This is a genomic window from Pseudomonas sp. P4795, from assembly GCF_048822895.1.
GTDB lineage: Bacteria > Pseudomonadota > Gammaproteobacteria > Pseudomonadales > Pseudomonadaceae > Aquipseudomonas.
Genome location: NZ_JBMFBT010000002.1, coordinates 846,304 through 903,219, shown reverse-complemented (window position 1 = coordinate 903,219; position 56,916 = coordinate 846,304). Strand labels below are relative to the sequence as shown.

Annotated in this window: 53 protein-coding genes, 1 other RNA gene and 1 pseudogene (1 of these 55 only partly in view); 36 read left to right on the top strand and 19 right to left on the bottom strand. The window is 59.3% G+C overall.

Features of this window, described 5'->3' with window-relative positions; translation table 11 throughout:
* Positions 1-143, top strand: the final stretch of a protein-coding gene (zapE, locus tag ACOI8A_RS08580; RefSeq protein WP_420650832.1) for a cell division protein ZapE. 952 nt of this gene lie to the left of the window's left edge; 143 of the gene's 1,095 nt are visible here — the last part of the coding sequence; its start codon lies beyond the left edge, outside the window; it ends in the stop codon at positions 141-143.
* 58 nt (positions 144-201) lie between these two features.
* On the opposite strand, the gene ACOI8A_RS08575 is transcribed toward zapE, so the two are convergent.
* The gene (locus tag ACOI8A_RS08575) at positions 202-1,098 is read right to left on the bottom strand and encodes a GlxA family transcriptional regulator (protein ID WP_420650890.1); all 897 of its coding nucleotides are present in this window, start codon (positions 1,096-1,098) and stop codon (positions 202-204) included.
* A gap of 250 nt (positions 1,099-1,348) precedes the next feature.
* On the opposite strand from ACOI8A_RS08575, the gene ACOI8A_RS08570 reads away from it, so the two are divergent.
* Positions 1,349-2,485, top strand: coding sequence for an acyl-CoA dehydrogenase family protein (locus tag ACOI8A_RS08570; RefSeq protein WP_420650833.1), 1,137 nt, complete (start codon positions 1,349-1,351; stop codon positions 2,483-2,485).
* 102 nt (positions 2,486-2,587) lie between these two features.
* On the opposite strand, the gene ACOI8A_RS08565 is transcribed toward ACOI8A_RS08570, so the two are convergent.
* Entirely contained in the window at positions 2,588-3,628 is a 1,041-nt protein-coding gene (locus ACOI8A_RS08565; protein ID WP_420650834.1) for an NADP(H)-dependent aldo-keto reductase, read from the bottom strand.
* Positions 3,629-3,873: 245 nt separating this feature from the next.
* On the opposite strand from ACOI8A_RS08565, the gene rplM reads away from it, so the two are divergent.
* The 7 genes from rplM (at position 3,874) to ACOI8A_RS08530 (ending at position 8,760) form a co-directional block, all read left to right on the top strand.
* Positions 3,874-4,302 carry a 50S ribosomal protein L13 gene (rplM, locus tag ACOI8A_RS08560; protein WP_420650835.1) on the top strand — a complete coding sequence of 143 codons (429 nt, stop codon included), beginning with the start codon at positions 3,874-3,876 and terminating at the stop codon, positions 4,300-4,302.
* Between the two features lie 14 nt (positions 4,303-4,316).
* Positions 4,317-4,709: a 30S ribosomal protein S9 gene (gene rpsI, locus ACOI8A_RS08555; RefSeq protein ID WP_420650836.1), complete on the top strand. Its 393-nt coding sequence runs from the start codon at positions 4,317-4,319 to the stop codon at positions 4,707-4,709.
* Between the two features lie 269 nt (positions 4,710-4,978).
* Positions 4,979-5,572, top strand: a complete 594-nt coding sequence (gene petA / locus ACOI8A_RS08550; RefSeq protein WP_420650837.1) for a ubiquinol-cytochrome c reductase iron-sulfur subunit — start codon at positions 4,979-4,981, stop codon at positions 5,570-5,572.
* Entirely contained in the window at positions 5,572-6,783 is a 1,212-nt protein-coding gene (locus ACOI8A_RS08545) for a cytochrome b (protein ID WP_420650838.1), read from the top strand. The genes petA and ACOI8A_RS08545 overlap by 1 nt, the downstream gene beginning before the upstream one ends.
* Entirely contained in the window at positions 6,783-7,565 is a 783-nt protein-coding gene (locus ACOI8A_RS08540) for a cytochrome c1 (protein ID WP_420650839.1), read from the top strand. Before ACOI8A_RS08545 ends, ACOI8A_RS08540 begins: the two co-directional genes overlap by 1 nt.
* Before the next feature lie 147 nt (positions 7,566-7,712).
* Positions 7,713-8,330 (top strand): glutathione S-transferase N-terminal domain-containing protein, encoded by a 618-nt coding sequence (locus ACOI8A_RS08535; protein WP_007905304.1) that lies wholly within the window; start codon positions 7,713-7,715, stop codon positions 8,328-8,330.
* Between the two features lie 16 nt (positions 8,331-8,346).
* The gene (locus ACOI8A_RS08530) at positions 8,347-8,760 is read left to right on the top strand and encodes a ClpXP protease specificity-enhancing factor (RefSeq protein WP_420650840.1); all 414 of its coding nucleotides are present in this window, start codon (positions 8,347-8,349) and stop codon (positions 8,758-8,760) included.
* A 51-nt stretch (positions 8,761-8,811) separates the two neighbouring features.
* Here ACOI8A_RS08530 and ACOI8A_RS08525 read toward each other — a convergent pair whose 3' ends face one another.
* The 4 genes and pseudogenes from ACOI8A_RS08525 to ACOI8A_RS08510 all read right to left on the bottom strand — a co-directional run bounded on the left by ACOI8A_RS08525 (position 8,812) and on the right by ACOI8A_RS08510 (position 12,263).
* Positions 8,812-9,390: a BON domain-containing protein gene (locus ACOI8A_RS08525; RefSeq protein WP_420650841.1), complete on the bottom strand. Its 579-nt coding sequence runs from the start codon at positions 9,388-9,390 to the stop codon at positions 8,812-8,814.
* Positions 9,387-9,980, bottom strand: a complete 594-nt coding sequence (locus ACOI8A_RS08520; RefSeq protein ID WP_007928463.1) for a phosphoheptose isomerase — start codon at positions 9,978-9,980, stop codon at positions 9,387-9,389. The genes ACOI8A_RS08525 and ACOI8A_RS08520 overlap by 4 nt, the downstream gene beginning before the upstream one ends.
* Before the next feature lie 102 nt (positions 9,981-10,082).
* A pseudogene (locus ACOI8A_RS08515) lies at positions 10,083-10,452 on the bottom strand (YraN family protein).
* Positions 10,452-12,263 carry a penicillin-binding protein activator gene (locus ACOI8A_RS08510; protein WP_420650843.1) on the bottom strand — a complete coding sequence of 604 codons (1,812 nt, stop codon included), beginning with the start codon at positions 12,261-12,263 and terminating at the stop codon, positions 10,452-10,454. The pseudogene ACOI8A_RS08515 and the gene ACOI8A_RS08510 overlap by 1 nt, the downstream one beginning before the upstream one ends.
* Before the next feature lie 177 nt (positions 12,264-12,440).
* Here ACOI8A_RS08510 and rsmI point away from each other — a divergent pair, with 177 nt between their 5' ends.
* From rsmI to lpxC, 18 genes are all read left to right on the top strand, one after another.
* Complete coding sequence (gene rsmI, locus ACOI8A_RS08505) at positions 12,441-13,346, top strand: 16S rRNA (cytidine(1402)-2'-O)-methyltransferase (RefSeq protein WP_420650844.1); 906 nt, start codon at positions 12,441-12,443, stop codon at positions 13,344-13,346.
* 73 nt (positions 13,347-13,419) lie between these two features.
* An RNA gene (rnpB, locus tag ACOI8A_RS08500) (RNase P RNA component class A) lies at positions 13,420-13,773 on the top strand.
* Between the two features lie 404 nt (positions 13,774-14,177).
* Positions 14,178-14,633: a division/cell wall cluster transcriptional repressor MraZ gene (gene mraZ / locus ACOI8A_RS08495; protein WP_003178209.1), complete on the top strand. Its 456-nt coding sequence runs from the start codon at positions 14,178-14,180 to the stop codon at positions 14,631-14,633.
* Entirely contained in the window at positions 14,630-15,577 is a 948-nt protein-coding gene (gene rsmH / locus ACOI8A_RS08490) for a 16S rRNA (cytosine(1402)-N(4))-methyltransferase RsmH (protein ID WP_420650845.1), read from the top strand. Before mraZ ends, rsmH begins: the two co-directional genes overlap by 4 nt.
* Entirely contained in the window at positions 15,574-15,867 is a 294-nt protein-coding gene (gene ftsL, locus ACOI8A_RS08485) for a cell division protein FtsL (protein ID WP_420650846.1), read from the top strand. Before rsmH ends, ftsL begins: the two co-directional genes overlap by 4 nt.
* On the top strand, positions 15,867-17,606 hold the full coding sequence (locus ACOI8A_RS08480) for a peptidoglycan D,D-transpeptidase FtsI family protein (RefSeq protein WP_420650891.1): 1,740 nt from the start codon (positions 15,867-15,869) through the stop codon (positions 17,604-17,606). Before ftsL ends, ACOI8A_RS08480 begins: the two co-directional genes overlap by 1 nt.
* A complete protein-coding gene (locus tag ACOI8A_RS08475) occupies positions 17,606-19,069 on the top strand; it encodes a UDP-N-acetylmuramoyl-L-alanyl-D-glutamate--2,6-diaminopimelate ligase (RefSeq protein ID WP_420650847.1) in 1,464 nt (487 codons plus the stop codon). Before ACOI8A_RS08480 ends, ACOI8A_RS08475 begins: the two co-directional genes overlap by 1 nt.
* Positions 19,062-20,429, top strand: coding sequence for a UDP-N-acetylmuramoyl-tripeptide--D-alanyl-D-alanine ligase (locus ACOI8A_RS08470; protein WP_420650848.1), 1,368 nt, complete (start codon positions 19,062-19,064; stop codon positions 20,427-20,429). Before ACOI8A_RS08475 ends, ACOI8A_RS08470 begins: the two co-directional genes overlap by 8 nt.
* On the top strand, positions 20,429-21,511 hold the full coding sequence (gene mraY / locus ACOI8A_RS08465) for a phospho-N-acetylmuramoyl-pentapeptide-transferase (protein WP_420650849.1): 1,083 nt from the start codon (positions 20,429-20,431) through the stop codon (positions 21,509-21,511). Before ACOI8A_RS08470 ends, mraY begins: the two co-directional genes overlap by 1 nt.
* Positions 21,512-21,516: 5 nt before the next feature.
* Positions 21,517-22,863, top strand: a complete 1,347-nt coding sequence (gene murD / locus ACOI8A_RS08460; protein WP_420650850.1) for a UDP-N-acetylmuramoyl-L-alanine--D-glutamate ligase — start codon at positions 21,517-21,519, stop codon at positions 22,861-22,863.
* Positions 22,860-24,077, top strand: a complete 1,218-nt coding sequence (gene ftsW / locus ACOI8A_RS08455; protein WP_420650851.1) for a putative lipid II flippase FtsW — start codon at positions 22,860-22,862, stop codon at positions 24,075-24,077. The genes murD and ftsW overlap by 4 nt, the downstream gene beginning before the upstream one ends.
* Positions 24,067-25,137, top strand: coding sequence for an undecaprenyldiphospho-muramoylpentapeptide beta-N-acetylglucosaminyltransferase (gene murG, locus ACOI8A_RS08450; protein ID WP_420650852.1), 1,071 nt, complete (start codon positions 24,067-24,069; stop codon positions 25,135-25,137). The genes ftsW and murG overlap by 11 nt, the downstream gene beginning before the upstream one ends.
* Positions 25,130-26,590: a UDP-N-acetylmuramate--L-alanine ligase gene (gene murC, locus ACOI8A_RS08445; RefSeq protein ID WP_420650853.1), complete on the top strand. Its 1,461-nt coding sequence runs from the start codon at positions 25,130-25,132 to the stop codon at positions 26,588-26,590. The genes murG and murC overlap by 8 nt, the downstream gene beginning before the upstream one ends.
* Positions 26,587-27,552 carry a D-alanine--D-alanine ligase gene (locus tag ACOI8A_RS08440; RefSeq protein ID WP_420651217.1) on the top strand — a complete coding sequence of 322 codons (966 nt, stop codon included), beginning with the start codon at positions 26,587-26,589 and terminating at the stop codon, positions 27,550-27,552. Before murC ends, ACOI8A_RS08440 begins: the two co-directional genes overlap by 4 nt.
* Positions 27,553-27,556: 4 nt before the next feature.
* On the top strand, positions 27,557-28,423 hold the full coding sequence (locus ACOI8A_RS08435) for a cell division protein FtsQ/DivIB (protein WP_420650855.1): 867 nt from the start codon (positions 27,557-27,559) through the stop codon (positions 28,421-28,423).
* A 15-nt stretch (positions 28,424-28,438) separates the two neighbouring features.
* Positions 28,439-29,701 (top strand): cell division protein FtsA, encoded by a 1,263-nt coding sequence (ftsA, locus tag ACOI8A_RS08430; protein WP_420650856.1) that lies wholly within the window; start codon positions 28,439-28,441, stop codon positions 29,699-29,701.
* A gap of 75 nt (positions 29,702-29,776) precedes the next feature.
* On the top strand, positions 29,777-30,973 hold the full coding sequence (ftsZ, locus tag ACOI8A_RS08425) for a cell division protein FtsZ (RefSeq protein WP_201146599.1): 1,197 nt from the start codon (positions 29,777-29,779) through the stop codon (positions 30,971-30,973).
* Positions 30,974-31,085: 112 nt separating this feature from the next.
* Positions 31,086-31,997, top strand: a complete 912-nt coding sequence (gene lpxC / locus ACOI8A_RS08420) for a UDP-3-O-acyl-N-acetylglucosamine deacetylase (RefSeq protein WP_019693551.1) — start codon at positions 31,086-31,088, stop codon at positions 31,995-31,997.
* Positions 31,998-32,157: 160 nt separating this feature from the next.
* On the opposite strand, the gene ACOI8A_RS08415 is transcribed toward lpxC, so the two are convergent.
* The 7 genes from ACOI8A_RS08415 to ACOI8A_RS08385 form a co-directional block, all read right to left on the bottom strand.
* A complete protein-coding gene (locus ACOI8A_RS08415; RefSeq protein ID WP_420650857.1) occupies positions 32,158-33,660 on the bottom strand; it encodes a sensor domain-containing diguanylate cyclase in 1,503 nt (500 codons plus the stop codon).
* Between the two features lie 170 nt (positions 33,661-33,830).
* Positions 33,831-35,147 (bottom strand): OprD family porin, encoded by a 1,317-nt coding sequence (locus ACOI8A_RS08410; RefSeq protein ID WP_420650858.1) that lies wholly within the window; start codon positions 35,145-35,147, stop codon positions 33,831-33,833.
* A gap of 194 nt (positions 35,148-35,341) precedes the next feature.
* Positions 35,342-35,566 carry a hypothetical protein gene (locus tag ACOI8A_RS08405; RefSeq protein WP_420650859.1) on the bottom strand — a complete coding sequence of 75 codons (225 nt, stop codon included), beginning with the start codon at positions 35,564-35,566 and terminating at the stop codon, positions 35,342-35,344.
* A gap of 299 nt (positions 35,567-35,865) precedes the next feature.
* Positions 35,866-37,230, bottom strand: coding sequence for a heavy metal sensor histidine kinase (locus tag ACOI8A_RS08400; protein ID WP_420650860.1), 1,365 nt, complete (start codon positions 37,228-37,230; stop codon positions 35,866-35,868).
* Positions 37,220-37,897, bottom strand: a complete 678-nt coding sequence (locus ACOI8A_RS08395; RefSeq protein WP_420650861.1) for a heavy metal response regulator transcription factor — start codon at positions 37,895-37,897, stop codon at positions 37,220-37,222. The genes ACOI8A_RS08400 and ACOI8A_RS08395 overlap by 11 nt, the downstream gene beginning before the upstream one ends.
* 9 nt (positions 37,898-37,906) lie before the next feature.
* Positions 37,907-41,008 carry a multidrug efflux RND transporter permease subunit gene (locus ACOI8A_RS08390; RefSeq protein ID WP_420650862.1) on the bottom strand — a complete coding sequence of 1,034 codons (3,102 nt, stop codon included), beginning with the start codon at positions 41,006-41,008 and terminating at the stop codon, positions 37,907-37,909.
* Positions 41,005-42,165 carry an efflux RND transporter periplasmic adaptor subunit gene (locus tag ACOI8A_RS08385; RefSeq protein ID WP_420650863.1) on the bottom strand — a complete coding sequence of 387 codons (1,161 nt, stop codon included), beginning with the start codon at positions 42,163-42,165 and terminating at the stop codon, positions 41,005-41,007. Before ACOI8A_RS08385 ends, ACOI8A_RS08390 begins: the two co-directional genes overlap by 4 nt.
* A gap of 743 nt (positions 42,166-42,908) precedes the next feature.
* Here ACOI8A_RS08385 and ACOI8A_RS08380 point away from each other — a divergent pair.
* On the top strand, positions 42,909-43,136 hold the full coding sequence (locus ACOI8A_RS08380) for a hypothetical protein (protein ID WP_420650864.1): 228 nt from the start codon (positions 42,909-42,911) through the stop codon (positions 43,134-43,136).
* Positions 43,137-43,140: 4 nt separating this feature from the next.
* Here the strand turns inward: ACOI8A_RS08380 and ACOI8A_RS08375 are convergent, their stop codons facing one another.
* From ACOI8A_RS08375 to norR, 5 genes are all read right to left on the bottom strand, one after another.
* A complete protein-coding gene (locus ACOI8A_RS08375) occupies positions 43,141-43,890 on the bottom strand; it encodes a YkgJ family cysteine cluster protein (RefSeq protein WP_420650865.1) in 750 nt (249 codons plus the stop codon).
* 87 nt (positions 43,891-43,977) lie between these two features.
* Positions 43,978-44,301, bottom strand: coding sequence for a hypothetical protein (locus tag ACOI8A_RS08370; protein WP_420650866.1), 324 nt, complete (start codon positions 44,299-44,301; stop codon positions 43,978-43,980).
* Positions 44,302-44,456: 155 nt separating this feature from the next.
* Complete coding sequence (locus ACOI8A_RS08365; RefSeq protein WP_420650867.1) at positions 44,457-44,915, bottom strand: GNAT family N-acetyltransferase; 459 nt, start codon at positions 44,913-44,915, stop codon at positions 44,457-44,459.
* A gap of 27 nt (positions 44,916-44,942) precedes the next feature.
* On the bottom strand, positions 44,943-45,845 hold the full coding sequence (locus tag ACOI8A_RS08360) for a chemotaxis protein CheV (RefSeq protein ID WP_420650868.1): 903 nt from the start codon (positions 45,843-45,845) through the stop codon (positions 44,943-44,945).
* Positions 45,846-46,164: 319 nt separating this feature from the next.
* Positions 46,165-47,721, bottom strand: a complete 1,557-nt coding sequence (norR, locus tag ACOI8A_RS08355) for a nitric oxide reductase transcriptional regulator NorR (RefSeq protein ID WP_420650869.1) — start codon at positions 47,719-47,721, stop codon at positions 46,165-46,167.
* Positions 47,722-47,884: 163 nt separating this feature from the next.
* On the opposite strand from norR, the gene hmpA reads away from it, so the two are divergent.
* The 8 genes from hmpA to ACOI8A_RS08315 all read left to right on the top strand — a co-directional run bounded on the left by hmpA (position 47,885) and on the right by ACOI8A_RS08315 (position 56,073).
* Positions 47,885-49,066, top strand: a complete 1,182-nt coding sequence (gene hmpA, locus ACOI8A_RS08350) for an NO-inducible flavohemoprotein (RefSeq protein WP_420650870.1) — start codon at positions 47,885-47,887, stop codon at positions 49,064-49,066.
* Positions 49,067-49,250: 184 nt separating this feature from the next.
* The gene (locus ACOI8A_RS08345) at positions 49,251-49,760 is read left to right on the top strand and encodes a disulfide bond formation protein B (RefSeq protein WP_420650871.1); all 510 of its coding nucleotides are present in this window, start codon (positions 49,251-49,253) and stop codon (positions 49,758-49,760) included.
* A gap of 837 nt (positions 49,761-50,597) precedes the next feature.
* Positions 50,598-51,542 (top strand): ubiquinol oxidase subunit II, encoded by a 945-nt coding sequence (gene cyoA / locus ACOI8A_RS08340; protein ID WP_420650872.1) that lies wholly within the window; start codon positions 50,598-50,600, stop codon positions 51,540-51,542.
* Between the two features lie 3 nt (positions 51,543-51,545).
* Positions 51,546-53,576, top strand: coding sequence for a cytochrome o ubiquinol oxidase subunit I (gene cyoB / locus ACOI8A_RS08335; RefSeq protein WP_420650873.1), 2,031 nt, complete (start codon positions 51,546-51,548; stop codon positions 53,574-53,576).
* A 3-nt stretch (positions 53,577-53,579) separates the two neighbouring features.
* Positions 53,580-54,203 (top strand): cytochrome o ubiquinol oxidase subunit III, encoded by a 624-nt coding sequence (locus ACOI8A_RS08330; RefSeq protein ID WP_420650874.1) that lies wholly within the window; start codon positions 53,580-53,582, stop codon positions 54,201-54,203.
* A complete protein-coding gene (cyoD, locus tag ACOI8A_RS08325) occupies positions 54,204-54,533 on the top strand; it encodes a cytochrome o ubiquinol oxidase subunit IV (RefSeq protein WP_420650875.1) in 330 nt (109 codons plus the stop codon).
* Positions 54,534-54,543: 10 nt separating this feature from the next.
* Positions 54,544-55,431, top strand: coding sequence for a heme o synthase (gene cyoE / locus ACOI8A_RS08320; protein WP_420650876.1), 888 nt, complete (start codon positions 54,544-54,546; stop codon positions 55,429-55,431).
* 150 nt (positions 55,432-55,581) lie between these two features.
* Positions 55,582-56,073 (top strand): RidA family protein, encoded by a 492-nt coding sequence (locus tag ACOI8A_RS08315; protein WP_420650877.1) that lies wholly within the window; start codon positions 55,582-55,584, stop codon positions 56,071-56,073.
* 67 nt (positions 56,074-56,140) lie between these two features.
* Here the strand turns inward: ACOI8A_RS08315 and ACOI8A_RS08310 are convergent, their stop codons facing one another.
* On the bottom strand, positions 56,141-56,845 hold the full coding sequence (locus ACOI8A_RS08310; RefSeq protein WP_420650878.1) for a hypothetical protein: 705 nt from the start codon (positions 56,843-56,845) through the stop codon (positions 56,141-56,143).
* Positions 56,846-56,916 lie beyond the last annotated feature (71 nt).

The window sequence follows — 56,916 nt, the reverse complement described above, 5'->3', positions numbered from 1 at the left end:
ACGTCAAACTGATCATTTCTGCTGAAGTCGAGCTAAAGGATCTGTACACCGGCGGGCGTTTGAACTTCGAGTTCCAGCGCACGCTGAGTCGTCTGCTGGAAATGCAATCGCACGAATTCCTGTCGCGGGCGCACAAGCCTTAAGCGCATCGGAAAACAAAAAGGGCCTGCAATTGCAGGCCTTTTTTTTGCTCATTGAACGTCAGGCCGCTTGCTGAAACTGCTGCCGATACTGGTTCGGCGACAGTTCAGTGTGCTGGCGGAACAGCCGTGCGAAGAAACTCGCGTCGTCGTAACCGACTTCGTAACTGATGGTCTTGATGCTCTTGCGGCTGCCGGACAGCAGGCCCTTGGCAGTCTCGATGCGCAGTCGTTGCAGGTAGTGCAGCGGCTTGTCGCCCGTCGCGGTCTGGAAGCGGCGCATAAAGTTGCGGATGCTCATTCCGTGCTCGCGTGCCACGTCTTCGAAGCGGAATTTGTCGGCGAAGTGCTCTTCAAGCCAATGCTGAATCTGCAGGATGATCACGTCCTGATGCAGCTTCTGCCCGCCGAAACCAATGCGGCCCGGCGCGTAGTTGCGCTGCACCTCGTAGAGGATGTCGCGGGCCACGGCTTGCGCGATGTTAGCGCCGCAGAAGCGCTCGATCAGATAGATGTACAGATCGCAGGACGAGGTGGTGCCGCCGGCGCAATACAGGTTGTCGGCATCGGTCAGGTGCTTGTCCTGATTGAGATAAACCTGCGGGAACCGCTCGGCGAAGGCGGTGAAGAAGCGCCAGTAGGTGGTTGCTTCCTTGCCGTTGAGCAATCCGGCCTCGGCCAGCCAGAATACCCCGGTGGCCTCGGCGCAGAGCACTGCGCCGCGTGCGTGTTGCTCGCGCAGCCACGGCAGGATCTGTGGGTAGCGCTGGCATAGCGTGTCGAAATCGTCCCAGAACGCCGGGAGGATGATGATATCGGCATTTTCCAGACCGCCGTCCACCGGCATGACCACGTTACTGAAGCTGTTCACCGGTTTGCCATCGGGACTGACCAGGCGCGTTTCGAACGCCGGATTCAGGCCCAGGCCCAGTTGTTTGCCGTAGCGCAGGCTGGCCAGATGGAAGAAATCCTTGGCTTGCATGAGGGTGGAAGCGAAAACCCGGTCGATCGCCAGGATGCTGACGCGCCGCAAGGGCGTGGAGACTTGCTTAGACATAATTCAACTTTTGTTTTGTTTTTATAAGGGAAAGTGGTCATCAGACGGCTGGATCGTCTTATTTTTTGTCGGATGTGTCCAGTGTCCTGTATCGGATGCGAGGCATAGTCTCTGAAGGTCTGATCCCTCCAACAAGAACTAAAGGTGACGCATGATTCCCAGAACCCTGTTCAGCTCCGAGCACGAATTGTTCCGCAACAGCGTACGAACATTCCTCGAAAAAGAGGCCGTGCCGTTTCATGCACAGTGGGAAAAACAGGGCTACATCGACCGCCAACTGTGGAACAAGGCGGGGGAGGCGGGGATGCTTTGCTCGCACCTGCCGGAAGAATACGGCGGGCTGGGGGCGGATTTTCTCTACAGCACCGTGGTGATCGAGGAGGTCGGGCGGCTGGGCCTTACCGGTATCGGTTTCTCGCTGCATTCGGACATCGTCGCGCCCTACATCCTGCATTACGGCAGTGAAGCGCTGAAGCATAAATACCTGCCGAAACTGGTCTCTGGCGAGATGGTCACCGCCATCGCCATGACTGAGCCGGGGGCCGGTTCTGACCTGCAGGGCGTGAAGACTACGGCAGTGCTGGATGGCGACGAGTACGTGATCAACGGCTCGAAGACCTTCATCACCAATGGTTTTCTCGCGGATCTGGTGATTGTCGTGGCCAAGACTGACCCGAAGGCTGGAGCGAAGGGCACCAGCCTGTTTCTGGTCGAGGCGAACACGCCGGGTTTCGACAAGGGCAAGCGCCTGGAGAAGGTCGGAATGAAGGCCCAGGACACGTCGGAATTGTTCTTCCAGGACGTGCGCGTGCCGAAAGAAAACCTGCTGGGTCAGGCCGGGGCCGGGTTCGCTTATCTAATGCAGGAGTTGCCTCAGGAGCGCCTGACTGTGGCGATCGGGGGGCTGGCTTCGGCGGAAGCCGCGTTGCAGTGGACGCTGGATTACACGCGTGATCGCAAGGCATTCGGCAAGGCGATTGCCGATTTCCAGAACACTCGTTTCAAACTGGCGGAAATGGCCACCGAGATTCAGATCGGCCGGGTATTCGTCGACCGCTGTCTGGAGCTGCATCTGCAAGGCAAGCTCGACGTACCGACGGCGGCGATGGCCAAATACTGGGGCACCGACCTGCAATGCAAGGTGCTCGACGAATGCGTGCAGTTGCATGGCGGTTACGGATTCATGTGGGAATACCCGGTGGCCCGGGCGTGGGCGGATGCGCGAGTGCAGCGGATCTATGCCGGCACCAATGAAATCATGAAGGAGATTATTGCGCGGTCGCTTTGATTCGCAGTGACCGGATTGGCGCCATCGTGGCAAGCCACGCTCCCACAGGTATCACTTGACTTGTGGGAGCGTGGCTTGCCCGCGATTGGTTTTGACGGTCAATCAAGGGGCCGGGTTCGGATGATCCTTGTGAATCGTCTCAATCCCCGCCAGCACTTCGTCGGAAAGTTTCAGCTCGTAGCTGGCGATGTTGCTATCCAGTTGTTCCAGCGTCGTCGCACCAATAATGTTGCTGGTGACGAACGGCTGCTGATTCACAAAGGCCAAGGCCATCTGCGCCGGATCCAGATCGTGTTCGCGTGCCAATGCCACATAACGGCTGCACGCCGCTTCCGATTGCGCGTTGAAATAACGGCTGAAGCGGCTGTAGAGACTCAGGCGGCCCTTCGGCGGACGCGCGCCACCCTCGTACTTGCCCGACAGGAACCCGAACGCCAGTGGCGAATAGGCGAGCAGACCGCACTGTTCACGGATGGCGATTTCCGCCAGACCTATCTCGAAACTGCGGTTGAGCAGGTTGTACGGGTTCTGGATCGACACCGCGCGCGGCCAGCCACGGGCTTCGGCCAACGCAAGAAACCGCATGGTGCCCCACGGGGTTTCGTTGGACAGGCCGATATGGCGAATCTTGCCGGCGCGTACTTGCTCGTCGAGTGCTTCGAGGGTGTCTTCGAGCGGCGTCAGGTTGGCTTCAATATGGTGTTTGTAGCCGAGCTGGCCGAAGAAATTGGTGCTGCGTTCCGGCCAATGCAGCTGATACAGGTCGATGTAGTCGGTCTGCAGGCGCGCGAGGCTGGCGTCCACCGCCTGGGTGATGTGCTGGCGGTTGTGGCGCAGATTCTTGTCGCGGATGTAATCGATGGTGTTGCCCGGGCCGGCGATCTTGCTGGCTAGAATCCAGTCCGCGCGGTCGCCGCGACTCTTGAAGTAATTGCCGATGTAGCGCTCGGTGGTGGCATAGGTTTCGGCTTTCGGCGGCACCGGGTACATCTCGGCGGTGTCGATGAAATTGATCCCGGCTTCCTTGGCTCGTTCGATCTGGGCGAAGGCTTCAGCTTCAGTGTTTTGCTCGCCCCAGGTCATGGTGCCGAGGCAGATTGCACTCACGTTCAGGTCGGTACGGCCTAGCTGGCGATAGTCCATCGGGTGCTCCTTGGGCAAAACAATCATAAAAGCAGGTTGAAATATTTTTCGCAATCTGCATAATTGCCGACCTCTTTCTGCAGTGGAAGTGATGCGCCGCCGCCGAAGAATCTTGCCGTTGAACGGACGCGCCGACCCGAGCCCCCGAAAGCGTCTGTATCCGGCTGCCTTTGACTTGTCAAAGTACGCACTATTCAGTAAGATCCGCCGTCTAATTTACAGGGCGGCCCCTGAGGCTATAAAGAATGAAAACTTTTACTGCTAAACCGGAAACAGTACAGCGCGACTGGTTTGTCGTCGACGCTGCTGGTCAGACCCTGGGTCGTCTGGCCACTGAAATCGCCAGCCGTCTGCGTGGCAAGCACAAGGTCGAGTACACTCCTCACGTTGACACCGGCGACTACATCGTCGTAATCAATGCTGAGCAGATTCGTGTTACCGGTGCTAAAACCACTGACAAAATCTACTACTCCCACTCCGGTTTCCCGGGCGGTATCAAGTCGATCAACTTCGAAAAACTGATCGCCAAGGCCCCTGAGCGCGTGATCGAGACCGCGGTTAAAGGCATGCTGCCTAAAAACCCACTGGGTCGCGACATGTACCGTAAGCTGAAAGTCTATGCGGGCGCTGTACACCCACATACTGCTCAGCAGCCCCAAGAACTGAAGTTTTAACGGAATAGTACATTATGTCGGCGACTCAAAATTACGGCACTGGCCGTCGCAAGACCGCAACCGCACGCGTTTTCCTGCGTCCGGGTACTGGTAACATCTCCATCAACAACCGCACCCTGGAAAACTTCTTCGGCCGCGAAACTGCCCGCATGGTAGTTCGTCAGCCGCTGGAACTGACTGAGACTGTCGAGAAGTTCGACATCTACGTTACCGTGCTCGGTGGTGGTGTAAGTGGTCAAGCTGGCGCAATCCGCCACGGTATCACTCGCGCACTGATGGACTACGACGAAACCCTGCGTGGCGCTCTGCGCAAAGCTGGCTTCGTTACTCGCGACGCCCGTGAAGTTGAACGTAAGAAAGTTGGTCTGCGTAAAGCGCGTAAGCGTCCGCAGTACTCGAAGCGTTAATTCGCTTCCACGTTCAAAAAGAACGCCCGGCATCCTTACGGATCCGGGCGTTTTTTTATGCCTGCGATTTATCAAACAATTGCGCTGTGACAACTTGCCTCATTCGTAGACCCCCTATACTGCAAGGCCTGAGGCCCAAGCCTCCGGGTAATTCCCTTGTCAGAATTGGGGCTTTTCATTACCATTCGGCAAAATTTTTATAAGTACATAGATTCATATTTAGTAGATGCCTGATTTAACAGGCCACAAAGCTGATGGGAGAGGACTGAATGAGCAATGACGGCGTGAATGCAGGCCGGCGTCGCTTCTTGGTAGCAGCCACATCCGTGGTGGGTGCTGCAGGAGCGGTGGGGGCTGCGGTCCCGTTCGTGGGGTCATGGTTTCCCAGTGCCAAGGCGAAAGCCGCCGGTGCACCGGTGAAAGTGAATGTCAGCAAAGTCGAGCCAGGACAGCAGATGATTGCTGAATGGCGTGGCCAGCCGGTGTTCATTGTCCGCCGTACCGAGGAAATCCTGGGGAATCTGAAAAAGATCGAGGGCCAGCTCTCCGATCCGACCTCCAAAAACTCCGCGCAACCTACTTATGTCGATCCGGAAGTGCGTTCGATCAAGCCGGAGATCCTCCTGCTGATCGGTATCTGCACCCACTTGGGTTGCTCACCAACCTTCCGTCCCGAAGTGGCACCCGCGGATCTGGGCAAGGACTGGGTCGGCGGCTATTTCTGCCCTTGCCACGGTTCCCACTACGATCTGGCTGGCCGCGTCTACAAGTCGCAACCTGCGCCTTTGAACCTGCCAGTACCCCCGCATTCCTATGAGACCGACGACATCATTGTCATTGGCGTCGATACGGAGAAAGCGTGATGAGCAAGTTCATGGATTGGGTTGATGCGCGCTTCCCCGCGACCAAAATGTGGGAAGACCATCTCAGCAAATATTACGCTCCGAAAAACTTCAACTTCTTCTATTTCTTCGGTTCGCTCGCGCTGCTGGTTCTGGTCAACCAGATCGTTACCGGTGTCTGGCTGACGATGAGCTACACCCCTTCGGCGGAAGAGGCATTTGCTTCTGTCGAATACATCATGCGCGACGTCGAGTACGGCTCGATCCTGCGTCTGCTGCACTCCACCGGCGCTTCGGCGTTCTTCATCGTGGTCTATCTGCACATGTTCCGTGGCTTGCTCTACGGTTCGTACCAGAAGCCGCGTGAGCTGGTGTGGGTGTTCGGCATGCTGATCTACCTGGCGCTGATGGCCGAGGCTTTCATGGGTTATCTGCTGCCGTGGGGCCAGATGTCCTACTGGGGCGCGCAGGTGATCATCTCGCTGTTCGGCGCGATTCCGGTGATCGGCAACGACCTGACCCAGTGGATTCGTGGTGACTACCTGATTTCCGGGATCACCCTGAACCGCTTCTTCGCCTTGCACGTTGTGGCGCTGCCGATCGTGATTCTCGGTCTGGTGGTGCTGCACATTCTGGCGCTGCACGAAGTCGGCTCGAACAACCCGGACGGCGTGGACATCAAGAAACACAAAGACGAAAACGGTATCCCGCTGGACGGCATTGCCTTCCACCCGTACTACACGGTGAAAGATATCGTCGGCGTTGTAGTGTTCCTGTTCATCTTCTGCTTCATCGTGTTCTTCTTCCCGGAAATGGGCGGTTACTTCCTCGAAAAACCGAACTTCGAGCCAGCCAACCCGTTCAAGACACCTGAGCACATTGCGCCGGTCTGGTACTTCACGCCGTACTACGCAATTCTGCGGGCGATCCCTGACAAACTCATGGGCGTTATCGCCATGGGTGCGGCAATTGCGGTGCTGTTCGTCCTGCCATGGCTCGACCGCAGTCCGGTCAAGTCGATGCGCTACAAAGGCTGGATGAGCAAAGTCTGGCTGCTGGTGTTCTGCGTATCGTTCGTGATTCTCGGGGTGTTGGGGGTTCTGGCGCCAACGCCGGGTCGTACGTTGCTGTCGCAGGTCTGCACCTTCCTGTACTTCGCCTACTTCATTCTGATGCCGTTCTACACCAGGCTCGAGAAGACCAAAAAGGTTCCGGAAAGGGTGACTGGCTGATGAAAAAGTTATTTTTTGCACTGATTCTTGCTGCTTTGCCTGCGCTGTCGTTCGCGGCTGAACACGGTGGTCCGGAACTGGAAAAAGTCGACATCGACGTCTCCGATAAAGCTGCTCTGCAGGATGGCGCGCGTACCTTTGCCAACTATTGCATGGGGTGCCACAGCGCCAAATTCCAGCGCTATGAGCGCGTAGCCGATGACCTCGGCGTTCCGCACGAGTTGATGCTGGAGAAACTGGTATTCACCGGTGCCAAGATTGGTGACCACATGAACATCGGCATGCAGCCAGCCGATGCCAAGACCTGGTTCGGCGCCGCGCCGCCAGATCTGACGCTGGTGGCTCGCGTGCGTGGCACGGATTGGCTCTACGGTTACCTGAAGTCGTTCTACGAAGATCCTGCGCGCCCTTGGGGCGTGAACAACAAGGTCTTCCCGAACGTCGGCATGCCTAACGTGCTGGTCGGCCTGCAAGGTCGTCAGGTGGTTGGCTGCAAGCAGGTGCAGATCGTCGAGGACGGCAAGAAGCAATATGATCCGCTGACCGGTACGCCGCTGACTCATGAAGCGTGCGATCAGTTGACCATCGTGCCGAAGTCCGGTGCTCTTAACGAAGAGCAGTTCGATGAGAAGGTCAAGAATCTGGTAACCTTCCTGGCTTACTCGGCTAACCCGGTTAAGCTGCAACATCAGCGCATCGGCACTTACGTCTTGTTGTACCTGGCGTTCTTCTTTGTGTTCGCCTACCTGCTCAAGCGTGAATACTGGAAAGACGTGCACTGATACGCTTCAAGCAATTGCTGTTAATCGCGCGCGCCCAAGGGCGTCTCTGTAAACGCAACGTCTGGTCTGCCAGATGTTGCGGGAGACGCCCTCTGGGCGCGCGCGTTTTTCCGGCTCCGATAATTTCAACAAGCGAGGAGGATCGCCATGGGCGTGACCAATCGGTTGGCCTGTTACTCCGACCCCGCCGACCACTATTCCCACCGAGTGCGCATCGTACTTGCAGAGAAGGGTGTCAGCGCCGAAATCATTTACGTGGAGGCTGGTCGTCAGCCGCCTAAACTGATTGAGGTGAACCCTTACGGCAGTCTGCCCACGCTGGTCGATCGTGACCTGGCGTTGTGGGAGTCGACCGTGGTGATGGAATATCTGGATGAGCGTTACCCGCATCCGCCATTGCTCCCGGTGTATCCGGTGGCGCGGGCCAACAGTCGTCTGCTGATTCATCGTATTCAGCGTGACTGGTGTGGTCTGGTGGATCTGATTCTGGATTCACGCACCAAGGAAGCCGCGCGCGTCGTGGCGCGCAAGGAATTGCGTGAAAGCCTGACTGGCGTGTCGCCGTTGTTCGCCGACAAGCCGTTTTTCCTCAGTGAGGAACAAAGTCTGGTGGATTGCTGCCTATTGCCAATACTCTGGCGTTTGCCGATTCTGGGTATTGAACTGCCACGGCCGGCCAAGCCGTTGCTTGATTACATGGAGCGCTCGTTTGCGCGTGAGGCATTCCAGGCGAGTCTGTCTGGTGTCGAACGCGACATGCGCTAAGGCTTAAGGAGCCGCTATGAACTCCAGTCGACCCTATCTGGTCCGCGCGCTCTACGAGTGGATTGTGGATAACGATTGCACCCCGCACATGCTGGTCAATTCTGAATACCCGGCGGTGCAGGTTCCGCAGGGTTTCGCCAGTGATGGGCAGATTGTCCTGAACGTCTCGCCAAGCGCTGTACGGCATTTGCACATGGACAACGACGTGGTGACCTTCGAAGGTCGCTTCGGTGGTGTCCCGCACAGCCTGTACGTGCCTATCGCCGCTATTCTGGGTATCTATGCCCGGGAGAATGGTCAGGGCATGGTGTTTGATCTGGAATCGCCGATGGATGACGAGGAAGAGATCGAGCCGGATGACGATGTTCCACCACCCGGCAGCGAGCCGCCGCGACCTAGCGGCCGGCCAAGTCTGAAAGTGGTGAAGTAATAAAAAAGGCGACCCGAGAGGGTCGCCTTTTTTATTGCGTAGAAAACGTGATCAGTCGATGTATTCGAACAGCTTCACGATCTTCTGTACGCCGCTCACGCCTTGCACCAGGTTGGTCGCCTGAGCGGCTTCCTGTTTGGTCAGCAGGCCCAGCAGGTAAACGATGCCGTTCTCGGTGATGACCTTGATTCGCGAGCCCGGGATGCTGGCGTCGGTGAGCATCTGGGTTTTGATCTTGGTGGTCAGCCACGAATCGTTCTGGCGGGCGACGAAACCGGAAGGCGCGATGACTTGCAGTTCGTTGTGTACCTTCTTCACGCGCTGCACGCTGGCGGCTGCCTGTTCGGCTTTGGCCTTGAGATCTGCGCGCGGGGTTTGGCCGGCCAGCAGCACCACGCCGTTGAAGCTGGTGACGACAACGTGTGAATCGTTGTCCAGTGCCGGATCGGCCTTGGCGATGTTGACGCCGACTTTGGTTTCGATCAGCGAGTCATCGATTTTGCTGCCGAAGGTGCGCGTGCCACGGTCATCTTCAATCGGCGCTTCACGGCTGGCGTTGACCACCGAGGTGCAGCCGCTGATGCCGAGGCACAGGGTCAGGGCCAGTAGGCCTAGGCGATTAGGGGTCATTCTTCACTCCCGAACAGTTGGCTGTCGATCAGATCACAAAGGCAATGGATCGCCAGCAAGTGGACTTCCTGAATACGTGCGGTGACGTTGGCCGGTACGCGAATCTCGACATCCTCGGGCAGCAGCAGTGATGCCATGCCTCCGCCATCGCGGCCGGTCAATGCTACGACAATCATTTCGCGATCATGTGCGGCCTGGATCGCTTGAATAATGTTCGCCGAATTGCCGCTGGTCGAAATCGCCAGCAAAACGTCGCCTGGCTGGCCGAGGGCGCGGATCTGCTTGGAGAACACTTCGTTGTAGCTGTAGTCGTTGGCGATCGAGGTGATCGTCGAGCTATCGGTGGTCAGTGCGATGGCCGGCAGGCTCGGGCGCTCGCGCTCGAAGCGGTTGAGCAGTTCCGAAGAAAAGTGCTGGGCATCGCCGGCCGAGCCGCCGTTGCCGCACGAAAGCATTTTGCCCTCGTTGAGCAGCGCGTTGACCATCACCTGGCTGGCTTGCTCGATGTGCGGTGCAAGTACGTCCATCGCCTGTTGCTTGGTGTCGATACTGGCCTGAAAAAGCTGGCGAATTCGGGATTGCATGTCCATCTGTGTGACCTTAATTAGCGCGGCTGTCCGGCACGTGAATGTGCAGCCCGCAAAGCAAAGAGCAAAATTGTGGGGTGAAAATGTCCGGGTCGGCGCAGTCGCTCAACTGTCGAACGCATTCTGCAACCAGTTCAGCTGATCATGATGGCTGTCGATGGCCACCACGTCGAAACGGCAGGGGGAATTGGCCCAGCGCGACTCACGCTGAAGAAAAAACTGCGCGGCGAAAATCACTTTCTGCCGCTTGCGCCCATCAATGCTGTCGAGCGCGCCACCCCATTGAGTGTTCTTTCGGTAACGGACTTCGACGAATACTACTGTATCGCCATCAAGCATGACCAGATCAAGCTCGCCGCGTTTGCATAACCAGTTCTGCGCCAACAGGCGCAGACCGTGCTGTTGCAGATGCTCGAGCGCTAGGCGCTAGGCGCTCGGCATCCTTGCCGCTTTGCAGGTGTGCCGCGTCGGGCATCAGCGCGGGGTGTCCGGCAGGCGCTGAATCTGACCGCTGACGAACTGCGCCCATGGCAACTGGCGAACCACGCGCTGGGTCTGGGTCATGCCGAGGCTGCCCGATTGACCTTCGATGCGGCTGTCCGGCAAGGCCTTGAGTTGACCGAGGCGCGGCGCCAGACGATAGGCATCAACCCCCATCGCGTACAGACGACCGAGGCTGCCGGCGGCTTGCGGCCATTGCGCGGCCACTTGTTTGCGCAACGGATCGTTGGCATCCAGCAACCAAGGGGTTTCGCAGAAGCGCACACCGTTCATGTCGTTGTACTGGTTGACGTCACCGCTGGCGCTGAACACGTGCGAAGTCGCGTAAACCGGAACGTCACCAGCGTACTGGAAGTTCAGGGTCGGCTTGATCTGCTGCGCCTGTTGCGGAGTGGCGGCGAGGAAGATGAACTCGATGTCCTGACGGCGCGAGGGCTGTGCGGCTACGTTGGTGCCGGCTGCATTCTGCAGGCTCTTGGCGCGACCTTCGCTCTGACGCAGTTGGAACATGTCAGCGATCTGCTGGGCCAGTTGTACCGGCTGATCGACGCGCTCGGTGGCGACAATGCTGCCGCCGTTGGCTTGCCAGTCCTGGCTGAACGCACGCAACACGCGGTCGCCCCATTCGCCTTTCGGCACCATGATTGCGGCGCGATGCAGGCCGTCGGCGCGGGCGCGGCGGGATACTTCACGAGCTTCGTCTTCAGCGGCCAGACCGAACTGGAACAACTGTGCCGGACCTTGTTCGCCTTCGCTGTAGTTCAGCGCGAGGGTGGTGATCGGCAGTTGCGGACGAGTGCTCAGTTGTTTGACCAGTGGTTTTTCCAGCGGGCCGACAACCAGTTGCACGCCATCGGCCTGAGCCTTGCGATAGAACTCGTCGAGGTTGCTCAGTTTCGAGCTGTCATAAAACTGGATGGCTGGCGGGTTTTGACCGGCCTGTTGCGCTTGATAGTGAGCAGCCATGAAGCCTTCGCGCAACGCTTTGCCGACCGCAGCGAGCGGGCCGTCTTGCGGCAGCAGCAGGGCGATCTTGCTCAGTGGCTGGCTCGCCAGTTCCTTGAGTTTGGTCAGCGGCAGCGGCAGGTTGATCGCGGCCGGGTGTTTCGGGTTCTGCGCGCGCCAGGTGTCGATCGCGGCTTGCTGCTGTTCCAGAGTGCCGGCGGTTTTCACTGCCAGAGCCAGGCTCATCCAGCCGCCGAGGTCGTCGGTGGTCGTCGGTTGCAGTTGCTCGGTCGGCAGAGAGGCGATCAGGGTCCAGATCGCTTCGTGGTTTTTGCTGGCGGCTTCACCCTGCAGCATCGGCGCGATGAAGATGCGCTCGCGGGCGGCAGCCAGAGTCTGGCCGTCTGCTTCAAGGGCGCGGGCGTGAACGGTGCCGGTGCGCACTTGTTGCTCTTCGGACAGCTCGCCGAGACGTTGCAGGCTTGGATGGCTCAAAGCCGTCAGCGCCGCTTTCGGCTGGTTGCGGGTCATCGCCAGCTCAGCAGACAAGGTGGCAGCGAAGACCTGCTGGCCGGGCTTGAGTTGCTCCATCGGCACTTGTTGCAGGATCTGCGCGGACTGGCCGGCGTTGCCCTGACGATAGGCCAGGTCAGCGGCGCTCAGACGCAGCAACGCAGCTTTTTCCGGGGTTTTGCTTTGAGCGGCCTGCTCGAGCAGTTGCTCGATGCTGGCATCCGGGGTCCGTGGAAGTTCGCCAAGGCTGGAAGAGGAATTGCTGGCGCAAGCAGCCAGCAAGGCAGCGAGGCAGAGGGCAGTAAACAGCCGCAGGCAAGCGATCATGTAAGTGTTCCTGATACTCGATCAAATTAGCGTGGAATTGTACCCAAGCACTGGCCGGGGCGCGACGTTGCTGGCGTGAATCAGTCAATTTAGCTGGTGAAACCACAATCGCCCGGCATAACAGTGCGACAAACCGTGTCTGCACCGAGTGCGTCGCCAGTCGCGTGACACGCTACAATGGCGGCTTTTACCGATCATGAGGTGTGCGCTTTGACTGCTCCAGGTGCTTTGAATTCCGCTGCGGGCTCGCTATTTGTGGTGGCGACGCCCATCGGCAACCTGGACGACATCAGCGCCCGCGCGTTGAAAATCCTCCGTGAAGTGGCGCTGATTGCCGCCGAGGACACGCGTCACTCCCAGCGGCTGATGCAGCATTTCGGTATTTCCACGCCGCTGGCGGCTTGTCATGAGCACAACGAGCGCGATGAAGGCAGCCGGTTTATCACGCGTCTGCTCGCCGGCGATAACATCGCCTTGATCTCCGATGCGGGCACGCCGCTGATTTCCGATCCGGGTTATCACCTGGTGCGTCAGGCGCGTGCGGCCGGGATCAATGTGGTACCGGTGCCTGGTGCCTGTGCGTTGATCGCGGCGTTGTCGGCTGCCGGTCTGCCGTCAGATCGCTTTATCTTCGAAGGTTTCCTGCCAGCCAAGGCTGTAGGGCGCAAGGCGCGTCTGGAAGCGATCAAGGAAGAGCCGCGCACGTTGATTTTCTACGAAGCGCCGCACCGCATCCTCGAATGTCTGCAGGACATGGAGACAGTATTCGGTCCTGATCGCCCGGCATTGCTCGCGCGGGAAATCACCAAAACCTTCGAAACCCTCAAGGGTTTGCCGATAGCTGAGTTGCGCGCATTCGTCGAATCGGACAGCAATCAGCAGCGCGGCGAGTGCGTAGTCGTGGTTGCGGGCTGGACCGTGCCGGAGTCGGAGGACGCGGTCAGCAGCGAGGCGATGCGTGTGCTCAATCTTCTGCTCGAAGAAATGCCGCTCAAGCGCGCAGCGGCTTTGGCAGCGCAAATCACCGGTGAGCGCAAAAACGTTCTGTATCAAGTGGCGCTGGATCAGCAAAAAGGCGTGTAAGCCGTCGCCCATAACGCTCTTGGGGCTTTTAGCGCTTGTTCTTCGGCTGCTCTGCCGTTAACCTTTGCGGCGGAGAGTCGATCGGACAGTCGCTGCCCTCTATGAAAATTAGGGGGGGGAGGAAAGTCCGGGCTCCATAGGGCGAAGTGCCAGGTAATGCCTGGGAGGCGTGAGCCTACGGAAAGTGCCACAGAAAATAACCGCCTAAGCGCTTCGGCGCCGGTAAGGGTGAAAAGGTGCGGTAAGAGCGCACCGCACGTCTGGCAACAGTTCGTGGCTAGGTAAACCCCACTTGGAGCAAGACCAAATAGGGTCCCAAGGCGTGGCCCGCGCTGGGACCGGGTAGGTTGCTAAAGATGTCCAGTGATGGCCATCGTAGACGAATGACTGTTCAAGACAGAACCCGGCTTACAGATCGACTCTCCACCTTTTTCTTTTCCCTGCTTGAAATTGAAGTGACAGGGCTGTTAATTATCAGCAGGCCTGCTCTGAAAGTTCGGCAGCGGCACCCCGCAGTAATAGCCATTTCCCACTGCGCTTCAATCAACAGCAGAAGCGCGGTTGTAATACCGAAAAAATCTTACTCTTAACAAATTACATTAACTTTCGAGCGCAGCCTTCCGTGCTGCATCAAGTTATTGCCCTCAAGTCGACGTCAGATTCCCGTTACACCTCCTTTTATGCTGCTAAATCTCCGTTCTGTAAGGGTTTTCCTTTAATGCGCGCCTTGACGGTGTGGTGGGCGCATTCCTATAGTGTGCGCAAGTGGCGGAAAGTGGCATGAAGTGGGTTTTTTGAGCTAAAAACGATAAAAATTGGAGAAGCGCTGACGTGTTTCGCGGAGCTAACGCTATCAGTCTCGATGCAAAGGGCCGTCTCGCTATGCCGAGCCGGTACCGTGACGAGCTCGTTTCGCGTAGTTCCGGCCAATTGATCGTGACCATTGATGCCGTTGATCCATGCCTGAGTGTCTACCCGCTCGATGAGTGGGAAATTATTGAAACCAAGCTGCGCGCGCTTCCTTCGCTTCGCGAAGAGAACCGTCGCCTGCAACGTTTGCTGATTGGTAATGCCGTCGACCTCGAACTCGATGGCAGTGGTCGTTTTCTGGTTCCACCGCGTCTGCGCGAATACGCCAAGCTCGATAAGCGCGCGATGCTGGTGGGCCAACTGAACAAGTTCCAATTGTGGGACGAGGATGCCTGGAATGCGGTTTCTGCCGCTGACCTGGCTGCTATTCAACAACCGGGCGCCATGCCTGACGAACTGCGTGATTTGATCCTGTGACTATTGATAGCGGCTTTAACCACATCACCGTACTGCTTGACGAAGCCGTCGAGGCTCTCGCCGTACGTCCTGATGGATGCTATCTGGACGGTACGTTCGGGCGCGGCGGGCACAGTCGGTTGATCCTCAGCAAGCTCGGTCCTGACGGTCGGCTTCTTGGATTTGATAAAGATCCACAAGCGATTGCCACCGGGCAAACGCTAGCGGCCGAAGACGGCCGCTTTGTCGTTGTGCAGCGCAGCTTTGCCGAGCTCGGTTCGGAAGTCGCCGAACGCGGCATGGCCGGCAAGGTCAGCGGCATTTTGCTCGACCTGGGCGTGTCCTCGCCGCAGCTCGATGATGCCGAACGCGGCTTCAGTTTCCTCAACGACGGCCCGCTGGACATGCGCATGGATCCGTCGCGCGGCATCAGCGCGGCCGAGTTCGTCAACACTGCGCCAGCCGAAGAAATCGCCCGCGTGTTCAAGGAATACGGCGAAGAACGTTTCTCCGGTCGCATGGCGCGCGCCGTGGCCGAGCGCCGCGACATCAAGCCGTTCGAGCGCACCGCTGATCTGGCTGAAGTGCTGAAAGTCGCCAACCCTGCATGGGAAAAGGGCAAGAACCCGGCCACCCGTGCATTCCAGGGGCTGCGCATTCACGTCAACAACGAATTGGGCGATCTGGAAGCCGGTCTCGAAGCCGCGCTCGAAGCGCTGGAAATCGGCGGTCGTCTGGTCGTGATCAGCTTCCACTCGCTGGAAGACCGCATCGTCAAACTGTTCATGCGCAAACTGGTGAAAGGCGAAGCCGATAACCTGCCGCGCAACCTGCCGGTTCGCCACGTAGCGTTCGAACCGAAAATCAAAGTCCATGGCAAAGCGCAGACGGCCTCCGACGCCGAACTCAAAGCCAACCCACGTTCGCGTAGCGCCGTCATGCGCGTGGCGGAGAAGTTGCGGTGAGCAAGCTTTTCGCCAAGCCCCTGCCGGGCGGCAGCTTTTTCATGCTGTTGCTGTTTGTCGGCGTGCTCGTATCGGCCATCGCCGTGTCTTACAGCGCGCACTGGAACCGCCAGTTGCTGAACAATCTGTACAACGAACTCAGCGTGCGCGACAAGGCGCAGGCCGAGTGGGGCCGGCTGATTCTTGAGCAGAGCACCTGGACCGCCCACAGCCGGATCGAAGTGCTGGCCAGCGAACAGCTGAAAATGCACATCCCTGGCGCGGCTGACGTGAAGATGGTGGCGCCATGATGAAACTCGAAGGCGCACTCTTTCCGTGGCGGTTCCGGTTAATGGTCGCGCTGCTCGGCATGATGGTGGCTGCAATTTGCTGGCGCATCATCGACCTGCAAGTGGTCGACCGTGACTTCCTCAAAGGTCAGGGCGACGCGCGCAGTCTGCGGCACATTCCGATTCCGGCACACCGTGGCCTGATCACCGACCGTAATGGCGAGCCTTTGGCCGTCAGTACCCCGGTGACCACCCTGTGGGCGAATGCCAAGGAAATGCAGACCGCCAAGGAAAAGTGGCCAGCACTGGCTGCCGCGCTGGGGCAGGATCCGAAAGCCCTGACCGAACGTCTGGAAGCCCAGGCCAACAAAGAATTCATTTATCTGGTGCGCGGGCTGACCCCCGAACAGGGCCAGTCGGTGCTCGATCTGAAAGTGCCGGGCGTCTATGGCATTGAAGAATTCCGCCGCTTCTACCCGGCAGGCGAAGTCACCGCACACATGGTCGGCTTTACCGACATTGATGATCACGGTCGCGAAGGGGTCGAACTGGCCTACGACGAATGGCTGGCCGGTGTTCCCGGCAAACGCCAAGTCATCAAGGATCGGCGCGGACGCCTGATCAAAGATGTCCAGGTCACCAAAAACGCCAAGGCCGGCAAGCCCTTGGCGTTGTCGATTGACCTGCGTCTGCAATATCTGGCCAACCGCGAGCTGCGTAACGCGATCATCGAGAACGGCGCCAAGGCTGGCAGCCTGGTGATCATGGACGTGAAGACCGGCGAGATTCTGGCCATGGTCAATCAGCCGACTTATAACCCGAACAACCGCCGCAACCTGCAACCGGCGATGATGCGTAACCGCGCGATGATCGACGTGTTCGAGCCTGGCTCGACCATGAAAGCCATCTCGATGAGCGCCGCCATCGAAACCGGCCGCTGGAAGCCGAGCGACACCGTCGAGGTGTATCCGGGGACTTTGCAGATCGGCAAATACACCATCAAAGACGTATCCAAATCCGAAGGCCCGGTGCTTGATCTGACCGGCATCCTGATCAATTCCAGTAACGTCGGCATGAGTAAGGTCGCGTTCGATATCGGCGGCGAAACGATTTTCCGTCTCGCGCAGAAAGTCGGCCTCGGCCAGGACACCGGCCTCGGCTTCCCGGGCGAGCGTGTCGGCAACCTGCCGAACTATCGCGAGTGGCGCAAGGCTGAAACGGCAACGCTGTCTTACGGCTACGGTATTTCCGTGACCGCGATCCAGTTGGTGCATGCGTTCTCGGCACTGGCCAACAACGGTCGTCTCGCGCCGCTGACCCTGATCAAAACCGACAAAATGCCGCAGACCACGCAAGTTCTGCCGGAAGCCGTGGCGAAAACCATGCAAGGCATGCTGACCCAAGTGATCGAGGCGCCGCGTGGTGTGTTCCGTGCGCAGGTGCCGGCGTATCACGTGGCCGGCAAGTCCGGTACTGCGCGTAAGACTTCGGTCGGCACCAAAGGCTACGCCGAAAATTCTTACCGCTCGCTGTTCGCCGGGTTCGGCCCGATGAGCGATCCACGTTATGCAATCGTCGTGGTGATCGATGAGCCGAGCAAGGCCGGCTACTTCGGTGGTCTGGTTTCGGCGCCGGTGTTCAGCCGTGTGATGTCCGGCACCCTGCGCCTGATGAACGTCACCCCGGACAACCTGCCGACCACACAACAGGCCAATGCCAACCCGGTCGTTCCGCTGAAAGCCAATGGAGGGCGCGGCTGATGTCTCTTAGTCTGAACAAGATTTTCCCCCACGCCGGCCACGATCTGTTGATCCGTGAACTGGCGCTGGACAGCCGTAACGTACGCGCGGGTGATTTGTTCCTCGCGGTACCCGGCGGCAAATTTGACGGCCGTGCGCACATCGCCGATGCCTTGCAACGCGGCGCCGCAGCCGTGGCTTATGAAGTGGAAGGCGCCACCGTACTGCCAATCACCGACGTGCCTCTGATTCCGGTCAAAGGTCTGGCGGCGCAGCTTTCGGACATCGCCGGACGTTTCTACGGTGAGCCAAGTCATCACCTGAATCTGGTCGGCGTGACCGGTACCAACGGCAAGACCAGCGTGACCCAACTCGTCGCCCAGGCGCTGGATCTGCTCGGTCAGCATTGCGGGATTGTCGGCACCCTCGGCACCGGTTTCTACGGTGCGCTGCAAAGCGGCCTGCACACCACGCCGAATCCGATTGCCGTGCAAGCGACCCTCGGCGACCTGAAAAAGGCCGGCGCCAAAGCCGTGGCCATGGAAGTTTCCTCCCACGGTCTCGATCAGGGCCGTGTTACCGCATTGGCGTTTGACGTGGCGGTGATGACCAACCTGTCGCGCGATCATCTGGATTATCACGGCAGCATGCAGGCTTACGGCGAGGCCAAGGCCAAGCTGTTCGCCTGGAATGACTTGAAGTGCCGCGTGGTCAATCTCGATGACGAATTCGGCCAGCAACTGGCTGCCGAAAAACGCGAGTCGCGCCTGATCACTTACAGCCTGCTCGACAAGAGCGCTTATCTGTATTGCCGCGAAGCGCAGTTCGATGACCACGGCGTGCGCGCCACGCTTGTCACGCCGCAGGGCGAACATCACCTGCGCAGCACGCTGCTTGGCCGTTTCAACCTGAGCAACGTACTGGCTGCGGTCGGCGCTTTGCTAGGTCTGGATTACGCGCTGGACGAAATTCTCAAAGTGCTGCCCAAGCTCGAAGGCCCGGCCGGACGCATGCAGCGTCTCGGCGGTGGTACTCAGCCGCTGGTGGTGGTCGATTACGCGCATACCCCGGATGCGCTGGAAAAAGTGCTGGCCGCGTTGCGCCCGCACGTCAAAGGCCGGTTGCTGTGCCTGTTCGGCTGCGGCGGTGACCGTGATCGCGGCAAGCGTCCGCTGATGGCCGAAGTGGTCGAGCGTCTGGCTGACCGCGTGCTGGTCACCGATGACAACCCGCGCACTGAAGATCCGGCAGTGATTTTCGATGACATCCGCGCCGGTTTTTCGGCTGTGGATAAAGTCACCTTCGTCGCTGGCCGTGGTCAGGCGATTGCGCAACTGATCGCCGACGCTTCGGCGGATGACGTGATCGTTCTGGCCGGCAAAGGTCACGAGGACTATCAGGAAATCAACGGCGAGCGCCATGCCTTCTCCGATCTGGTCGAGGCTGATCACGCCCTGACTGCATGGGAGGTGAGCCATGCTTAAGGCACTCAAGCTTAGCGAACTGACCAATGCCCTCGACGCACGTTTGATCGCTGGCGATGCAAGTTTCGACGGCGTGAGCATCGACAGCCGCGCGATCAAGCCGGGCCAACTGTTTATTGCCCTCACCGGCCCGCGCTTCGACGGTCACGACTATTTGAATGACGTCGCCGCCAAAGGCGCGGTTGCAGCACTGGTTGAGCGTGAAGTCACCGACAGCACCTTGCCGCAACTGTTGGTCAAGGATACCCGTCAGGCCCTCGGCCAGTTGGGTGCCCTGAACCGCTCGGCATTTACTCAGCCGGTTGCAGCAGTCACCGGCTCCAGCGGCAAGACCACGGTCAAGGAAATGCTCGCGAGCATTCTGCGCACGCGCGGCTCGGTGCATGCGACCCGTGGCAATCTGAACAACGACCTCGGCGTGCCGCTGACCCTGCTCGAACTCGCCGCTGAACACAGCGCGGCAGTCATCGAACTGGGCGCTTCGCGCTTGGGCGAAATTGCTTACACCGTGGGGCTGACCAAGCCGCACGTGGCGATCCTCAACAACGCAGGGACCGCCCATGTCGGCGAGTTCGGCGGGCCAGAAAAGATCGTCGAAGCCAAAGGCGAAATCATTGAAGGCCTGGCCGCTGATGGCATCGCCGTGCTCAACCTCGATGACAAGGCTTTCGGTATCTGGAAGGCCCGCGCTGCCGGTCGCAAAGTGCTGACGTTCGCCTTGAGCAACACTCAGGCGGATTTCTACGGCAGCGATCTAACCACTGACGCACGTGGTTGCCCGGCTTTCAATCTGCACAGTCCTGATGGTGTGGAGCGGGTGCAACTGAACCTGCTCGGCACACATAACGTTGCCAATGCCTTGGCTGCGGCTGCTGCTGCCCACGCTTTGGGCGTGTCACTGTTCGGGATTGCCACCGGGCTTGGTGCGGTACAGCCGGTCAAGGGTCGCACCGTCGCGCAACTTGCGAAAAACGGTATGCGCGTAATTGATGACACTTACAACGCAAACCCCACCTCCATGTGCGCGGCCGTTGATATACTCGCCGGCTTTTCCGGCCGCACCGTCCTGGTGCTCGGAGATATCGGCGAGTTGGGCGACTGGGCGGAGCAGGGGCACCGCGACGTGGGCGAATACGCCCGGGGCAAGGTATCCGCGCTGTACGCGGTCGGGCCAAACATGCTTCACGCCGTCAACGCTTTCGGTGAGCAGGCGCAGCACTTCGGCACACAAGCCGAACTGATTCAGGCCCTCGCCGTCGAGCAGGACACAAACACCACCATTTTGATCAAGGGTTCGCGCAGTGCAGCGATGGAAAACATCGTTGCGGCTCTGTGCGGGTCAAGTCTGGAGAAACATTAATGCTGCTGCTGCTAGCGGAGTATCTGCAACAGTTCTACAAAGGCTTCGCGGTCTTTCAGTACCTGACCCTGCGCGGGATCCTCGGTGTGCTGACCGCGCTGGTTTTGTCGCTGTGCTACGGCCCGTGGATGATCCGCACCCTGCAGAACCGTCAGATCGGCCAATCGGTGCGTAACGACGGCCCGCAATCGCACCTGTCCAAGTCGGGCACTCCGACCATGGGCGGCGCGCTGATTCTGTCTTCGATCGGCGTCAGCACGCTGCTGTGGGCTGACCTGAGCAACCGCTACGTGTGGACCGTTTTGCTGGTGACCTTGCTGTTCGGCGCCATCGGTTGGGTCGACGATTATCGCAAAGTCATCGAGAAGAACTCGCGTGGCCTGCCAAGCCGTTGGAAGTATTTCTGGCAATCGGTGTTCGGCCTCGGCGCAGCGATCTTCCTTTATATGACTGCTTCGACTCCGGTGGAAACCACGCTGATTCTGCCGATGCTCAAGGATTACAGCATACCGCTGGGCTTCGGTTTCATCGTGCTGACCTACTTTGTGATCGTCGGTTCGAGCAATGCGGTCAACCTGACTGACGGCCTCGACGGTCTGGCGATCATGCCAACCGTGATGGTCGGCGGCGGTCTGGGCATTTTCTGCTACCTGTCGGGCAACGTAAAATTCGCTGAATACCTGTTGATCCCGTACGTACCGGGCGCGGGCGAGCTGATTGTGTTCTGCGGCGCGCTGATTGGTGCCGGCCTCGGTTTTCTGTGGTTCAACACCTATCCGGCGCAAGTGTTCATGGGCGACGTCGGCGCACTCGCGCTCGGCGCTGCGCTGGGCACCATCGCCGTGATCGTGCGGCAGGAAATCGTCCTGTTCATCATGGGCGGCGTGTTCGTGATGGAAACCCTGTCGGTGGTCATCCAGGTCGCGTCCTTCAAGCTGACCGGTCGCCGCGTATTCCGCATGGCGCCGATTCACCACCACTTTGAACTCAAGGGCTGGCCCGAGCCGCGCGTGATCGTCCGTTTCTGGATCATCACCGTGATTCTCGTGCTGGTTGGCCTTGCCACCCTGAAGCTGAGGTAGAACGAGTGTCTCTGATCGCTTCTGACCACTTCCGCATCGTTGTCGGCCTCGGCAAGAGCGGCATGTCCCTGGTTCGCTTCCTGGCGAACCGGGGCACGTCGTTTGCCGTGGCAGACACGCGGGACAATCCACCGGAACTGGCCACGCTCAAGCGTGACTATCCGCACGTGGAAGTGCGTTGTGGCGAGCTGGACGTCGAATTCCTGTGCCGGGCCGACGAGCTCTACGTGAGCCCCGGCCTGGCGCTGGCGACTCCGGCCCTGCAAGCCGCTGCCGCGCGTGGCGTGAAGATGTCGGGCGACATCGAGCTGTTCGCGCGTCACGCGAAGGCGCCGATTGTCGCGATCACCGGTTCCAATGCGAAAAGCACCGTCACCACACTGGTCGGCGAGATGGCGGCTGCGGCCGGCAAACGCGTGGCAGTCGGTGGCAACCTCGGAACGCCGGCGCTGGATCTGCTCAGCGACGACGTTGAGCTGTATGTGATGGAACTGTCGAGTTTTCAGCTGGAAACCACCGACCAGCTCAACGCCGAAGTGGCGACCGTGCTGAACATCAGCGAAGACCACATGGATCGCTACAGCGGTCTGCCGGCTTACCACCTGGCCAAGCACCGGATCTTCCGTGGCGCGAAGCAGTTTGTCGTCAACCGTCAGGATGCACTCAGCCGTCCGCTGATTGGCGAGGGCCAGCCGTGCTGGACCTTCGGCCTGAGCAAACCGGATTTCAAGGCATTCGGCATTCGTGAAGAAGACGGCGAGAAGTATCTGGCCTTCGAATTCCAGAACCTGATGCCGGTACGCGAATTGAAAGTGCGCGGTGCACACAACCAGTCCAACGCCCTCGCGGCGCTGGCGCTGGGTCACGCGGTCGGTCTGCCGTTCGATGCGATGCTCAGCGCTTTGCGGACTTTTGCCGGTCTCGAACATCGTTGCCAGTGGGTGCGTGATCTGGACGGCGTCGGCTACTACAACGATTCCAAAGCCACCAACGTCGGCGCCGCACTGGCCGCCATCGAAGGCCTCGGCGCGGACATCGACGGCAAAGTCGTGTTGATCGCCGGTGGCGACGGCAAGGGTGCGGAATTCCATGATTTGCGCGATCCGGTGGCGGCCAACTGCCGCGCGGTGATCCTGATGGGCCGCGACTCCGACAAGATCGGTGCGGCCATCGGTGATGGCGTGCAACTGATTCGGGTCGGCTCGCTGGTTGAGGCCGTAGAGCAATGCCGCGCTGCCGCCCAGCCGGGTGACGTGGTGCTGCTGTCGCCCGCCTGCGCCAGTTTCGACATGTTCAAGAATTATGAAGACCGTGGTCACCAGTTCGTCCGCGCCGTGGAGGAATTGGCATGAACCTGAGAAACATCATCAAGCCTTACCCGTCGCCGCTGATTACCGGGCGCGGCATCGACCTCGATTTCCCGATGCTCGCCGGTTGCCTGGCGTTGCTCGGCCTCGGCTTGATCATGATCGCCTCGGCCTCCACTGAAGTGGCCGCCGCGCAGTCGGGCAGTCCGCTGTATTACATGATTCGCCACCTTATTTATGTGGTGCTGGGCCTGGGCGCGTGCATCGTCACCATGATGATCCCGATCGCCACCTGGCAACGCCTCGGCTGGTTGATGCTGCTCGGCGCATTCGGTCTGCTGATCATGGTGATCATCCCGGGGATCGGCCGTGAGGTTAACGGTTCGATGCGCTGGATCGGTTTCAGCTTCTTCAACGTGCAGCCGTCGGAGATCGCCAAAGTATTCGTGGTGATCTACCTCGCCGGTTATCTGGTGCGCCGTCAGAAAGAAGTGCGCGAGAGCTGGATGGGCTTCTTCAAGCCATTCATCGTGCTGCTGCCAATGGCCGGCCTGTTGCTGATGGAACCGGACTTCGGTGCCACCGTCGTGATGATGGGTGCTGCGGCGGCGATGCTGTTCCTTGGTGGTGTCGGGCTGTTCCGCTTCTCGCTGATGGTGGTGCTGGCCGTTGGCGCGGTGGTATTGCTGATTCAGATGCAGCCTTATCGAATGGCGCGTCTGACCAACTTCGCCGACCCATGGGCCGATCAGTTCGGCGCCGGCTATCAGTTGTCGCAAGCCCTGATCGCATTCGGTCGCGGCGAATGGCTGGGTGTGGGCCTCGGTAACAGCGTGCAGAAGCAGTTCTACCTGCCGGAAGCGCACACCGACTTCGTGTTCTCGGTACTTGCCGAAGAACTCGGCGCCTTCGGTTCGCTGTGCACCGTCGCGCTGTTCGTGTTCGTGTGTGTGCGCGGCATGTACATCGGCTTGTGGGCCGAGAAAGCCAAACAATTCTTCGCTGCTTATGTTGCCTACGGCCTGTCGTTCCTGTGGATCGGCCAGTTCCTGATCAACATCGGCGTGAACGTCGGCCTGCTACCGACCAAGGGTCTGACTTTGCCGTTCCTCAGTTACGGCGGCAGTTCGTTGGTGATCTGCTGTGCGTGCCTCGGCTTGTTGCTGCGCATCGAGTGGGAAAGTCGAACCCATTTGGGCAGTGAAGAGATGGAGTTCCATGAGAGCGACTTCGCCGAGGAGCCGAATCATGGGCGCTAACGTATTGATCATGGCCGGCGGAACCGGCGGCCACGTATTCCCGGCGCTGGCCTGTGCCCGCGAGTTTCAGGCGCGCGGTTACACCGTGCACTGGCTCGGCACACCGCGCGGAATCGAAAACGATCTGGTGCCGGCCGCAGGGCTTGAATTGCACCGGATCAACGCCAGCGGTCTGCGTGGCAAGGGCAAGCTGTCGCTGCTCAAGGCGCCGTTGATGCTGCTGAAATCAGTGTGGCAGGCGCGGGCAATCATTCGCCGTTTGCGCCCGGTGTGCGTGGTCGGCTTCGGCGGGTATGTGACCGGCCCCGGCGGGCTCGCCGCGAAACTGGTCGGCGTGCCGGTGATCGTTCACGAGCAGAACGCCGTGGCCGGCACCGCCAATCGGTTGCTGGTGCCGTTCGCCGCCCGGGTGTGTGAAGCGTTCCCCGACACCTTTACCCTGTCGGACAGCCGCCGTACCACCGGTAATCCGGTGCGCAGCGAGCTGTTCCTCGACACACCGCGTCCGGCCCTGGCCGGGCGCAAAGCGCGTTTGCTGATCCTCGGCGGAAGCCTTGGCGCAGAGCCGTTGAACAAGTTGCTGCCTGAAGCGCTGGCGCAAGTCGCTGCCGATTTGCGTCCGGAAGTTTTCCATCAGGCTGGCAAAAACCACGATGAAGTGACTGCAGAGCGCTACCGCGCCGCCGGCGTGGAAGCGCAGGTGCAGCCATTCATCAAAGACATGGCCCAGGCGTATGGCTGGGCTGACCTGGTGGTGTGCCGTGCCGGCGCATTGACCATCAGTGAGCTGGCCGCCGCCGGTCTGCCCTCGATGCTGGTGCCTTTGCCCCACGCGATCGACGATCACCAGACCCGCAACGCCGATTATTTGGCCCGTGAAGGCGCAGCCTTCCTGATGCCGCAAAGAACGACTGGTGCAGCGGATCTTGCCGCGCGCCTGACAGAGGTCTTGATGCAACCGCAACGACTAGAAGAAATGGCCCAAGCGGCCCGCCGTCTGGCGAAACCCGAAGCCACCCGCAGTGTGGTCGATACCTGTCTGGAGGTGGCCCATGGTTGAGAATCAGAAAGCCATGCCGCAACCGGAAATGCGCCGCATCCGTCGCATCCACTTCGTCGGCATCGGCGGCGTGGGCATGTGCGGCATCGCCGAAGTGTTGTTGAACCTGGGCTACCAGGTCTCCGGTTCCGACCTGAAAGCTTCGCCGGTCACCGAGCGTCTGGAATCTTTCGGCGCGCAAATCTTCATCGGCCACCGCGCCGAGAACGCTGCGACCGCTGACGTGCTGGTAGTGTCGAGCGCCGTCAACACCTCCAACCCGGAAGTGGCGAACGCGCTGGAACGCCGCATCCCGGTGGTGCCGCGTGCCGAAATGCTCGCCGAGCTGATGCGCTATCGCCACGGCATCGCCGTCGCCGGTACCCACGGCAAAACCACCACTACCAGTCTGATCGCTTCGGTGTTCGCTGCCGGTGGTCTGGATCCGACGTTCGTGATCGGTGGGCGTCTGAATGCAGCGGGCACCAATGCCCAGCTCGGCACCAGCCGTTACCTGATTGCCGAAGCCGACGAAAGCGATGCGAGCTTCCTGCATCTGCAACCGTTGGTGGCGGTCGTGACCAACATCGACGCCGACCACATGGCAACCTACGACGGCGACTTCAACAAACTGAAGAAAACCTTTGTCGAGTTCCTGCACAACCTGCCGTTCTACGGTCTGGCGGTGGTGTGCCTGGACGATCCGGTGGTGCGTGAAATCCTGCCGTTGGTCAAGCGTCCGACCGTGACTTACGGTTTCAGCGAAGACGCTGACGTGCGTGCAATCAATGTGCGCCAGCAGGGCATGCAGACCTTCTTCACCGTGCTGCGTCCTGACCGCGAGCCGCTGGATGTTTCGGTGAACATGCCGGGCAACCACAACGTGCTCAACTCGTTGGCGACCATCTGCATCGCCAGCGACGAAGGCGTCAGCGATGAAGCCATCGTGCAAGGCCTGTCGGGCTTCCAGGGTGTTGGCCGACGCTTCCAGGTCTATGGCGAACTGCCAGTGGATGGCGGCAGCGTGATGCTGGTCGATGACTACGGTCACCACCCGACCGAAGTCGCCGCCGTGATCAAAGCCGTGCGCGGTGGCTGGCCGGAGCGCCGTCTGGTGATGGTCTACCAGCCGCACCGTTACAGCCGCACCCGCGATCTGTACGACGATTTCGTCAATGTACTGGCCGACGCCAACGTACTGCTGTTGATGGAAGTCTATCCAGCCGGCGAAGAGCCGATTCCCGGTGCCGACAGCCGCAAGTTGTGCAACAGCATCCGTCAGCGCGGTGCGCTCGATCCAATCTACATCGAGCGTGGCGTCGATCTGGCGCCGCTGGTCAAGCCGCTGCTGCGTGCCGGCGACATTCTGTTGTGCCAGGGCGCTGGTGATATCGGCGGCCTCGCACCGAAACTGTTGAAAAGTGAGTTGTTCGCCGGTGCCGTGGTTGCATCGGTCGAGGGGAAGTTGAAATGACTGCTGCCTACGCCAATCTGGTTTCCACCATCGCGCCGAAAGACTTCGGTCGCGTTGCCGTGCTGTTCGGTGGCAAGAGCGCCGAGCGCGAAGTCTCGCTGAAGTCCGGTAATGCCGTGCTCGAAGCGCTGCAAGGCGCTGGCGTGAACGCGTTCGGCATCGACGTCGGTGATGACTTGCTGCAGCGTTTGCTGGCCGAAAAGATCGACCGTGCGTTCATCATTCTCCACGGTCGCGGCGGTGAAGACGGCAGCATCCAGGGTCTGCTCGAATGCGCCGGCATTCCGTACACCGGCAGCGGCATTCTGGCTTCGGCACTGGCCATGGACAAGCTGCGCACCAAGCAGGTCTGGCACAGCCTCGGGATTCCGACGCCGCGTCACGCCGTGCTGTGCAGCGAAGCCGATTGTATTTCGGCAGCGACGGAACTGGGCTTCCCTTTGATCGTCAAACCGGCGCATGAAGGTTCAAGTATCGGTATGGCCAAAGTGAGTTCTGCGTCCGAGTTGATCGACGCATGGAAAGCGGCCAGTACCTACGATTCGCAAGTGTTGGTCGAGCAATGGATTCAAGGTCCGGAGTTCACCATCGCCACCCTGCGTGACCAGGTGTTGCCTCCAATCGCCCTGGGTACGCCCCACACGTTTTACGACTACGACGCCAAGTACGTGGCCAACGATACCCAGTATCGGATCCCGTGCGGGCTCGATGCTGCCAAGGAACAAGAACTCATGGACCTCACGGCGAAAGCCTGTGAGGCGCTGGGTATCGCCGGTTGGGGCCGCGCCGACGTGATGCAGGACGCCGACGGGCAGTTCTGGTTCCTCGAAGTGAATACCGCACCGGGCATGACCGATCACAGCCTGGTGCCGATGGCGGCGCGAGCTGCCGGTCTGGATTTCCAGCAACTGGTTGTAGCGATTCTGGCCGCCAGTGTTGGCCAGCAAGAGGCGCGAGGTTAAGACCATGCAAGGCGCACAGCTCAGACATCAGCCACCCGCTCCCGGCCGCAAGCCGGTGCCGCGGGGTGCCAGCCGAATGGTGGCCAAAGAGCCGATGTCCGCGCGCCTGCCGAAAACCAATTTCAGCTTTCTGAAAGGGCTGTTCTGGCCGGTGCTGCTGGTGGCTTTGGGCTTCGGCACATACGAAGGCGCACAGCGGCTGTTGCCGTACGCCGATCGGCCGATCACCAAGATCGCGGTGCAGGGCGACCTGAGCTACATCAGCCAGCAAGCGGTGCAGCAGCGAATCGCCCCGTTCGTGACGTCGAGCTTCTTCACCATCGACCTGGCGAGCATGCGCGCCGAGCTTGAGCAGATGCCATGGATTGCCCACGCCGAAGTCCGTCGCGTGTGGCCGGATCAAGTGGTGATCCGCCTCGAAGAACAACTGCCGGTGGCCCGTTGGGGCGACGAGTCTTTGCTGAACAACCAGGGCCAGGCGTTTACGCCCAAGGAACTGGCGAACTACGAACACCTGCCACAACTGTTCGGCCCGCAGCGTGCCCAGCAGCAAGTGATGCAGCAATACCAGGTGCTGAGCCAGATGCTCCGGCCATTGGGCTTCTCGATTGCGCGCCTCGAGCTGCGTGAACGTGGCAGCTGGTTCCTGACCACCGGCGCCGGCAGTGCCGGTCCGGGCATCGAGCTGCTGCTGGGACGCGGCGCTTTGGTCGAGAAGATGCGCCGCTTCATTGCCATCTATGACAAGACGCTCAAAGAACAGATTACGAACATTGCGCGCATCGATCTGCGCTACGCCAACGGCCTCGCCGTTGGCTGGCGGGAACCAGTAGCGCCGACGACAGCCCAACCCGCTGTCGCAAAGAATTAAGAAGAGGCAGGACCCATGGCAAACGTGCAAAGCGGCAAAATGATCGTCGGTCTCGATATCGGCACCTCCAAAGTGGTGGCGCTGGTCGGCGAGGTCGCGGACGACGGCACGCTGGAAATCGTCGGGATCGGTACGCATCCGTCCCGCGGCCTGAAGAAAGGCGTGGTGGTGAACATCGAGTCCACCGTGCAATCGATTCAGCGCGCTATCGAAGAAGCGCAGCTGATGGCCGGTTGCCGGATTCACTCGGCGTTCGTCGGCGTGGCCGGCAATCACATCCGCAGCCTGAACTCCCACGGCATCGTGGCGATTCGTGATCGTGAAGTCAGCTCGGCTGACCTTGAGCGCGTACTCGACGCCGCTCAAGCCGTGGCGATTCCGGCTGACCAGCGTGTCTTGCACACCCTGCCGCAGGATTACGTGATCGATAACCAGGAAGGCGTTCGCGAGCCACTGGGCATGTCCGGCGTACGCCTGGAAGCCAAGGTTCACGTGGTCACCTGCGCCGTCAACGCCGCACAGAACATTGAAAAATGCGTGCGTCGCTGCGGTCTGGAAATCGACGACATCATTCTTGAGCAGCTTGCTTCCGCGTATTCGGTACTGACCGACGACGAGAAAGAACTGGGCGTGTGCCTGGTCGACATCGGCGGCGGCACCACCGACATCGCGATCTTCACCGAAGGCGCAATCCGCCACACGGCAGTGATCCCGATTGCCGGTGATCAGGTGACCAACGACATCGCCATGGCGTTGCGCACCCCGACCCAGTACGCCGAAGAAATCAAGATTCGCTACGCCTGCGCCCTGGCCAAACTGGCCGGTGCCGGCGAAACCATCAAGGTGCCAAGCGTTGGCGACCGTCCACCGCGCGAACTGTCGCGTCAGGCCCTGGCCGAAGTGGTCGAGCCGCGCTACGACGAACTGTTCACCCTGATTCAGGCTGAACTGCGTCGCAGCGGTTACGAAGACCTGATTCCGGCCGGCATCGTCCTCACCGGTGGCACGTCGAAGATGGAAGGCGCCGTTGAACTGGCCGAAGAAATCTTCCACATGCCGGTGCGCCTCGGTGTGCCGCATGGCGTGAAAGGTCTGGATGACGTAGTGCGCAACCCGATCTATTCGACCGGCGTTGGCCTGTTGATGTACGGCCTGCAGAAGCAGTCCGACGGGATTTCGTTCTCGGGCATCGGCAGCCGCGACTACGGCAACAGCAATGAAGAACCGAAAGCCGCTCTGCTCGATCGCATCAAGAGCTGGGTACAAGGCAATTTCTAAAGATTTACCGCGACACCGCTACACCGCAACAAACGCAGTAGGCGAAAAAAACTAGAGAATGTAAGGAGAGGGAAAATGTTCGAACTCGTAGACAACATCCCCGCAAGCCCGGTAATCAAAGTTATCGGTGTCGGCGGTGGCGGCGGCAACGCTGTCAACCACATGGTCAAGAGCAACATCGAAGGCGTTGAATTCATCTGCGCCAACACCGATGCTCAAGCGCTGAAAAACATCGGCGCGCGTACCATTCTGCAACTGGGCACCGGCGTGACCAAAGGCCTGGGCGCCGGCGCCAACCCTGAAGTAGGTCGTCAGGCCGCTCTCGAAGACCGTGAGCGCATTGCCGAAGTCCTGCAGGGCACCAACATGGTGTTCATCACCACTGGCATGGGCGGCGGTACCGGTACCGGTGCTGCGCCGATCATCGCCGAAGTGGCCAAGGAAATGGGCATTCTCACCGTTGCGGTGGTGACTCGTCCGTTCCCGTTCGAAGGCCGCAAGCGTATGCAGATCGCCGATGAAGGCATCCGCATGCTCTCGGAAAGCGTCGACTCGTTGATCACCATTCCTAACGAGAAGCTGCTGACCATCCTCGGTAAAGACGCCAGCCTGCTGTCGGCTTTCGCCAAGGCTGACGATGTACTGGCCGGTGCCGTTCGCGGTATCTCCGACATCATCAAACGTCCGGGCATGATCAACGTCGACTTTGCCGACGTACGTACCGTGATGAGCGAAATGGGCATGGCGATGATGGGCACTGGCTGCGCCAGCGGTCCGAACCGTGCACGCGAAGCTACCGAAGCAGCAATCCGCAACCCGCTGCTGGAAGACGTGAACCTGCAAGGCGCACGCGGCATCCTAGTGAACATCACCGCCGGTCCTGACCTGTCCCTGGGTGAGTACTCCGACGTGGGTAGCATCATCGAAGCCTTCGCTTCCGAGCACGCCATGGTCAAGGTCGGTACCGTTATCGATCCGGACATGCGCGACGAACTGCACGTAACTGTAGTTGCCACCGGTCTGGGCGCGAAAATCGAGAAGCCTGTAAAGGTCATCGACAACACCGTTCACACGTCGATGGCTGCGTCTCAGGTGCAGCAACCGGCCGCCGCCCGTCAGGAAGCGCCAGCGGTGAACTACCGTGATCTGGACCGTCCGACCGTCATGCGCAACCAGGCTCAGGCCGGTGCTGCGACTGCCGCGAAGATGAATCCGCAAGATGACCTGGACTACCTGGACATCCCGGCTTTCCTGCGTCGTCAGGCCGATTGATGGAATGTATCAGGGCTATGAAGGTGATTGGTGTTCAGCAAAGGCATGGTCTGCTATCATCGCCAGCCTTTGTTGATACCAGTTCGCAATTTGCGCTGAAGCGGCCCAAGCCATGATTAAACAACGCACACTGAAAAATATTATCCGTGCCACAGGTGTAGGCCTGCACTCGGGGGAGAAGGTCTACCTGACCCTCAAGCCTGCGCCTGTCGACACTGGCATTGTGTTTTGTCGCGCTGACCTCGACCCTGTGGTGCAGATTCCTGCCCGCGCGGAAAACGTCGGTGAAACCACTATGTCGACCACGCTGGTTAACGGCGATGTCAAAGTGGACACGGTAGAGCACTTGCTCTCGGCCATGGCTGGCCTGGGCATCGATAACGCCTACGTCGAGCTCTCCGCGTCCGAAGTCCCGATCATGGATGGCAGCGCTGGACCTTTCGTATTCCTGATTCAATCGGCAGGCCTGGAAGAACAGGACGCCGCCAAGAAATTCATCCGCATCCTGCGTGAAGTGACAGTGGAAGATGGCGACAAGCGCGCCACTTTCGTGCCTTTCGAAGGGTTCAAGGTGAGCTTCGAGATCGATTTCGATCACCCGGTTTTCCGGGACCGCACCCAAAGTGCAAGCGTGGATTTTTCCAGCACTTCGTTCGTAAAAGAAGTCAGCCGCGCACGTACTTTCGGTTTCATGAGTGATATCGAGTACCTGCGCAAGCACAACCTCGCACTCGGCGGCAGCGTTGAAAACGCGATCGTGGTTGATGCCGATGGCGTACTGAACGAAGACGGCCTTCGCTATGAAGACGAATTCGTGAAGCACAAGATCCTCGATGCAATTGGCGATCTGTACCTGCTGGGCAATAGCCTTATTGGTGAGTTCAAGGGCTTCAAGTCCGGCCACGCACTGAACAACCAGCTACTGCGCAAGTTGATTGAGCAGAAAGATGCCTGGGAAGTCGTGACGTTTGAAGACGCCAGTGCTGCACCAATCTCTTACATGCGCCCTGTTGCGGCCGTGTAAGTAAAAAACCTCTCTAGTTTTTTGAAGGCCACCCTCGGGTGGCCTTTTTTTATCCCTTAGAGTCAAAAGATCGTCCGATCGCGGCCCGAGCCTTCGGCAGCTCCTACATTGAAAATGCGTTCCTCTGTAGGAGCTGCCGAAGGCTGCGATCTTTTGACTTTCAAGACGCCACGACAACCCGATTACGCCCAGCTTCCTTGGCTTGATACAGCGCCTTGTCCGCCGTAAACAACAACTGCTCCAGACTCATCTCGCTCGCTGCCGTCCAGGTGCTGATGCCGATACTTACGGTCATCGGCCTATCTGCGCCATTCACACGGGGCAACTGTTCGACCGCCGTTCGAATCTTCTCGGCAATCAGTTGCGCCCCGGCACTGTCGGTTTCGGCCAGAATCACCGAGAACTCTTCCCCGCCATACCGCGCCACCAGATCCGCCGGGCGCCGCACGTTGGCGCTGATCACCTTGGCCAATTCGCGCAACGCCTGATCCCCGGCCTGATGCCCGTGCTGATCGTTGAACGCCTTGAAGTGATCGGCATCGATCATCATCACCGACAACGCTTTGCCCGAACGCTGGGCGCGGAACCATTCATGGCGCAGGGATTGATCGAGCATCCGGCGGTTGGCCACGCCGGTGAGTGCGTCGGTCGCGGCCAGTTGGGCGAGTTCGTGTTCGGCACGTTGCCGCAGGCGCAGTTCGCGGGCGAGCAACCAGGTCAGCCACAGCAGCCCGATACACAGCACGCCGGTAGCGCCGCTGATCACAATTGCGGTGCGCCGCCAGGCCGCGAACACCTCATTACTGGAGACGGCAACAATCACCGTCAAGGGCAGATTGCCGACCCGTGAATAGGTGTAGAGGCGCTTCTGATGATCGATGCTCGACACGCTGCTGAAACTGCCGTTGCCCTCGCGCAGGATCCTCACCACGTTGGGCCGGGTGGCGAAGCTTTTGCCGATCGAGTCGCTTTGCAGATAGGGCTTTTGCGCCAGCAGTACGCCGTCGTTGTTGATAATGTTCAGCGTGCTGTCGCTGCCGATGTCGAGGCTGTTGAACAGTTGGTCGAAGTAATCGAGCTTCATCGACGCCACGGCCACGCCCATGAATTCGCCGGTGTCTGAGGAGATGCGCCGGCTGAAGCTGATCCGCCACTGGTTCGCCTCGTCGCAGTCGCAACGGGTCTTGAACGGGCGGCTGATGAACATGCCGACATCGCGGTTGAAGGCATGCGCAAGAAAGTACTCGCGGTCGGCGAAGTTGGCAGGTTTGGGCTCGATCCGCGAAGAGTCGGCCAACACCTCGCCATGCTTGTCGAGCAGCAGGATGTCGCCCTTGAAGCGCGCAGTGGTCGAGCGGTCGAACAGCGCCAGGTGGCGGATCTGCGGCGACACGCTTTGCAAATCATCGCGCTGGGCGGCGGCGATCAGGCCTTGCAGGGTCAGGTCGTAGAGCTCGACGGTGCGCAGCACATCGGCGTCGATCAGTTGCGCGATGGTGGTGGCGCTACGGGTGGCCGATTCCTGAGCATTGGCATGCTCACGGATCAGCAGAAAAGTGACGATGCACACAATCGCGATCACCGTCAGCAGGCTGCCGGAAATCAACAGCAGCTCGGGACGTCCGGTCTGGCCCGAAACGGAAGGGGTGCGGCTGGCGATCATGGTCGGGGGTATCAGTAAAGGATTGTTGTAAGCGTAGTTGTGGCGAGGGGATTTATCCCCGTTGGGTCGCGCAGCGGCCCCAAAAGCGGGTCTGCTTCGCAGCCCATCGGGGATAAATCCCCTCGCCACAGGTTGAATGTGAAGCTGATACTTGCGGTTTGGTGCCGATCTTAGAAGACGTTGATCGGGTAGTCGATGACCACGCGGTATTCATCTGTATCTGAATCAATCACGCCATAACCGTTGCCGCCACGGTTGGTGGCCCATTGCAAACGCACCGCCAGGTCTTTGGCCTGACCGCTTTGCACCACGTACTTGAGATCTATGTCGCGCTCCCAGTGCTTGGCGTTGCGGCCTTCGGCGCTGTACCAGTTGGAGTAGCCCTTGCTGTCCGGGTCAGCCTTGGTCAGGTCGAGCGTGCCGCGCGAGTAGGACACACCCGAGGTCAGCCCCGGCACGCCGACACCGGCGAAGTCATAGGCGTACTTGAGCTTCCACGACCGCTCATTGGGGCCGTTGAAGTCCGAATATTGCTGAGAGTTGTCGAGGTAAACGCTGTCTCCCTGGCTGATGTAGTCGAACGGCGTGTTGCCGTTGACCCGTTGATACGCGGCAGTGACGCTGTGATTGCCCACGCCGACGGTGAAATGCAGGCTGTAGGTGTTGTTGTCGATGTTGCCCAGCAGCGCATCGCCAGTGTCTTGCGTGTGATAGAAGTGCAGACCCGGGTTGAGGCTGACCAGGTCGTTCAACGCCCAGGTGTAATCCAGGTCGTAGTAGTACTGGTTCCAGATGTCCTTCAGCTCCGAGGCATACAGGCTGCTGGTCAGCCCTTCGACACCGCTCCAGGCCACACCGGCCCAGTTCAGGTGCTGACTCTCGTCGCCGTCGGCCAACGTGCCGTAGGAAGTGCCGATACGCTTGTGGCCGCTCTGGTTATACGGCTTGTTGAAACTGGCCTGGCCGCCTTCGATCAGCCAGCCGTCGAAGCTGTGGTTGGTCAGGCTCACGCCGCGAAAAGTCTGCGGCAGCATGCGCGAGTCACCGCCGGCAATCACCGGGTTGGTGAGGAACAGGTCGCCGGCCTTCAACTCGGTATCGAACGCACGAATTTTCAAGGTGCCGCCAGCGGTCGAGAACGAATGCGGCGCTTTGCCGTTGCCATCGCTGATCGGCAGGATGCTCGAACCGTCGGTGCCGCCACCGCCATCAAGTTTCAACCCGAGCATGGCGTGAGCATCGACGCCGAAACCGACTGTGCCTTGGGTATAACCGGACTGGAAAATCCCGAGAAAGCCCTGGCCCCACTCGATATTGTCATCCGCTTGCTGCAAGCGGTTGCGGTTCATGTAGTAGTTGCGGGCGTTGAGGTTGAGGCTCGAACCTTCGACGAAGCCTTCTTTCTGTGGCTCCTCGGCGTGAACGGAGGGCGCCATCGTTGCGGCGATTGCAATGAACAACGGGGTAAAGCGGACTGGGTAACGCACGTGCGGTAAAGCTCCTTGGGTCAACTTACACATCATTATTTTCAACAGCGGGATGTTTCCAATTGTAAGAGACGAACCTGAACGCTTTCAGACCACAACGAAAAAAGGCCGCTGAACATCAGCGGCCTGGAATGACGACGATTGAACGGGAAGAGCCAAACAACCGCGTCGAGGGAAACGGTGCGGAGTGCGACTCAGCTGTCTGCGCCGGAAGCCGATGGAGCCTCGGAAGTGGCAGCCTGCGGGGCTTGCGTAGCGTCTTTGGCCTTGGCCATCATTTCTGCCTGATGCTGGTCATACGCTCGGGCGCGGGCGGAGTTCTGCGCGACGAAGGCGTGGGACTCTTCAGCCATCGCCATTGGCGACAGGAACAATGAGGACAAAACGAAAGCGCTGGCAATACCCATACTGTTGGACATCTGGAAAACCTTCTTGCTTGGCAAGTGCTGTTTGGTGCGGGCAAAGATAAGGTTGTGGAGCGCCCGGAAACAGCGTGATTTTCATAAATGACTGTTACAGCAAAAGCAAAGATCACCCCCTCACCCCAGCCCTCTCCCCCAAGGGGGCGAGGGGGAAAGGGAGCCGATCTTCATGCTTTTCAAGCCTGAGTTCGACTCGATAGTTCAGGTCGATGAATGTCGAAAGTGCGGCGCGGTCAGTCCCCTCTACCTCTGGGAGAGGGCTAGGGTGAGGGCATTGGATCGAAAGCCATGCGCGATCAAACCGGCAAATAAATCCCGAACGTATTCATCCCCCGATCACTGCGCACAAACACATCCCCGCCATGCATCAGCGCAATCGCCTTGACGATCGCCAACCCCAACCCATGGTTATTGCCACTATTGCTGCGCGAAGCATCCACCCGATAAAACCGCTCGAACAACCGCGGCAAATGCTCACTGGCAATCGGCAACCCGGGATTGGTCACGCCAATGCTCACCTGATGCTCCTCGACCGTGATCTGCACCTCGATCACCTGTCCCGGCGCCGTATGTTGCACCGCGTTGCTCAACAAATTAATCAACGCCCGACGCAAATGCGCGATCTCGATCTGCACCTGCGCATCACCGCTGACCTGCACCTGCACCTGTGCGTCTTCAAGAATGAAATCCAGATATTCGAGGGTCGTTGCCACTTCATCGGCCAGCGAGGTCGAGGTCAGTTTGGTGGCTTTGCTGCCCTGATCGGCACTGGCCAGAAACAGCATGTCGTTGATGATCGAGCGCAAGCGTTCGAGTTCTTCGAGATTGGATTGCAGCACTTCGAAGTAGTGTTCGGCGGAGCGGCCGCGAGTTAGGGCGACCTGGGTCTGGCCGATCAGATTGGTCAGCGGCGAGCGCAGTTCGTGGGCGACGTCGGCGTTGAACGATTCAAGCCGCGAATAAGCTTGTTCAACGCGTTCCAGTGTCGAGTTGAACGAATCAACAAACTGTTCCAGCTCCGGCGGCAGCGGCGACAAACGCAAACGCCCCGCACGCAGCGGTGGCGCCAGACGCTGCGCTTCCTGCGAGAGTTTGATCAGCGGTTTCAATCCGATCCGCGCTACCCAATAGCCCAGCGCCGACGCCAGCAACACACCGATCACCGCCAGACTGATCAACGCGATCAACAACTGGTGCTGAGTCTGGTGAAAAGTATCGGTTTCGATGCCGATCATGAAGCGCAGCGGCGGGCGCTGATCCTTGGCCGGGAACTGACTGACCAGCACTTTCAGCGGGTAGGGCTGACCGGGCAATTGCAGATCGCGCCGGCCCAGCGGGCCGTTGGCGAAGGCGCGAATCTGCGGCGTGAGGTCACCATATTCGTACTGCGCATCGCCGCTGACGATCCAGAAGCGGATACGTTTGTCTTCCTCGCCCAGCAGCTTGAGTTTGTTGTTGATCTTCACCCAATGCTCGGGTGTACCGAAGCGCCCGACCGTGGATTCGAGCACGCTGTAACGCGCGTCGAGCTCGGCTTCCGGCAACAGCCCCAAACCTTTATCGACCTGCTGATACAACGCGCCGCCGATCAACATGAACACCAGCAGCGCCACCAGCGTGAACATGCCGCTCAGGCGCAGGGCAATCGAATTACTGGACACCTCGGCTCTCCAGCACGTAACCCATACCACGGATGGTGTGCAGCAGTTTCTCGTCGAACGGCCCGTCGAGCTTGGCCCGCAGGCGCTTGATCGCGACTTCGACAACATTGGCGTCGCTGTCGAAATTGATGTCCCAGACCATCTCGGCGATAGCGGTTTTCGAGAGGATTTCGCCCTGACGCCGCGCCAGCACGCTGAGCAGTGAAAACTCTTTAGCGGTCAGTTCCAGTCGTGTTCCCGCGCGGGTTGCCTTGCGGCTGATCAGATCGATCCACAGGTCAGCGATGCTCACCTGCACCGGTTCATGGCCGCCGCTGCGCCGCGTGAGCGCTTGCAGACGCGCCACCAGTTCGAGGAAGGAAAACGGCTTGCCGAGGTAATCGTCGGCGCCGTCGCGCAAGCCTTTGATCCGGTCTTCGACACGCTCGCGGGCGGTGAGCATGATCACCGGCGTTTGCTTGCGCGCCCGCAATGCGCGCAACACGCCGAAGCCGTCCAGGCCCGGCAGCATCACGTCGAGGACGATCACCGCGTAATCGCTTTCCAGCGCCAGGTGCAGGCCCTCGATACCGTCGCGGGCCAGATCCACGGTGTAACCCTGTTCCGTCAGACCGCGATGCAGATAGTCCGCGGTTTTTTCTTCGTCTTCGATAATCAGGACGCGCATGACCCCGCCTCAATCTGTGGTCGCCAACGCCGGTACGGGCGCGGCTTTGGGTCTATGGAAAAGTCGCTCAAGCCACAAGTATATGACCGGCGTGGTGAACAGCGTCAGCGCCTGACTGACCAACAATCCGCCCACCACCGCAATGCCCAGCGGCTGGCGCAATTCAGCGCCAGGCCCGTAGCCGAACATCAACGGCAGAGCGCCGAGCAGGGCGGCGAGGGTGGTCATGATGATCGGTCGGAATCGCGTGAGGCACGCTTCAAAAATGGCATCCTGCGGTGACATGCCGCGCTCGCGCTGAGCTTCGAGGGCGAAGTCGATCATCAGGATGCCGTTCTTCTTGACGATGCCGATCAACAGCACCAGCCCGATCAACGCCATGATCGAAAAGTCCTGGCCGCAAATCCACAGCATGATCACCGCGCCGAGTCCTGCTGCCGGTAGCGTCGAGATGATGGTCAGCGGATGCACGAAGCTCTCATAGAGCACGCCGAGAATGATGTACACCGCCACCAGCGCCGCGAGAATCAGCCACGGCTGACTCTTCAACGAACTCTGAAACGCCTGCGCCGCTCCCTGGAAATTACCGCTGATTGCGGTCGGCATGCCGATCTCGGCCTTGGCCTGATTGAGCAAAATCACCGCATCGCCCAACGCCACGCCGGGCGCGAGGTTGAACGACATGTTGGCGGCCGGGAACATGCCGTCATGCGCGATGGACAACGGGCCGATGGTCGGTGCATCGAACCTGGCCAGCGCCGACAGCGGCACCATTTCCCCACTCAGCGGCGAGCGCAGGTAGAAATAATTCAGACTTTCGGCCTTGCCGCGCTGCTTTGTATCCAGCTCGAGAATCACGTTGTACTGGTTGACCTGGGTCTGGAATTCATTGATCTGCCGCTGGCCGAAGGCGTCGTACAGCGCTTCATCAACATCACTCGCGGTCAGGCCGAAACGCGCGGCAGCGCTGCGGTCGATGCTGATGTGAGTGATGCTGCCGCCCAGTTGCAGATCGTTGGAAATGTCGCGGAACGCCGGGTTGCTGCGCAGCTTTTCGGTCAGGCGCTGGGTCCAGGTGGCGAGGGTCGGGCCATCGTTACTTTTGAGGACGTATTGATACTGCGCGCGGCTCGGGCCGGAGCTGAGGTTGATGTCCTGACCCGCGCGCAGATAGAGCACGATGCCTGGGACTTTCATCAGTTGCGGACGAATCCGGTCGATGAACTGGCTGGCGGATACATCGCGGTCGCCGCGTTTTTTCAGGGCTATCCAGAAACGGCCGTTGGCGATGGTCTGGTTGCTGCCGGACACGCCAACCGAATGCGAGAACGCTTGCACCGCCGGATCAGCGGCGACGACTTCGGCCATGGCCAAGTGTTTTTTCACCATGTCGCCGTAGGAAATGTCCGCAGCGGCTTCGGTGGTGCCGAGTACAAAACCCGTGTCCTGCACCGGGAAGAAACCCTTGGGGATAAGCACATAACCGCCGATCGCCAGCGCCACCGACAAACCGAACACGCCGATCATCAATGTCTGATGGGCGAGGGCGCGGCGCAGGCCTCTTTCGTACCAGCCGAGCAGGCGTTCACTGAAACCCGGTTTGGCGCGAGCGTGATGCACCGGTTTGCGCATGAACAGCGCGGCGAGGGTAGGCGCCAAGGTCAGCGACACCACCACTGAAATCAGAATCGTCGAAGTGGCGGTCAGGGCGAATTCCTTGAACAAGCGTCCGACCACGCCACCCATGAACAGCAGCGGAATAAACGCCGCCACCAGCGAGAAACTGATCGAGACCACGGTGAAGCCAATCTCGCCGGCCCCCTTGATCGCCGCCTCGCGCATGTCGTCGCCGGCCTCCAGATGACGGTGGATGTTTTCCACCACCACGATCGCATCGTCGACCACAAACCCCACCGCAACCACGATGGCCACCAGCGTCAGATTGTTGAGGCTGAAACCCAGCAGGTACATCAACGCGAAACTCGCGGTCAGCGACACACCGAGCACCGCCGACACAATCAGCGTCGCCGACAACTGACGCAGGAACAGCGCCATCACCGCGACCACCAGCAGCACCGCAATCAGCAGGGTGATTTCCACTTCATGTAATGAGGCGCGGATGGTCTGGGTCCGGTCGATCAGCACTTTGACCTGTACCGAGGCCGGCAACATGGCTTCCAGACCGGGCAGCGCGGCTTGAATCCGGTCGACGGTTTCGACGATGTTGGCGCCCGGCTGACGCGAGATCACCAGATTCACCCCCGGCTGATCGCCGGCCCACGCTTGCACGTAGGCATCTTCCGAACCGTTGACGACTTTCGCGACATCCTTGAGGTGAACCGGGGCGCCATCCTTGTAGGAAACGATGAGCTGGCTGTATTCCTCGGGGTGGAACAACTGGTCGTTGGTCGACAGCGTGGAAATGCTCGACTCGCCGTACAACGCACCTTTGGCGAGGTTGAGGCTGGTCTGCTGGATTGCCACGCGAATGTCAGCGAGGGTCAGGCCGATGGCGGCCAGTTTGTCCGCCGAGGCCTGCACGCGGATCGCCGGACGTTGCTGACCGGTGATGTTGATTTGGCCTACGCCGTCGATCTGACTGATCTGACGGGCGAGCAGGGTTTCCACCAGATCGCTGAGTTCAGTGCCAGGCATCAACGTTGAGCTGATGCTGAGGATCAGCACCGGGCTGTCGGCCGGGTTGACCTTCTTCCATGTGGGCAGGGTCGGCATGTCTTTCGGCAGTTTGCCGGCGGCGGTGTTGATCGCGGCCTGCACTTCCTGGGCGGCGGTGTCGATGCTCTTGTCGAGAGAGAACTGCAGCGTCAGCAGGGTTGAGCCCAAGGCACTGCTGGAGGTCATTTGGCTCATGCCGGGAATGGCGCTGAATTGCACCTCAAGCGGCGTTGCGACCGACGAGGCCATGGTGTCCGGGCTGGCGCCGGGCAATTGTGCCGAGACCTGGATCGTAGGAAATTCCGCTTCCGGCAGCGGGGCAATCGGCAAACGCGGGAAGGCAATGATGCCGACCAGCACCAGCGCGAAGGTCAGCAAAATGGTCGCCACCGGGTGGTCGATGCACCAGGTCGAGATCCCTTTGTGCTGCTTCATGGTTTCGGCTCCGCTTGCACCACTTGCGGCGGCTCGGTCATGACTTGCACGGTCGAACCGGGCTTGAGCCGTGACTGGCCGTCGCTGACCAATACGTCGCCGGGTTTCACGCCTGTGATGATGTCCTGACCGCTGCCCTGGTAAACCATCTGCACTTGCACCGCTTCGACCTTGTCACCGTTGACCCGGTACACGAAGTGTTGATCGAGGCCACGTTGTACGACGGTGGGCGGCACTACCAGCGCATCTTTATCCAGCGCTGTCTGAATTTTTACCGTCACCAGCAGGCCGGGCCAGAGTTTCTGGCTCGGATTGTTGAATTCGGCCTTGGCGCGGATGGTGCCGGTATTGGCGTTGATCTGGTTGTCGATCAGGGTCAGATGACCTTCGCCGAGCAGGTTGCCGGTTTCGCCATCGGTGTCAGCACCGATGTAAGCCTTGACCTGCGCGCGCTGTGGATCGCCGATCAGGCCTTGCAGGGTTGGCAGCATTTGCTGCGGCAGCGAGAACTCGACGGCGATCGGATCAATCTGGGTCACGCTGAACAGGCCTTGGGTGTCGGTCATGCGCAGGAAATTGCCCTCGTCGACGGTACGAATCCCGACCCGGCCGCTGACCGGGGAGCGGATCTGCGTGTAGGAAAGTTGAACCTGTGCGGCGTCAATCGACGCTTGATTGCCTTGGGCGGTGGCTTTGAGTTGGTTGACCAGGGCTTGTTGCTGGTCGTAGGTCTGTTTGGATATACCGTCGTCGACGCTGAGCAGTTTGTAGCGTTTAAGATTGACCTGAGCGACTTGCAGTTGCGCCTGGCTTTCGCCGAGTTGCGCGCGGGTCTGGTCGAGGCTGGCGCGGATCGAGCGGTCGTCGATGGTCGCCAGCAGGTCGCCTTTGGTTACAAGCTGGCCTTCTTTGACCAGAATTTTGGTGAGGATGCCGTCGACTTGCGGGCGTACCACGACGCTGTGCAGGGACAGGACCGAGCCGATGCCGCTGGTGTAGCGGGGGACGTCTTTTGCGCTGACGCTGATGACTCGCACCGGGATGGCGGTGGGCGCTGCCAGTTTGGTTGGGGCGGGTTTCAGGGTTAGCCATAGGGCCCCGGCTGCGATGGCGATCAACAGGGTGGCGAGCAGGGCTTTGGTTTTTTGGATTTGCATGCTGTGGGGCGCCAAGGGACGGAGTTTGGGCGGGATGGTTCTTTATAAACTTGTTTGGGGGTCGGGAGGGTGACGGCTGGCTGTCCTGGCTGTCAGTTTGGGCTTTTGGTTCTGGGGGCATATCCGTTGCTGCGGTTGTTGCGGGTTATGGTTCCGCCCTGACGGCGGGTCACCTTTTCCAAACGCCGAAAAGGTAACCCAAAAGGCTTTACCCTGACGTTCGGCCCGCTCGCTTAGGCTCGGGGTTCCTTCGCTCCGGGGTTCATCCGGGGGCATCGCCTCCGGTTTGCTGCGCTGCACCTCCTCTCGATGTGTTCGACTGCGTCGAACGGCGCTACGCGCCTACCCCGAATGAACCCCTCCACTCAGCCTGCCGATGGGCGCTTGAGATCAAGAGCTGCACTCGAGCTAACGCTCATTGTGTTGAGTGGTGAAGAGCAGGGCGGGCGGGGGGCTGCTTGCTTTTCTGTGGGAGCTGGCTTGCCAGCGATGGCGGCCTGACAGCCGACCAATCTCAAACTGAATGCACCCAAGTCCAAACTGTGTGAGCTAGCCTGCTAGCGATAAGGCCCGCCCGGTCACTCGGAATGTTTCAGCGAATGATGGATTGTTCCACTAGTCGCCCAGTCCCAAAAAGGGACCGGTCGTTCCCTTTTTGGGACTCTAAATTTCGCGCGCGCAGGTATACTGCGCGCTTTCGCGGCTCACCTACCGGGCCCGACTTTTTGCTTCCCGGAGCTTTCATGACTTCCCCAATCGACGACGCCGTGAGCGATGTCCCGGCCGAGCTGAGCGAAACCAGCGCAACCAAACCGGTAATCCCGGCTTTCAAGTTCCCGTTCAAACCGGGCGAGTTAGCGGCAGCCAAAGCCGCCAAGCAGGAGCCTTTCAAGGGCAAGGACGGTGACCGTCACGCCAAGATTCCGGGTGTGGCGCCATCGGGCACCCGTCGTTCGATGGGCAAGCGCTGATTGATCATCCCGCTCGTAGCGAGATGAAGGCGTAGGTCTGCGCAGGTTCGGTCACGACGTTTGCGCCCGCCTCCACAAGTTGCTCGGCAATGTCATCGCCGGACACATGGAATTGCCATTCGCTGTTCGCAGCAGCGGATGGCTGTGCGAGCGCTTGATCAATCGCCGAAGCGAACGCCGCCATATCCGGCAGATACGCAGTAAACCCATCGCCCTTGAGCGCCGTAGTCCGAATCCCCAGCGCCTGGCAGATCAAGTCCTTGATCTGAATGTCATCGCGATCCGCCTGACGCGAACGCTCGATCAATCGCACAAGCTCCTGATCCACCAGCTCACCGCCAACAATCAAGTCCGGCCCCTGTTCCCAGGATTCCGGCGGGCAATCCTTGGCAGCAGGGTTGAGCGGAATGTGCGGATTGATTTCCGCAGGATAAATGCGACACACCAGCGGCCGACGTTCGTAGATTCGGCACAGCTTGTCTTCGTCAAGATTCCGGCAGGGGCCAACGTTGTAGGCGGCGAAGGTGATTGCGACATGCGCGTCTGAAGCGCCGCTGCGTACGACCTGTGAACGGCGTTCGGCGTGTTCGCGCTGCGCTGCGGGCAGGCCGAGGCCGTTGCTGAGGAAGGCTTCTACCAGCACGATCACCTGGCCGCCGTCGATGGCCCACATGCGCGCTTCGGCCAGGGTCAGGGGAACGTGGTGATCGGTGCAGCATTTGCCGCAGCCTACGCAGGAAAACGTCGTATTCATTGAGCGATCAATCTTCAACCGATGTGTGAATCGGCGACATTAAGTCGCCGTACAGACGCGGTTTGAAGCAAGTTGTGCGCCATTCGCTCAAGGTTTGGCGGTGGGCCGGATCGAGTCCCACTCGGTGACGTATGCGGTTTTGCTTTTTTTGTTGTACAGACACAGCTCGCTACCTTGCTGGCCCTTCATGTGTTTTTGCGGGTATTGGCCTTGCAGCAACAGGGCGGTGTAGCCGACGCGGTCATCGAATTGCGCAGCGTTGCCGACCGGTTTTGGTATTTTCAGGCCGCTGGCCTTGGTGCAACTGGCGAGCACGGCTTTGTCGTAGGCGGCCCAGGCGTCGGGGCTTGAGGCGTGGGCCAGTGGGGCGAGGGCGGTGAGGCAGAACAGGCTGAGGGCAATTGTTTTCATGGTGGGCATCCTTGGACTTGAGTGGCCTGGGGTTGGAGTATGCCGCATCGGTTTTGTTGCAAGGGCTATCGCCAAGATCGCAGCCTTCGGCAGCTCCTACAGTTGGAATGCGATCTATCTGTAGGAGCTGCCGAAGGCTGCGATCTTTTGATCTTTCAGTCCGGTACCAATTCCCGGCGGACTACGTACATCCCGGCGCTTTCATACAGGCTCTGCGCCCGTCGGTTGTCTTCCAGTACCTTCAGATCGACGAAGCCCTCGCGCCGTTGCTGAAATGTCTTGAACGCATGCAGCAGCAATAATCTGCCCAGGCCGCGACCCTGAGCCCGGGGATGCACCACCAGATTCTTGATATACGAACTGGTCCAGCACTGCGCCACACCGACAATTCCCTCGGCATTGCGAGCGATGAAACATAACGTCGGATCATATTCAGGATCGCGTTCAAAGCGCTGCTGCCACACATCCAGCGCCGGCACCCGACCGCCGCCTTCGCGGTAGCCAAGCTCCATCAGGCTGTGCACGGCTGACGCCAGTTCGGCGCGGTAGGTGCTGAGTTCAAACTCTTCAGGCCAGTCGATGGCCGGCACGTCCTTAACAAGGTCGCGCCGCATCAAAAAGCAGAATGTCTCGGCCACAACTCAGTGACCCTGGGCTGCGACGTATTTGGCCGCTTCGATCAGGCAGTGAGTCAGTTCCGGCGAGGAGAACTTGGTCAACACGCCATTGGCGCCGGCCAGTCGCGCTTTTTCACCGTTCATCGCGCTGTCCAGCGAGGTGTGCAACAACACGTAGAGGTGAGCGAAATCCGGGGTTTCGCGCAGGGTGCGGGTGAAGGCGTAGCCGTCCATTTCGGACATTTCGATGTCGGAGACGATCAGGTTGATCTGCTGCGCGGTGCCTTGCAGGTCGAGCAGGCAATCGATGGCTTCCTTGGCACTGCGCGCGGTGTGGCATTGCAGGCCCAGATTACGCAGGGTGTGCACCGATTGCTGCAGCGCCACCTGGCTGTCGTCGACTACGAGAATCCGCGCGTTGCCGAGCACATCGGCGTCTTCCATGCTCAAGTCGGTCGGGGCCATTTCGATCTGCGCCGGCGCGATGCTGTGGATGACTTTTTCGATGTCCAGCACTTGTACCAGCGTACCGTCGACCGAGGTCACGCCAGTGATATAAGCGCGTGAACCACCCGAACCGAACGGCGGCGGTTTGATGTCGGTGGTCAGGCAATGCACGATCTTGCTCACGGCCTGCACGTGCAGACCCTGCTTCGATCGGCTGACATCGGTGACGATCAGGCAGCCACCGTTCGGATCTTCCAGCGGCCGCTCGCCGATGGCCCGGCTCAGGTCGATGACCGAGAGCGCCGCGCCGCGCAGGGTGGCGATGCCTTTGACGTGCGGGTGCGACTCCGGCAGTTTGGTCAGCGGCGGGCAGGGAATGATTTCACTGACTTTAAGCAGGTTGATCGCCATCAGCTTGCCGCTGCGCAAGGTAAACAGCAGAAGCGAAAGTGAATCTGCGCGGGCTTTGGTGGAGGACATAAAAACCTTCTGTGGAAAAGGTGATGGGCGAGGGTGGGAATCGCCAGAAACTATTGATGCCGGGTTATCGGCGTTAAAGGGTTGGGCTTTAGGTTAGTTGTCGGGTGGCATGCTGTCAGATGCATCGCTTGCCCTCACCCCAGCCCTCTCCCAGAGGGAGAGGGGGCCGACCGTGATGTCTTGCGTCATGCATCGACCTGAAGAACCGAGTCGATTACGGATTCGGCCAGGTAGGTTCAGGTCGATGTAGATCTCCAGAATCCCCCGATCAGTCCCCTCTCCCTCGGGGAGAGGGTTAGGGTGAGGGGCTCTTTGGCTTTTAGCTTTTCATCCCAAGCCGCTTGGCCATCCGCCCCAGATTCGCCCGATCCAGCCCCAGCTCCCGCGCCGCGCTCGCCCAGTTATCCTGATTACGCTCCAGCGCCGCCGCGATCAAGCGTCGTTGATACTCCTCAGTCGCGGCGCGCAAATCCCCGCCAATCAATGGCCCCTCGGCAATCGAACTCGCTGCCTGCGGCAAGTTATCCACAACCTCACGCGGCAGATCCAGATCCGCCGCGCTCAAGCTGAGAATCTTCGGCCGCACCTTGCAGTTACCCAGCGCTTTTAAAGCACTGCGCCCGATCAAGTGTTCCAGCTCGCGCACATTGCCCGGCCAGGTGTAGGTCAGCAGTGCTTCCTGGGCATCGCTGTTCAGTCGCAGACTGTTCAGGCCCATGCGCGAGCGGTTCTGTTCGAGGAAAAAACCGCTGAGCAACAACACGTCACGCCCGCGATCACGCAATGCCGGCACCCGCAGCGGATACACGCTTAAACGATGATAGAAGTCAGCGCGGTAACGCCCGCTGCGCACTTCTTCGGCCAGATCGCGGTTAGTCGCGGCGATCAGGCGCACGTCGACTTGGTGCTCCTTGTCCGAACCCAAACGCTGCAATTGCCCGCTCTGCAACACGCGCAACAGCTTGGCCTGCACCGTCAGGGACAACTCGCCGACTTCATCGAGAAACAGCGTGCCGCCATTGGCCAGTTCGAACTTGCCGCGTCGGTCGCTGGTGGCGCCGGTGAAGGCGCCGCGCACGTGGCCGAACAGCTCGCTCTCGACCAAAGTATCCGGCAGCGCGGCGCAATTGAGGCTGATGATCGGTTTATCGGCGCGCTTGGAGGCGGCGTGAATCGCTTGCGCCACCAATTCTTTGCCGACTCCGGTTTCACCGGTGATCAGCACGGTCAGGTCACTGCCGCCGACCAGATTGATTTCTTCCACGAGTTTTTTGTGCGTCTTGCTCTGGCCGATCATTTCGCGGTTCTGCTGGCCACTGGCCTGACGGTAGACCTCGGCGCGCTGATGTTCGTCTTCGGCGCGGGTGGCCAGCCGTTGAATGCGTTCGGCGGCGTTGACCGTCGCCGAGGCAAGGCTGGCGAAGGCTTGCAAGGCGTCGAGTTCGATCGGCTCAAAGCGCTCCGGGTCGAGCGCATCGAGGGTGATCAGGCCCCAGAGCTTTTCATCGACGAACAATGGGCAGCCGAGGCAATCGTGGACTTCGAGATGATCGTCGAGACCATCGACCAGTCCGTCATACGGATCAGGCAAGTCGCTGTCGGCGGCGAAGCGCGTCGGCCCAATGCCGGCCAGCAGCACTTCGAAGCGCGGATGCTCGCTGACCTTGAAGCGCCGGCCGAGGGTGTCAGTGCTCAAGCCGTCCACCGCCAGTGGCACCAGCGATTCGCCGTCGAGGCGCAACAGCGCGGCGGCGTCGCACGGCAACAAGGCGCGCATGGCTTCGAGCAGACGTCGATAGCGCTCACCCTCCGGCAATTCGCGGGACAGGTCCGAGACCAGGGGGAGCAGGGCGGTAAGCAATGATTTGGCGGACATGGTTTTGTAGTCAAAGAGACAAGATGTAGTCAGAACGACTATACGAAGATCTGTGTCGATATGACTACTTTATTTTCAACCAATTGATTTTAATGAATAAATTAGTTGGCACGAAAACTGGAATACATACGGTAACTTTCAAGATAGCTCAGGAGCCACCCTTATGCTTAGCGCTCAGGATCGTGCCATCGTCAAATCCACCGTGCCCCTGCTGGAAAGCGGCGGTGAAGCGTTGATCACTCACTTCTATCGCATGATGCTCTCGGAATACCCGGAAGTCCGTCCGCTGTTCAACCAGGCGCACCAAGCCAGCGGCGACCAGCCACGGGCCTTGGCCAACGGTGTGTTGATGTACGCCCGGCACATCGATCAGCTCGACCAGTTGGGCGATCTGGTGGCGAAGATCATCAACAAACACGTGGCCCTGCAGATCCTTCCGGAACACTACCCGATCGTCGGCACCTGCCTGTTGCGTGCCATCTCCGAAGTGCTCGGTGACGAGATCGCCACCCCGGAAGTGATGAGCGCCTGGGGCGCGGCGTACGGGCAACTGGCGGACATTCTGATCGGTGCCGAAACCGCCATCTACGACCAGAAGGAACACGCAGTCGGCGGCTGGCGCGGCGCGCGTGAGTTCATCGTGGCGGACAAGGTTGAAGAGAGCGCGGAGATCATTTCCTTCTACTTCGAACCGGCTGACAAAGGCCCGATCCTCGCCGCCGAGCCAGGTCAGTACATCGGCATGAAACTCACCCTCGACGGCGAAGAAATCCGCCGCAACTATTCGCTGTCGGCACTGGCTGATAAGGGGCAGTACCGCATCAGCGTCAAACGCGAACCGAACGGTCGTGCGTCGAATCACTTGCACGATCAACTGCACGTCGGCGCGACTATTCAACTGTTTCCGCCATCGGGCGAGTTCACTTTGACTGCCAGCGACAAGCCGCTGGTGCTGATCAGTGGCGGCGTCGGTATCACGCCGACCCTGGCGATGCTCGAAGCAGCGCTGCAAACCGAACGTCCGGTGCATTTCATCCACTGCGCGCGTAACGGCAGCGTGCACGCCTTCCGCGACTGGGTCGATGGTCTGGCCGAGCGGCATCCGCAACTCAAGCGCTTCTATTGCTACGCTGAAGATGATGGCGTGAGCCCGGCGGCGGACAAGGTCGGCATGTTGAGTCAGGAACAACTGGCTGAGTGGCTGCCGGAACAGCGTGACGTGGATGCCTACTTCCTTGGGCCGAAAGGCTTCATGGGCGCGATCAAGCGTCACCTGAAAGCGCTGGGAGTGCCGGAAAAACAGAGCCGTTACGAGTTCTTCGGCCCGGCTTCTGCTTTGGAATAACCTTCGAGACCGAGTTGCCCCCATCGCTAGCCTGCTAGCGATGGGGGCAACTCGGTTCTGATTTGGCAAAAATCCCTACAACTTAATGGTTTCTTAACCGCTTTATCGTTTATTCCCCCGGTGTAGACTTGCGACAACTTTCAGCCGCTCGCCGGCTGAACCATGGACATGAAAGGGAAACGCGATGAGCGAGGAAACGATGCGGTTGGGCCGTGAGCGGCGCTTTCTGGTGTTGCTGGGGATCATCTGCCTGGCGCTGATTGGCGGCGCTTTGTACATGCAAATCGTGCTCGGCGAGGCGCCATGCCCGCTGTGCATTCTGCAGCGTTACGCGTTGCTGCTGATTGCGCTGTTCGCGTTCATCGGCGCTGCGATGCGCACGCGCCGCAGCCTCACGGTGTTCGAGGTGCTGGTGGTGATTTGCGCGATTGCCGGGGCAGGGGTGGCGGGACATCATGTCTACACCCAGTTCTATCCGACAGTGAGCTGCGGCATCGATGTGCTGCAGCCGATTGTCGATGATCTGCCGCTGGCGAAAATCTTCCCGCTGGGCTTCCAGGTCGACGGTTTCTGCTCGACGCCGTACCCGCCGATCCTCGGCCTGTCGCTGGCGCAATGGGCGCTGGTGGCGTTCGTGCTGGTGGTGATTCTGGTGCCATTGCTGATCTCGCGTAACCGCAAAGCCTTGCGCTGAGTCAAGCTTCAGGCGCGCTTGCCGATATAACGAAACGCCGCGCTTTCCGAGTCAGGAAGGCGCGGCGTTTTGCATTTCAGAGCATTTGTGAAAACACCGTGACGAACGGCAATGAAGGTTGCGACAGGCGTGCGACATGTTGTCACAGCAGGTCTGTCGCGGGCCGGATCGGTGGCGCGGATTGGTCTGCGACTGTGTAACCGGATTGGTCTGTTTCCGGATTTGTCGGCGTTTATACACAGCGGCGACAACAGGCAGTTTTAACAACCTCTGGCAATTAGCCAGAAGCCTTGGGTTACCGGGGCTTGCGCCGTTCACGGCCAGGGAAAAAGCTTTCAGAGCTGTCTGATCTGAGGCGGGTAGACCTACATTTTTTGGTGTTTTTGTTGAGAATCGATTTCGATACCATGGGCGACTTTTGCAAAAACCGGAATGGATTGTTGCTGTAACGGATAAAAATTATTTCGGGATAAGACATGGTGTATAGGGCGCTACCTATCTACAATCGCCCGCACTGAATTCCCGGCACTGTTCAGCCTTTATTAAGGAACACTTTAATAAGGCGCTACGCAGGAAGTCGGGTGTCGAGCAGCCGTAAGGCTGTAAGTCACCCTGGTGTCGGTGCCTCAACTTTCCGCACCAAATGGAATTGGTCTGTAACAAGGCCTTTGACCACGAATTCGAATAAGAACTCACCGCTGTCCCAGGATTTGTCGAGCGTCTGACGCGAGACGGGCGGCCCTTATTCAATCCAAAGAAAATGCCAACCCTTGGCAGGGTGAAGTGTTGGCGATCAAAACCCAACTGCATTGCGCAAGCTGCTTTAGAGGTCGTGAGATGAGTAAAAACAGGTACCCCAGATTACTAGGCCTAGTGCCGCTGCTCGGCACGTTGTTGCTGGGAGGCTGCAACATGACCTTGTTCAATCCCACGGGCCAGGTTGGCCTGGAACAGCGAAACCTGATCATCACCGCGACCCTGCTGATGCTGTTGGTCGTCGTGCCGGTTATCGTCATGACCTTCCTCTTCGCCTGGAAGTACCGCGCCTCCAACAAGGATGCCGTGTACACCCCGAAGTGGTCGCACTCCACCAAAATCGAAGTGGCAGTCTGGACCATTCCGGTACTGATCATCATTGCCCTGGGTTACATCACCTACAAGTCGACCCACGAGCTGGACCCGTATCGTCCGCTTGAGTCCGACGTCAAGCCGATCACCATTGAAGTGGTCGCGCTGGACTGGAAGTGGCTGTTCATCTACCCGGAACAAGGCATTGCCACGGTCAACAAGATCGTGTTCCCGACGAACACTCCGGTCAATTTCAAAGTGACCTCGGACGCCGTGATGAACTCGTTCTTCATCCCGGGCCTGGGCGGCCAGATCTACGCGATGGCCGGCATGCAGACCAAACTGCACCTGATTGCCAACCGTGACGCTGAAATGGACGGTATCTCCGCCAACTACAGCGGCGCTGGTTTCACCGGCATGAAATTCAAAGCCATCTCTACGACTCAGGAGCAATTCGACGCCTGGGTCAGCGAAGTCAAAAAGGCACCTAAACAGCTTGAAAAAGCTGAATACGAAGCCCTTTCCAAGCCAAGCCAGAACAACCCAGTCGAGCTCTACTCCTCGGTCACGCCGAACCTGTTCCAGATCATCGTCGACAAGTACGAAGGCATGAAACCGGGCAAGCCGCTGAAGCACGAGAAGAAAGAGAAAGAAGTGGCCGCGACGCAAGGATCGGACATGAACTCGCATTCAGCTGCCGGGGCAGAGGAGTAAACGATGTTTGGTAAATTAAGTTGGGAAGCGGTCCCGTTCCACGAGCCGATCGTGATGGTGACCATCGCCATGATCGCCCTCGGTGGTCTGGCGCTGTTCGCTGCAATCACCTACTTCAAGAAGTGGACTTACTTGTGGACCGAGTGGCTGACGTCGGTCGACCACAAGAAAATCGGCGTGATGTACATCATCGTCGCCATGGTCATGCTGCTGCGCGGTTTTGCCGACGCCATCATGATGCGTACCCAGTTGGCCATGGCCACCGAGGGTTCGCCTGGCTACCTGCCACCTGAACACTATGACCAGATCTTCACCGCTCACGGTGTGATCATGATCATCTTCATGGCGATGCCATTCTTCACCGGCCTGATGAACCTTGCAGTGCCGCTGCAGATCGGCGCGCGTGACGTTGCGTTCCCGTTCCTGAACTCCCTGAGCTTCTGGCTGCTGGTGTCCGGCGTTGTGCTGATCAACCTGTCGCTGGGCGTCGGCGAATTCGCCAAGACCGGTTGGGTTGCTTATCCACCGCTGTCGGGTCTGCAATACAGCCCTGGCGTGGGGATGGACTACTACATCTGGGCGCTTCAGCTATCCGGGTTAGGTACGACGCTGACGGGGGTCAACTTCCTCGCTACCGTGCTGAAAATGCGTACCCCTGGCATGAAGCTGATGGACATGCCGATCTTCACCTGGACCTGCACCTGGGCCAACGTTCTGATCGTGGCTTCGTTCCCGATCCTGACCGCTACCCTGGCACTGCTGACACTTGACCGTTACATGGATTTCCACATTTTCACCAATGAACTTGGTGGCAATCCGATGATGTACGTCAACCTGTTTTGGGCATGGGGCCACCCTGAGGTTTACATCCTTATCCTGCCGGCATTCGGCATTTTCTCGGAAGTCATCTCGGCCTTCACCGGCAAGAAACTGTTCGGCCACCACTCGATGATCTACGCATCGGGCGCAATCTCGATCCTGGGCTTCATGGTTTGGCTGCACCACTTCTTCACCATGGGTTCGGGTGCGAGCGTCAACGCCTTCTTCGGTCTGGCGACGATGCTGATTTCGATCCCGACGGGTGTGAAGCTATTCAACTGGCTGTTCACCATCTACCAGGGCCGTCTGCGTTTCACCAGCCAGGTTCTGTGGACCCTGGGCTTCATGGTGACCTTCGCCATCGGCGGCATGACCGGCGTACTGCTGGCCATTCCGGGTGCTGACTTCGTTCTGCACAACAGCTTGTTCGTGATCGCTCACTTCCACAACGTGATCATCGGCGGCGCGGTATTCGGTTACATCGCAGGTTTCGCGTTCTACTTCCCGAAAGCGTTCGGCTTCAAGCTGCACGAAGGCTGGGGTAAAGCAGCGTTCTGGTTCTGGATCACCGGTTTCTTCGTCGCGTTCATGCCGCTCTATGTACTGGGCTTCATGGGCATGACCCGTCGTCTGAACGCCACCACCAACCCTGAGTGGGTACCGTACCTGTACGTTGCCATGTTCGGTGCGGTGATGATCGCAGTCGGTATCGCTTGCCAACTGATCCAGCTGTACGTATCGGTTCGTGACCGCAACAAACCAGAGAACATGTGCGAACACGGTGACCCGTGGAATGCCCACACTCTGGAATGGTCGACCTCGTCGCCACCACCGTTCTACAACTTTGCCGTGCTGCCTAAGGCTGACTGCATCGACCCGTTCACCGAAGCCAAGGAAAACGGTACTGCGTACCAGGCTCCGGCCAAGTACGAGCCGATCCACATGCCAAACAACACCGCTACCGGTGTGGTCATGGGCGCTCTGCTGACCGTGTTCGGTTTCGCAATGATCTGGCACATCTGGTGGCTGGCCATCGCAAGCCTGGTCGGTACTGTCGTGTACTTCGTGATCCACGCTGCACGTGATGACCAGGGCTATATGGTTCCGGTTGAAACGATCGAGCGCATCGAAGCCGAGCAGCACAAGCGTCTGGTCGCGGCAGGGAAAATCCCGGCCTCCGCCACCCGTGTTGAAACCTCGTTGGAACAGGCTTAAACCATGTCGAATTTAGTGACCAATGCTGGACACGCCCATGGTGAACATGGGCACGATGACCATCACCACGATTCGGGCGAGATGACCGTATACGGTTTCTGGCTCTACCTGATGACCGACTGCATTCTGTTTGCGTCGATCTTCGCGGTATACGCGGTACTGGTAAACAACGTCGCCGGTGGCCCGTCGGGCCACGACATCTTCGAACTGCCATACGTGCTGGCCGAAACGGCTCTGCTGTTGTTCAGTTCGATCACCTACGGCTTCGCCATGCTGGCGTTGTACAAAGGTAAAAAGCAGCAGGTTCTGGGTTGGTTGTTCATGACCTTCCTGCTGGGCGCAGGCTTCATCGCGATGGAGATCAACGAGTTTCACCTGCTGATCTCCGAGGGCTTCGGTCCTAGCCGTTCGGGCTTCCTGTCCGCGTTCTTCACCCTGGTCGGTACCCACGGTCTGCACGTTTCGGCGGGTCTGATCTGGATGGGCATCATGATGTACCAGGTGCAGAAAAAAGGCCTGACGGCGACCAACAAGACCCGTCTGAGCTGCCTGAGCCTGTTCTGGCACTTCCTGGACGTGGTCTGGATCTGCGTATTCACCGTTGTTTATCTGATGGGGACTATGTAAATGGCTAACGCACATTCCCACGACGACGCCGGCCACGGCAGCGTCAAGTCCTATGCGATCGGCTTCATCCTGTCGGTCATCCTGACAGCGATCCCGTTTGCTCTGGTCATGTACCCGACGCTGCCGAAGTCGATCACGCTGATGATCGTCCTGGCATTCGCCGTGATTCAGGTGATTGTTCACCTGTATTACTTCCTGCACCTGGACCGTTCCGTTGCGCAGCGGAACAACGTGATTGCGTTCGTCTTCACGGCCATCGTGATCGTGCTGTTGGTCGGCCTGTCGCTGTGGATCATGTTCAGCATCCACACGTTCATGATGGCGAAGTGAGGTAGACCCGATGTCGCTCAAGCACTTTATCCAAATCACCAAACCGGGGATCATTTTCGGTAACGTGCTTTCTGTGGCAGGCGGGTTCTTCCTGGCCTCGAAAGGGCATGTTGATCTGGCCGTGTTTCTGGCAGCCATGATCGGCACTTCCCTGGTTGTGGCCTCCGGTTGCGTGTTCAACAACTGCATCGACCGCGACATCGACCTGAAGATGGAACGCACCAAGAACCGGGTGCTGGTGCAGGGCTTGATCTCCCTGAAACTGGCCCTGATCTATGCGACCGTCCTGGGTGTTCTCGGCGTTGCGTTGTTGTACAAAGTGGCCAACCCGTTGGCGGCTTTGTTCGCCGTGATCGGCTTCGTGATCTACGTCGGCTTCTACAGCCTGTACCTCAAGCGCAAGTCGGTTCACGGCACGCTGGTGGGCAGTCTGTCGGGCGCCATGCCACCGGTGATCGGTTACGTGGCCGTGACCAACAGCTTCGACATGGCCGCGCTGACCCTGCTGGTGATGTTCAGCCTGTGGCAGATGCCGCATTCCTACGCCATCGCGATCTTCCGCTTCAACGATTACCTGGCTGCATCGATTCCGGTGTTGCCAGTGAAGCGCGGGATCAAAGTGGCCAAGAAGCACATCCTGCTCTACATCCTGGCGTTCCTCGTGGCGACCTTGATGCTGACCTTCAGCGGCTACGCCGGCATGAGCTACCTCGCCGTCGCCGCGGCCATGGGCATGTACTGGTTGTACATGGCCTGGACCGGTTACAAAGCAGTGGATGACACGGTCTGGGCACGCAAGCTGTTCGTGTTCTCGATCTTCACCATCACCGCGCTGAGCGTCATGATGTCCCTGGACTTCAAGGTGCCGGCCGAACTGCTGGTGACGTACGCGCCTTAAGGTTCGACCGTGGTAAGAAAAACCCCGCCATCGAGAGATGCGCGGGGTTTTTTGTTGGAAGCGACTAGCTAGAATCGACAGGTTGCGGTTGCTTGGCAAAAGCCCTAGATTCGGATCCAACTACATGCATCGATCACGAGGCTGGGCGACATGACTGAGAGGATGACCTGCGACGAACGCTTCATTGCCCTGGCAAAAGAGCTGAATTACGACATCAATGGCGAGAACACGGTGGGTGGTAACTACGCGCCGCTGGTTCGTCACCATGACGAGTTGTACATCAGCGGCATGGTGCCACGCGCCGACGGCAAGATTCAGTACCCGGGCCGGGTGGGGCAGGAGTTGACACTCAAGGACGCGCAAGCCGCGGCGAGCATCAGCGCGATGCGGTGTCTGGCCTTCATCGTCGATGCCGTGGGTTCGCTGGATAAGATCAAGTCGTTGCTGCGGGTCACGGTGTATGTGAAGTCCACCGCCGATTTCGTTGATCTGAGTGAAGTCGCCAACGGTGCATCGGATGTGTTCAGTCATGTGCTGGGTGATGTTGGCCGGCACACGCGCACCACCGTCGGCGTATATCAGTTGCCGAAAAACGCGGCTATCGAAGTAGACATGATCGTCGCGCTGCTGCCGTCGGCCTGACTGCCCGCCAGAAAACAAAAAGCCCCGCCCTGAATCTCAGGGCGGGGCTTTTTCGTCAGCGCCGGGCTTACTGAACGGCGATGCTGTAGCCATCGAACGCGGTCTGCTGTTGCAGGGCGGTGATGATGTTTTTGCGGTTGATCGCCTGTTCGGTGCCGGCGTTGTCGACGAAGGTTTCGCCGTCCAGCTCGGCTTCGTCGCCTTCACCAACGAAAGTGAAACCGAGGAATTCCAGCGCTTCCCGATCCATGCTCAGGCGCGAGCGCGGCGTGCGCAGCGGCAGGGTCACGCTGATGCCGTCCTTGCTGATGCTGAACACTTCGGCTTCTTTCTTCGCGCGTGCGGTTTTGCTCTTGCCGCTGCTCGGATTGCTGATCGCCTGATGCGTCTGGTTCAGCACTTTCAAGGCCAGACCGTAGACGATTTCCTGGAACGCCGGATCGTCTTTGAAGCTGGACAGGATGCGGCTGATCGGGAATTTGCTGCTCAGGTCTTCAAGGGCAGCGATATCCGCAGCCTCGGCGTCCTTCAAGCGCTTGAGTTCGCCCATCAGCTCATAAGCCTGATCGTCATCGAAGCGGTCGTGAGCCTGACGGATCGCCGCGCGCAGATCGCGAATCTCATCGCTTTCGCGCGACGACTGGAACGCGTCCAGCACCATCTCGCTGATGATCTTCGCCTGTGGGATGTGTTGTGAAAGATTGATGGAGTTTTCGTATTCCGCTTTGGACGACTGGGTGACTACGGATTCAGCGGTGTTGGAATCGGACATTGAAATTTCACTACTTCTTTAACTTGAGTTGAGACGAGAAAGCACGGGGTCTTTTTCAGGCCGCCTAATTT

Coding starts and splice junctions, on each gene's coding strand:
- ACOI8A_RS08570 (WP_420650833.1), top strand. CDS start 1,349: ATGATTCCCAGAACCCTGTTCAGCTCCGAGCACGAATTGTTCCGCAAC.
- ACOI8A_RS08565 (WP_420650834.1), bottom strand. CDS start 3,628: ATGGACTATCGCCAGCTAGGCCGTACCGACCTGAACGTGAGTGCAATC.
- rplM (WP_420650835.1), top strand. CDS start 3,874: ATGAAAACTTTTACTGCTAAACCGGAAACAGTACAGCGCGACTGGTTT.
- rpsI (WP_420650836.1), top strand. CDS start 4,317: ATGTCGGCGACTCAAAATTACGGCACTGGCCGTCGCAAGACCGCAACC.
- petA (WP_420650837.1), top strand. CDS start 4,979: ATGAGCAATGACGGCGTGAATGCAGGCCGGCGTCGCTTCTTGGTAGCA.
- ACOI8A_RS08545 (WP_420650838.1), top strand. CDS start 5,572: ATGAGCAAGTTCATGGATTGGGTTGATGCGCGCTTCCCCGCGACCAAA.
- ACOI8A_RS08540 (WP_420650839.1), top strand. CDS start 6,783: ATGAAAAAGTTATTTTTTGCACTGATTCTTGCTGCTTTGCCTGCGCTG.
- ACOI8A_RS08535 (WP_007905304.1), top strand. CDS start 7,713: ATGGGCGTGACCAATCGGTTGGCCTGTTACTCCGACCCCGCCGACCAC.
- ACOI8A_RS08530 (WP_420650840.1), top strand. CDS start 8,347: ATGAACTCCAGTCGACCCTATCTGGTCCGCGCGCTCTACGAGTGGATT.
- ACOI8A_RS08525 (WP_420650841.1), bottom strand. CDS start 9,390: ATGACCCCTAATCGCCTAGGCCTACTGGCCCTGACCCTGTGCCTCGGC.
- ACOI8A_RS08520 (WP_007928463.1), bottom strand. CDS start 9,980: ATGGACATGCAATCCCGAATTCGCCAGCTTTTTCAGGCCAGTATCGAC.
- ACOI8A_RS08510 (WP_420650843.1), bottom strand. CDS start 12,263: ATGATCGCTTGCCTGCGGCTGTTTACTGCCCTCTGCCTCGCTGCCTTG.
- rsmI (WP_420650844.1), top strand. CDS start 12,441: ATGGCGGCTTTTACCGATCATGAGGTGTGCGCTTTGACTGCTCCAGGT.
- ACOI8A_RS08480 (WP_420650891.1), top strand. CDS start 15,867: ATGAAACTCGAAGGCGCACTCTTTCCGTGGCGGTTCCGGTTAATGGTC.
- ACOI8A_RS08475 (WP_420650847.1), top strand. CDS start 17,606: ATGTCTCTTAGTCTGAACAAGATTTTCCCCCACGCCGGCCACGATCTG.
- ACOI8A_RS08470 (WP_420650848.1), top strand. CDS start 19,062: ATGCTTAAGGCACTCAAGCTTAGCGAACTGACCAATGCCCTCGACGCA.
- mraY (WP_420650849.1), top strand. CDS start 20,429: ATGCTGCTGCTGCTAGCGGAGTATCTGCAACAGTTCTACAAAGGCTTC.
- ftsW (WP_420650851.1), top strand. CDS start 22,860: ATGAACCTGAGAAACATCATCAAGCCTTACCCGTCGCCGCTGATTACC.
- murG (WP_420650852.1), top strand. CDS start 24,067: ATGGGCGCTAACGTATTGATCATGGCCGGCGGAACCGGCGGCCACGTA.
- murC (WP_420650853.1), top strand. CDS start 25,130: ATGGTTGAGAATCAGAAAGCCATGCCGCAACCGGAAATGCGCCGCATC.
- ACOI8A_RS08440 (WP_420651217.1), top strand. CDS start 26,587: ATGACTGCTGCCTACGCCAATCTGGTTTCCACCATCGCGCCGAAAGAC.
- ACOI8A_RS08435 (WP_420650855.1), top strand. CDS start 27,557: ATGCAAGGCGCACAGCTCAGACATCAGCCACCCGCTCCCGGCCGCAAG.
- ftsA (WP_420650856.1), top strand. CDS start 28,439: ATGGCAAACGTGCAAAGCGGCAAAATGATCGTCGGTCTCGATATCGGC.
- ftsZ (WP_201146599.1), top strand. CDS start 29,777: ATGTTCGAACTCGTAGACAACATCCCCGCAAGCCCGGTAATCAAAGTT.
- lpxC (WP_019693551.1), top strand. CDS start 31,086: ATGATTAAACAACGCACACTGAAAAATATTATCCGTGCCACAGGTGTA.
- ACOI8A_RS08415 (WP_420650857.1), bottom strand. CDS start 33,660: ATGATCGCCAGCCGCACCCCTTCCGTTTCGGGCCAGACCGGACGTCCC.
- ACOI8A_RS08405 (WP_420650859.1), bottom strand. CDS start 35,566: ATGTCCAACAGTATGGGTATTGCCAGCGCTTTCGTTTTGTCCTCATTG.
- ACOI8A_RS08395 (WP_420650861.1), bottom strand. CDS start 37,897: ATGCGCGTCCTGATTATCGAAGACGAAGAAAAAACCGCGGACTATCTG.
- ACOI8A_RS08390 (WP_420650862.1), bottom strand. CDS start 41,008: ATGAAGCAGCACAAAGGGATCTCGACCTGGTGCATCGACCACCCGGTG.
- ACOI8A_RS08385 (WP_420650863.1), bottom strand. CDS start 42,165: ATGCAAATCCAAAAAACCAAAGCCCTGCTCGCCACCCTGTTGATCGCC.
- ACOI8A_RS08380 (WP_420650864.1), top strand. CDS start 42,909: ATGACTTCCCCAATCGACGACGCCGTGAGCGATGTCCCGGCCGAGCTG.
- ACOI8A_RS08375 (WP_420650865.1), bottom strand. CDS start 43,890: ATGAATACGACGTTTTCCTGCGTAGGCTGCGGCAAATGCTGCACCGAT.
- ACOI8A_RS08370 (WP_420650866.1), bottom strand. CDS start 44,301: ATGAAAACAATTGCCCTCAGCCTGTTCTGCCTCACCGCCCTCGCCCCA.
- ACOI8A_RS08365 (WP_420650867.1), bottom strand. CDS start 44,915: ATGCGGCGCGACCTTGTTAAGGACGTGCCGGCCATCGACTGGCCTGAA.
- ACOI8A_RS08360 (WP_420650868.1), bottom strand. CDS start 45,845: ATGTCCTCCACCAAAGCCCGCGCAGATTCACTTTCGCTTCTGCTGTTT.
- norR (WP_420650869.1), bottom strand. CDS start 47,721: ATGTCCGCCAAATCATTGCTTACCGCCCTGCTCCCCCTGGTCTCGGAC.
- hmpA (WP_420650870.1), top strand. CDS start 47,885: ATGCTTAGCGCTCAGGATCGTGCCATCGTCAAATCCACCGTGCCCCTG.
- ACOI8A_RS08345 (WP_420650871.1), top strand. CDS start 49,251: ATGAGCGAGGAAACGATGCGGTTGGGCCGTGAGCGGCGCTTTCTGGTG.
- cyoA (WP_420650872.1), top strand. CDS start 50,598: ATGAGTAAAAACAGGTACCCCAGATTACTAGGCCTAGTGCCGCTGCTC.
- cyoB (WP_420650873.1), top strand. CDS start 51,546: ATGTTTGGTAAATTAAGTTGGGAAGCGGTCCCGTTCCACGAGCCGATC.
- ACOI8A_RS08330 (WP_420650874.1), top strand. CDS start 53,580: ATGTCGAATTTAGTGACCAATGCTGGACACGCCCATGGTGAACATGGG.
- cyoD (WP_420650875.1), top strand. CDS start 54,204: ATGGCTAACGCACATTCCCACGACGACGCCGGCCACGGCAGCGTCAAG.
- cyoE (WP_420650876.1), top strand. CDS start 54,544: ATGTCGCTCAAGCACTTTATCCAAATCACCAAACCGGGGATCATTTTC.
- ACOI8A_RS08315 (WP_420650877.1), top strand. CDS start 55,582: ATGACTGAGAGGATGACCTGCGACGAACGCTTCATTGCCCTGGCAAAA.
- ACOI8A_RS08310 (WP_420650878.1), bottom strand. CDS start 56,845: ATGTCCGATTCCAACACCGCTGAATCCGTAGTCACCCAGTCGTCCAAA.